General features: G+C 60.9%; 43 protein-coding genes and 2 pseudogenes. 13 read left to right on the forward strand and 32 right to left on the reverse strand.

Annotated features, from left to right (window positions below; genetic code table 11):
• Positions 1-712, forward strand: a 712-nt coding sequence (locus tag MAXJ12_RS27610) for an ATP-binding cassette domain-containing protein (RefSeq protein WP_008839408.1), incomplete at its 5' end; no start/stop codon positions are given.
• Between the two features lie 45 nt (positions 713-757).
• Here MAXJ12_RS27610 and MAXJ12_RS27615 read toward each other — a convergent pair.
• A complete protein-coding gene (locus tag MAXJ12_RS27615) occupies positions 758-949 on the reverse strand; it encodes a hypothetical protein (protein ID WP_008839409.1) in 192 nt (63 codons plus the stop codon).
• Positions 950-1380: 431 nt separating this feature from the next.
• Between MAXJ12_RS27615 and MAXJ12_RS27620 the strand changes: the two genes are divergently transcribed.
• Positions 1381-1746: a hypothetical protein gene (locus MAXJ12_RS27620; protein ID WP_008839410.1), complete on the forward strand. Its 366-nt coding sequence runs from the start codon at positions 1381-1383 to the stop codon at positions 1744-1746.
• Positions 1747-2142: 396 nt separating this feature from the next.
• The gene (locus MAXJ12_RS27625) at positions 2143-3075 is read left to right on the forward strand and encodes a MurR/RpiR family transcriptional regulator (protein ID WP_157999672.1); all 933 of its coding nucleotides are present in this window, start codon (positions 2143-2145) and stop codon (positions 3073-3075) included.
• A gap of 34 nt (positions 3076-3109) precedes the next feature.
• Here the strand turns inward: MAXJ12_RS27625 and MAXJ12_RS27630 are convergent, their stop codons facing one another.
• The 21 genes from MAXJ12_RS27630 to MAXJ12_RS27735 form a co-directional block, all read right to left on the reverse strand.
• The gene (locus tag MAXJ12_RS27630) at positions 3110-3874 is read right to left on the reverse strand and encodes a MurR/RpiR family transcriptional regulator (protein WP_008839412.1); all 765 of its coding nucleotides are present in this window, start codon (positions 3872-3874) and stop codon (positions 3110-3112) included.
• A 275-nt stretch (positions 3875-4149) separates the two neighbouring features.
• Entirely contained in the window at positions 4150-14331 is a 10182-nt protein-coding gene (locus MAXJ12_RS27635) for an enterotoxin A family protein (RefSeq protein ID WP_139044063.1), read from the reverse strand.
• Between the two features lie 619 nt (positions 14332-14950).
• Entirely contained in the window at positions 14951-15994 is a 1044-nt protein-coding gene (locus MAXJ12_RS27650) for an EscU/YscU/HrcU family type III secretion system export apparatus switch protein (protein ID WP_008839414.1), read from the reverse strand.
• A gap of 48 nt (positions 15995-16042) precedes the next feature.
• Positions 16043-16480: a hypothetical protein gene (locus tag MAXJ12_RS27655; protein ID WP_008839415.1), complete on the reverse strand. Its 438-nt coding sequence runs from the start codon at positions 16478-16480 to the stop codon at positions 16043-16045.
• Between the two features lie 6 nt (positions 16481-16486).
• A complete protein-coding gene (locus MAXJ12_RS27660) occupies positions 16487-17833 on the reverse strand; it encodes a type II and III secretion system protein family protein (RefSeq protein ID WP_008839416.1) in 1347 nt (448 codons plus the stop codon).
• A 59-nt stretch (positions 17834-17892) separates the two neighbouring features.
• Positions 17893-20055: a type III secretion system export apparatus subunit SctV gene (gene sctV, locus MAXJ12_RS27665; protein ID WP_008839417.1), complete on the reverse strand. Its 2163-nt coding sequence runs from the start codon at positions 20053-20055 to the stop codon at positions 17893-17895.
• Positions 20048-20383, reverse strand: coding sequence for a tetratricopeptide repeat protein (locus MAXJ12_RS27670; RefSeq protein ID WP_008839418.1), 336 nt, complete (start codon positions 20381-20383; stop codon positions 20048-20050). Before MAXJ12_RS27670 ends, sctV begins: the two co-directional genes overlap by 8 nt.
• A gap of 5 nt (positions 20384-20388) precedes the next feature.
• Positions 20389-20811 (reverse strand): hypothetical protein, encoded by a 423-nt coding sequence (locus MAXJ12_RS27675; protein ID WP_008839419.1) that lies wholly within the window; start codon positions 20809-20811, stop codon positions 20389-20391.
• Entirely contained in the window at positions 20808-21761 is a 954-nt protein-coding gene (locus MAXJ12_RS27680; protein WP_008839420.1) for a SctD/MshK family protein, read from the reverse strand. Before MAXJ12_RS27680 ends, MAXJ12_RS27675 begins: the two co-directional genes overlap by 4 nt.
• A 115-nt stretch (positions 21762-21876) precedes the next feature.
• Positions 21877-22050, reverse strand: a complete 174-nt coding sequence (locus MAXJ12_RS37855; RefSeq protein ID WP_008839421.1) for a hypothetical protein — start codon at positions 22048-22050, stop codon at positions 21877-21879.
• A 144-nt stretch (positions 22051-22194) separates the two neighbouring features.
• The gene (gene sctT, locus MAXJ12_RS27685) at positions 22195-23019 is read right to left on the reverse strand and encodes a type III secretion system export apparatus subunit SctT (RefSeq protein WP_008839422.1); all 825 of its coding nucleotides are present in this window, start codon (positions 23017-23019) and stop codon (positions 22195-22197) included.
• A 4-nt stretch (positions 23020-23023) separates the two neighbouring features.
• Positions 23024-23293 (reverse strand): EscS/YscS/HrcS family type III secretion system export apparatus protein, encoded by a 270-nt coding sequence (locus MAXJ12_RS27690; protein WP_008839423.1) that lies wholly within the window; start codon positions 23291-23293, stop codon positions 23024-23026.
• A 27-nt stretch (positions 23294-23320) separates the two neighbouring features.
• Positions 23321-23971, reverse strand: a complete 651-nt coding sequence (sctR, locus tag MAXJ12_RS27695; protein WP_008839424.1) for a type III secretion system export apparatus subunit SctR — start codon at positions 23969-23971, stop codon at positions 23321-23323.
• Positions 23968-25095, reverse strand: coding sequence for a type III secretion system cytoplasmic ring protein SctQ (sctQ, locus tag MAXJ12_RS27700; RefSeq protein WP_008839425.1), 1128 nt, complete (start codon positions 25093-25095; stop codon positions 23968-23970). Before sctQ ends, sctR begins: the two co-directional genes overlap by 4 nt.
• A complete protein-coding gene (locus MAXJ12_RS27705; protein ID WP_008839426.1) occupies positions 25089-25580 on the reverse strand; it encodes a hypothetical protein in 492 nt (163 codons plus the stop codon). The genes sctQ and MAXJ12_RS27705 overlap by 7 nt, the downstream gene beginning before the upstream one ends.
• Complete coding sequence (locus MAXJ12_RS27710; RefSeq protein ID WP_008839427.1) at positions 25577-26917, reverse strand: FliI/YscN family ATPase; 1341 nt, start codon at positions 26915-26917, stop codon at positions 25577-25579. Before MAXJ12_RS27710 ends, MAXJ12_RS27705 begins: the two co-directional genes overlap by 4 nt.
• Positions 26914-27522: a type III secretion system stator protein SctL gene (sctL, locus tag MAXJ12_RS27715; protein ID WP_008839428.1), complete on the reverse strand. Its 609-nt coding sequence runs from the start codon at positions 27520-27522 to the stop codon at positions 26914-26916. Before sctL ends, MAXJ12_RS27710 begins: the two co-directional genes overlap by 4 nt.
• On the reverse strand, positions 27519-28130 hold the full coding sequence (locus MAXJ12_RS27720) for a SctK family type III secretion system sorting platform protein (protein WP_008839429.1): 612 nt from the start codon (positions 28128-28130) through the stop codon (positions 27519-27521). Before MAXJ12_RS27720 ends, sctL begins: the two co-directional genes overlap by 4 nt.
• The gene (gene sctJ, locus MAXJ12_RS27725) at positions 28127-28933 is read right to left on the reverse strand and encodes a type III secretion system inner membrane ring lipoprotein SctJ (protein WP_040588397.1); all 807 of its coding nucleotides are present in this window, start codon (positions 28931-28933) and stop codon (positions 28127-28129) included. The genes MAXJ12_RS27720 and sctJ overlap by 4 nt, the downstream gene beginning before the upstream one ends.
• 20 nt (positions 28934-28953) lie before the next feature.
• Entirely contained in the window at positions 28954-29562 is a 609-nt protein-coding gene (locus tag MAXJ12_RS27730; RefSeq protein WP_008839431.1) for a hypothetical protein, read from the reverse strand.
• Between the two features lie 12 nt (positions 29563-29574).
• Positions 29575-30171 (reverse strand): hypothetical protein, encoded by a 597-nt coding sequence (locus MAXJ12_RS27735; protein WP_008839432.1) that lies wholly within the window; start codon positions 30169-30171, stop codon positions 29575-29577.
• Between the two features lie 213 nt (positions 30172-30384).
• On the opposite strand from MAXJ12_RS27735, the gene MAXJ12_RS27740 reads away from it, so the two are divergent.
• Together MAXJ12_RS27740 and MAXJ12_RS27745 are read left to right on the forward strand one after the other, a co-directional pair.
• Positions 30385-31059, forward strand: coding sequence for a L,D-transpeptidase (locus MAXJ12_RS27740; RefSeq protein WP_008839433.1), 675 nt, complete (start codon positions 30385-30387; stop codon positions 31057-31059).
• A 193-nt stretch (positions 31060-31252) separates the two neighbouring features.
• The gene (locus MAXJ12_RS27745; protein ID WP_244421620.1) at positions 31253-31933 is read left to right on the forward strand and encodes a tetratricopeptide repeat protein; all 681 of its coding nucleotides are present in this window, start codon (positions 31253-31255) and stop codon (positions 31931-31933) included.
• A gap of 28 nt (positions 31934-31961) precedes the next feature.
• On the opposite strand, the gene MAXJ12_RS27750 is transcribed toward MAXJ12_RS27745, so the two are convergent.
• Positions 31962-33245, reverse strand: coding sequence for a tyrosine-type recombinase/integrase (locus MAXJ12_RS27750; RefSeq protein WP_008839435.1), 1284 nt, complete (start codon positions 33243-33245; stop codon positions 31962-31964).
• A 470-nt stretch (positions 33246-33715) separates the two neighbouring features.
• Here MAXJ12_RS27750 and MAXJ12_RS27755 point away from each other — a divergent pair, with 470 nt between their 5' ends.
• From MAXJ12_RS27755 to MAXJ12_RS27765, 3 genes are read left to right on the forward strand one after another with little or no spacing between them, the layout of a single operon-like run.
• On the forward strand, positions 33716-34081 hold the full coding sequence (locus MAXJ12_RS27755) for a helix-turn-helix transcriptional regulator (protein WP_202946710.1): 366 nt from the start codon (positions 33716-33718) through the stop codon (positions 34079-34081).
• Complete coding sequence (locus tag MAXJ12_RS27760; protein WP_008839437.1) at positions 34078-34287, forward strand: hypothetical protein; 210 nt, start codon at positions 34078-34080, stop codon at positions 34285-34287. Before MAXJ12_RS27755 ends, MAXJ12_RS27760 begins: the two co-directional genes overlap by 4 nt.
• Entirely contained in the window at positions 34277-35113 is an 837-nt protein-coding gene (locus MAXJ12_RS27765) for an NYN domain-containing protein (RefSeq protein ID WP_008839438.1), read from the forward strand. Before MAXJ12_RS27760 ends, MAXJ12_RS27765 begins: the two co-directional genes overlap by 11 nt.
• Before the next feature lie 569 nt (positions 35114-35682).
• Here MAXJ12_RS27765 and MAXJ12_RS27770 read toward each other — a convergent pair.
• Both MAXJ12_RS27770 and MAXJ12_RS27775 read right to left on the reverse strand, forming a co-directional pair.
• Positions 35683-36837 carry a DUF1501 domain-containing protein gene (locus tag MAXJ12_RS27770; RefSeq protein WP_008839439.1) on the reverse strand — a complete coding sequence of 385 codons (1155 nt, stop codon included), beginning with the start codon at positions 36835-36837 and terminating at the stop codon, positions 35683-35685.
• The gene (locus MAXJ12_RS27775) at positions 36828-38171 is read right to left on the reverse strand and encodes a S8 family peptidase (protein WP_008839440.1); all 1344 of its coding nucleotides are present in this window, start codon (positions 38169-38171) and stop codon (positions 36828-36830) included. Before MAXJ12_RS27775 ends, MAXJ12_RS27770 begins: the two co-directional genes overlap by 10 nt.
• Before the next feature lie 166 nt (positions 38172-38337).
• On the opposite strand from MAXJ12_RS27775, the gene MAXJ12_RS37140 reads away from it, so the two are divergent.
• Positions 38338-38916 (forward strand): hypothetical protein, encoded by a 579-nt coding sequence (locus tag MAXJ12_RS37140; protein WP_139044065.1) that lies wholly within the window; start codon positions 38338-38340, stop codon positions 38914-38916.
• Positions 38917-38934: 18 nt separating this feature from the next.
• Here MAXJ12_RS37140 and MAXJ12_RS27790 read toward each other — a convergent pair whose 3' ends face one another.
• Complete coding sequence (locus tag MAXJ12_RS27790) at positions 38935-40662, reverse strand: adenylate/guanylate cyclase domain-containing protein (RefSeq protein WP_040588399.1); 1728 nt, start codon at positions 40660-40662, stop codon at positions 38935-38937.
• Positions 40663-40829: 167 nt separating this feature from the next.
• Here MAXJ12_RS27790 and MAXJ12_RS27795 point away from each other — a divergent pair, with 167 nt between their 5' ends.
• On the forward strand, positions 40830-42068 hold the full coding sequence (locus MAXJ12_RS27795) for a YcaO-like family protein (protein WP_008839445.1): 1239 nt from the start codon (positions 40830-40832) through the stop codon (positions 42066-42068).
• Between the two features lie 316 nt (positions 42069-42384).
• Here MAXJ12_RS27795 and MAXJ12_RS37145 read toward each other — a convergent pair whose 3' ends face one another.
• A complete protein-coding gene (locus tag MAXJ12_RS37145) occupies positions 42385-42810 on the reverse strand; it encodes a hypothetical protein (RefSeq protein ID WP_139044066.1) in 426 nt (141 codons plus the stop codon).
• A 1389-nt stretch (positions 42811-44199) separates the two neighbouring features.
• Between MAXJ12_RS37145 and MAXJ12_RS37150 the strand changes: the two genes are divergently transcribed.
• The 3 genes from MAXJ12_RS37150 to MAXJ12_RS27820 all read left to right on the forward strand — a co-directional run bounded on the left by MAXJ12_RS37150 (position 44200) and on the right by MAXJ12_RS27820 (position 46102).
• Positions 44200-44709 carry a hypothetical protein gene (locus MAXJ12_RS37150; RefSeq protein WP_139044067.1) on the forward strand — a complete coding sequence of 170 codons (510 nt, stop codon included), beginning with the start codon at positions 44200-44202 and terminating at the stop codon, positions 44707-44709.
• 302 nt (positions 44710-45011) lie between these two features.
• Positions 45012-45764: a hypothetical protein gene (locus MAXJ12_RS27815; protein ID WP_008839449.1), complete on the forward strand. Its 753-nt coding sequence runs from the start codon at positions 45012-45014 to the stop codon at positions 45762-45764.
• On the forward strand, positions 45764-46102 hold the full coding sequence (locus MAXJ12_RS27820; protein ID WP_008839450.1) for a hypothetical protein: 339 nt from the start codon (positions 45764-45766) through the stop codon (positions 46100-46102). Before MAXJ12_RS27815 ends, MAXJ12_RS27820 begins: the two co-directional genes overlap by 1 nt.
• A gap of 267 nt (positions 46103-46369) precedes the next feature.
• Here MAXJ12_RS27820 and MAXJ12_RS39255 read toward each other — a convergent pair.
• From MAXJ12_RS39255 to MAXJ12_RS37860, 5 genes and pseudogenes are all read right to left on the reverse strand, one after another.
• Positions 46370-46832, reverse strand: a pseudogene (locus MAXJ12_RS39255) (SOS response-associated peptidase family protein).
• A 172-nt stretch (positions 46833-47004) separates the two neighbouring features.
• On the reverse strand, positions 47005-51729 hold the full coding sequence (locus tag MAXJ12_RS27825) for a DEAD/DEAH box helicase (protein ID WP_008839451.1): 4725 nt from the start codon (positions 51727-51729) through the stop codon (positions 47005-47007).
• Positions 51730-51772: 43 nt separating this feature from the next.
• Positions 51773-55408, reverse strand: coding sequence for an ATP-dependent DNA helicase (locus MAXJ12_RS27830; RefSeq protein ID WP_008839452.1), 3636 nt, complete (start codon positions 55406-55408; stop codon positions 51773-51775).
• Positions 55409-55501: 93 nt separating this feature from the next.
• On the reverse strand, positions 55502-55807 hold the full coding sequence (locus MAXJ12_RS27835) for a hypothetical protein (protein ID WP_008839453.1): 306 nt from the start codon (positions 55805-55807) through the stop codon (positions 55502-55504).
• Between the two features lie 10 nt (positions 55808-55817).
• A pseudogene (locus MAXJ12_RS37860) lies at positions 55818-56020 on the reverse strand (hypothetical protein); the annotation flags it as partial.

Raw genomic sequence — 56020 nt, forward strand, 5'->3', positions numbered from 1 at the left:
CTCCATCGCGCTGAAGAAAGGGCAGACCATCGGCATCGTCGGTGAGTCCGGTTCCGGTAAATCGACGCTGGGCCGCGCCCTGCTTCGGCTGCTCCCCAGCGACGGGGCCATTCGGTTTGGCGGGCGCGACATCTCCACCGCCGGCCGGGACCAGATGAGGCCGCTGCGACGCGAGATGCAGCTGGTGTTCCAGGATCCGTTCGGCTCACTGTCGCCGCGGATGACCATTGGCCAGGTCATCACCGAGGGCCTGCTGGTGCATGAGCCGTCGCTCTCAAGCAAGGATCGCGACCGTCGCGCGGTCGAGGCGCTGCGCGAGGTCGGGCTCGATCCCGCCATGCGCAACCGCTATGCGCACGAATTTTCAGGCGGGCAAAGGCAGCGCATCGCCATTGCCCGCGCCATCATCCTCAAGCCCAAGGTCGTGGTGCTTGACGAGCCGACTTCGGCGCTCGACCGCTCGGTCCAGAAGCAGATTGTCGATCTCCTGCGCGACCTCCAGCAGGCGCATGATCTTTCCTACCTCTTCATCAGCCACGATCTCGCCGTGGTGCGGGCGATGTCGGACTACATCATCGTGATGAAGCAGGGCCAAATCGTCGAGGAGGGGCCGACGGCCGAGATTTTCGACGATCCGCGCGAGGAATACACACAGACGCTGATGGCCGCCGCGATCGATGTGACGAAGTTCCGGGCGGCAGCTTCAGGCTAGGCCTATCGAACGCTCGCGTTCGGTCGTCTGGCCTGCGCATTCCGCTCAGCTTTCGGCCTTGAACGTCTTGGCCAGTTCCATCAGCTTCTTGCGGTCGTTGCCATGGCGGCGAATGAGTTCACGGGCCTGGTTCGGCGACAGATCGGTCGCTTCGGCCAAATGGAGCGCCTCGGCCTCCAGATCGTCTGCCGTGCTCGCCTGATGCCGACCGCCGGACTTCGTTTTGTCGTCTGCCATGCCAGCTCTCCTTGCCGGTAGATGACTTATGCCAGAACCCGTGGCCGCGATCGATTGTTCCACGCATTGTGGCCCGGCAGGCCTCGATGAGGACACGGGCACTTTGACGCCGACGTATTTTTTTGTGTTTGCTTAGGGCGAGCGCGAATAGCCAAGCCATTGAATTTTCTGGTCGGAGTGGCAGGGTTTGAACCTGCGACCCCGTCGTCCCGAACGTGGGTCGCTGCGAGCAAAGCCGCAGAGTTCCGGGCTTTTCCATCACGCTGATTTGCCAACGTTCGCGTTAGTTTCCGGTTTATCTGTGGGGTTTCTGTGGGGTGGAGTAAGCTCGTTCGTGTTCTGTTTTTCGTTGATCCTAACAACGTTCTTCGGCGCCTTAGCGATTGCCGGCTGGACGTGATCTTCTCAGCCGCGTCGGACTGGAAGTCGGGATGATGATGGCCGTAGGTTTCGATCAGCGTCTCGGTCGTCATGCCGAGGAAGCCCGCGGCTTCCCACACGCCGTGCGCATCGCGCTCGCCGATCACCCGCAGGAGAAGACCATCTCGCTTCTGGCAATTGCAATGTCGCATCTCAGAAAACAGGTGGAGATGCAACTCGACCTTCCTATCGGTTTCATCGACGAGCATCGTCGACCGGGCACAAGGAGAGTAATAGCGCGTTGGACGGCGGACAAGGCCGTCGACAACATCCGCGAACGGTTCGGTTGGCAGGCGGTCGGCTATGGGTCGGCGGCGCTCGAGATTTCCCGCTCTGTTCCCGATGAATTCCGCGAACTTGCCGAGAAGGAACTGTAGCGGTTTCTGAACCTGTCGACACTCCTTTCGCGCTGCCGCTTCGGCTTCTGCGGCCGCGTATCGCCCTCGTCTGTTTGCTGCCATCGCTCTCGCCCTCTTGCGTCGCAGGTGGCGCGTTGATGCGCGCGATGAAGTCCGAAAGTAGCCACGCAGCGCCGTGAGATTGACGCGCTCACTATACAAATTGGGCTTATTGAATCGCTCATGTGCACCAATAGGATCTTCTAAAAATTCGCGAAGCAGTGAACTTTTTGCGGCAGTTGGGTTATGGATGGGGTTCGTGGCCGGTTTCTGGAGGGAAGTGAAGGTGCCTAAGAAAAACTCGCCCGGGTCCATGAATATGCAAACAAGGCGCCACCGCGTAAGGTTGTGCCCGGCGTGTCTGCGAGTTACGCCGTGATAAGCGGAAATGTAGCCAAACGGATTGATTCCGACAGGTTGGAAAGCAGCGAACATCGTCACGATCCAGGCCACGTTGGCCAGATCTTGAAGAAACTCGCGGCGGAACTTGAACTCTTGCCCGGCCAGCTTCGAGCGGCCGCCCGGTTTGTCCTTGCAAATCCTAAGGATGTGGCACTTAAGACGATGCGTGAGCAGGCCGGGCTGGCGGGTGTGTCGCATTCAACCATGGTACGCTTTGCGGAATGGTTGGGATTTGGCGGTTACACAGAACTAAAGGCGGTATTCGCCGACTGGCTGCGCCAGAATGCCGACAATGGATCAGAGCAGGTCAGCTTCTCATCCGAACTAACATCCGCCGATGTCGAAAACGCAGCTGATTGGCTTCGCTGGGAGGTCGCTCGTCTGGGTGCTCAACCCAATATCGAGCGCAATCTCCTAGCCGCAGAACTGCTGGCCGGGGCACGGCGAGTTATCTCTGTCGGAATTGGACCACAACTGGCTGTCGCCAATCACTTTACAGAAGTCCTTCGTTCCTTGGGGCACACTGCTTTTGTGTTTGACGCAGCACAGCAGTCAGTTACCCACGGATTGAAAGACATCGGTCCCAGGGATGCCATTTTGGCAATCAGCATGGAGCCGTTCACCAAACAAACGCTCGCAGTCGCACGTTATGCGCGGCGCCGAGGCGCCCAAATCGTCGCCATTGTGGACTGCCTGCAATCGCCGATCGAGCAATATGCGCAAGCGATCATCGTCACGGCGCAATCGGAGAGCCGGTTCCAGAGCATGGCGCCGATTATCGCGTCAGTGGAAATTCTTGCCGCCCTGGTCGAGCAATCGACTATCTCATCGCAACCAAAGGAATATGACGTGGCTCGCTCACTGCCAAGCGAGCCACGAAGGAGTCGTTCCGTTCCGTCCACTTAGTTCCGCCAGATCGATCCAACAGGCGGATACTACTTCAGACCCGAGCGGCAATCATTTCCACGGCAGCGATGGCTGGCACCATGCTCGGAAAAGTCAACGGAACAGGAGTTTCAACCAGCACAGTCTCGTCCGCGATCCGCGCCAGGGCGGATTTCTCGCAATCGGTCACGGCAATCACTTTGGCGCCTCGGCTGGATGCGAGGGTCGCCAACCGTACTGTCCGGCAATCCCCGGAATTCAGTCCTACAGCAAGCAACGCCAATCCCGGTCCGGTTTCACGCAACTGAGTCACAACCCACTCTTCACCTACATCGATCGACTGGGCGTTCATCTCCCTTGCCACCAGAGTCTGGGCCAAGTGGTCGGATACGACTTTCTCCAGGCACGAGCCAACGCACCAGATTTCGCTTGCGCGCTGCAACAGGGCGGCCGCCGCTGATTGCTGCAGCGCGCTTCTCTGATCGCCCAACTTCGAAAGGCTCGCCGCTACGTGGTTAGCCCTCAATCTCGCATGGTGCCCCGGTAGCTGGAATGGCGAATCGGGCGCCCGAGTCTCCGGGAGATCGCGCAGAGTTTTGGCATGGATCGCTCGCAATGCTTCGTAACCCTCGAGACCGAGCCATTCAGCCAGTCGCATCATCGTGGAGTGAGAAACACCCGCCCTGCGCGCCTGGTTTCGCATGGACAGCAACGCCACGTCGCGAGGGTGCTCCAGCACATAAGATGCTGCGATTTTTAGTTGGGGAGGTAACTTATTGAATTGTATCAGCAGCAGATCAGAAATAGCGGTCACGTCCATGACCTAACACCTCTCTGCCCCCGCGCGACCGTATGGATTGGCGCGCAGGATATCAACGACAGATTGTAAGGGAAGATGTGTCCCTGCGGATTGAGATGACCACTTTCGAGAGCCGCACATCAACCGACTAACAAAATAGTCCGCTGGAACTCGGTAGTTTTCAGCACCGCGGTTCGATCCGGATTTTATTACCCGACTTATTTTGTGGCGAGATCACGTTTTGTAACATCCGGCGAACATATCCGGCATGTACTCAAATCCAGGGAGCTACCGTTTTACCGTGGCAGGTAGATCCGGTCCCCCGCAAACAGCAGGCTCGGATTGGCTATATGCTCCAAATTGAGCGCCACCGTTGCCGAGATGCTCTTTTGGTGATGGATCGCTAGGCGGATGATGCTGTCATTGTTCTGGACGATGATAGCGCGATAGCCCTGCTCCTCGAGTTCGGGGTTTAAGCGACCCGATTGGTCCTGAGCACCTTCGGGGTGAGCCGCGAGATATTCGGCGCGCACCCATCCCTGCATCTCCTTGCCCTCAATGTCGATCGCCCACACCGGAGCCCACATGGTGCCGTCTGTATCTGTCTTGCGAGAGCCGGTTTCGCGCACCAGCGCATCCTGTCGCAATACACCGAGGCGCTCGGCGTCCGCGTTCGGCGCCTCACGCAAGCTGAGGCCGATTTTCGAAGTGATCGCAAATTGCGGCTCGACCCTATCCGCCGGTTTCGCACCCGTGGGGTCCGGTGGAGGCGGCGTGTCATCGGGCTGTACGACGCCGTCATCCGGGCCTAGATTCACGCTAGTTGCGGGAGGGGCGTCCGGCTCACCCGGGTTCTGGCCATCGGTTCCGGCCACTTTCCATGGCTCGCCATCCAACGTGTCCCACGCGAAGAGGAACATGCCTGCCCCGAAGGTGACGCCCAGGGCGAGGCGGTCCGCAGCCGCCCAGCGCTTGTCGGACTTTGCTGCCGCCTTAATGTCGGCTTCAGTGCGTGGCAAGGGCTGCCGGTTCAACTTGTCTGCGCGGATTGCCGAGGCCCAAAATTCGGCACTGCCCAGCGCGAACAGTGCGCCAGAACTCCATCCAAGCGGCGAATGCAGATTCTGTGCGGTATAGGCGATCGAGCCGCCGAGATAGGCGGCGTTGCCGACATGGTCGCCGAGCAGGCGCATCACCGTGCGGCCCGTGAAGGCCTGCATTGTCGACTTGGTGCCATAGATCATATTGCCCAGCGTGAAGGTGCCGTTCACGACCGGGTTTGATCCGCTCTGGATCAGCGGCGCTGCAGCTCCGGGCGAGGAGACGATGAACGAAAGTCCGCTCGAGAGGTTCAGCGCGCGGCCAAGCTTGGTATGCGGCGCCGTGGCATTGGGAAAGATCGACTGCACGCTGAAGACGGCGCCGCGCCACGCGAACGCCACGCCGCTGGCTGTCGCCGTCCAATGCGGGGGCAGCGAACTCCACAGCATGTAGGACGAAGTCGCCATGGTGCCGAAGGTTTCAAGCGCCGCCTGGTGTTCCTTGAACCGCGAATAGACCAACGCGCCATCCACGAGAGTCCGCTGCTCCGGCGTCATCGTTTTCCGGTAAGCGGTTTTGAAGGTCGACAGTTGCTGCACCGACAGCGCGTTTGTCTGATCCGTGCTCATCCACCCGAACTGTTCGAGCGTGAACTTGCGGAACTGACCGGGGCTCAACTGTTCAAGCTGCTTCGGCGTCACGGCCGCGATCTGCGGCCGGGTTAGCGCTTCGATATGGTTGACTGTGAAGGCGCCCCACTGGTCGCGCGTCAACGCTGCGATCTGCCCGCGGGTCAACCACGACACCTGCTCCGGCGTCAGTTTCGCGGTATCGATCGCGGTAATGCCGGTCTCGGGAATTGCGCGCAACTGCTCTTTGGAAAGCCGATCCCACGCTGTATTCTCGCGCGCGATGCCGAGCTGCGTGTCGTTAAGCTTGGCGAACTGCCGCCCCCGCATTTGGGAAAGATCCAATCCGAGGGCTTTCAGCTGTTGGGGATCGAGCACGGCCAGCTGATCTGGAGTAATCTTCAGGCGCTGAGCGGAGGTGAATTGCTTCAGCTGAAGCGGCGAGAACGCGGCGATCTGGTCGGCGTTCATGCCGGCGATGCGCCCGGGCGGAATCGCGGCGACACAACTGGGCCTGATCCCGTTGAGCTGATCGGCGCTCAATGCCCGCAATTGCGTCGGCCGCATTGCCGCGATCTGGTCGAAGCTCAGGAAAGCCATCTGGCTCGACGTCAGGCCGCTAAGCTGCTCCGGATTGAACTGCCCTATGTGGAGCGGTTCGATGGAGATAAGCTCGGCGCGGGACAGCTTGCCGACATCATCGGCCGACCAGGAGCGCACCTGCTTTGCGGTAGGCGCCTTGACCTCCGGCGGAAGGAGCGAGCCAAGCGGGATGGGTTGGTGATCGCCCAGCGGGAGGAGGTCGAAATTGCCCTTGCGTTCCGCATAGGCGGCGAGGAATGCCTGCACATCCGCCGCATCATCCTGCCGCAAGAACTTGCCTTCGACGATCTTCGTGGCAGGGTCGTTGCGGAAGTTCTCGATCATCTCCCGCTGATCGGGGCGCGCATGCTCGGCCAGGTCGTCTAGGAACCGTTTCAGCGACGCCTTGGCGCCTTTCGGAATCATAAATGCCGAACCATTCTCGGAAGCCGCTGCGCGGCCAAGCCATTTCGGCGCATAGAGGCCGTAGGTCTCGCCATCCTGGCCGGGAAGCTTCAGGGTCGTGTAGCGGTCCTTGGCAATCGAGCGTGGCTCGCTGCGCGCATTGCTCTTGTATTGCGCCCGCACCTCTGCGCTGTACGCGAGCGCTCCGCCCGGCACTGGCGGGGTCGAGAGCGAGACCGTGTAACGTGTCGCCGGCGTTCCATACTGGCCGTAGAGGTATTCGTATATGTTGCCGTCCGTCGGCATCGAACGGGACTGCGGCGAGCCTTTGGAATGGAAGTCCTCGGGCAAATGGGAAGTCCGCCACTCGTTCACCTTGCTCTTGATCTTGTATGTCGCAGATGTCGTGAACTTGTCCGGATTGAAGGCGAGGACGCCGGGCAGCCGGTTGCTGTCGTTGAATATGACATCGACAAGCATGGCCTCGGGATTGAGCACGCGCCTGCTTTCGCCGGTCAGGAGCTGAATCTCCTTGACGGGCGATTTGCCAGGCACGGCCGAGAGGCGCATGCCGCTTGCAACCGGATTCTCGGCGTATGAAACCGTCTTTGACGGGTCGATCTGCCCCGCCTCGACGAGCCTGTGAATGGTGTCGACACCATCTCCCCGGTTGAGCGCCTCGACGAGTTGCTGTGCCGCAGCCGGATCCTTGATTGCAAACTGGATTTGCAACGTCGTTGTGCCCAGCGCCGCCTGTATCTGGTCGTAGGCCTCGCGCGAGACTACATCGCCCGCCTTCAGCGTATCCTTGACCGGAGATTCCGGCCGCTTCTCGAAGCCCACGCGCGGAAGCGCATCGACGGCGTCGACGTGATTCGCCAATACCGGCAGACGAAGACCCGCCTTGAACTCGGTCATGACCCTGTCGAAAGGCAGCGTGTCCTGGAGCCTGACATGGCCGCCCGCGTTGTCCGCTGCAACGCCGAAGAAATCGCGCTCGCCGGGATTGAGCGTGACGTCCTCCCCCTTGAGCGATGGCGTGTATGCCATTTCGATAACGGTCGCGGAACCGGATTCCTCAGGCGTCTTGCCGACGACGCCGGCAAAGCTGGGCTTGATTTCGTATCCCGAACGGTCCGTGAATACTGCGTTCTTCACGACTTCGGAGAGGTCGCTGGCCCGCACCGGGAACGCCGTCTGATTGGAAACCGGCCAAACGCCTGCCTGCAGGCCGGTGATGTTGAGATATTCCCGCGCGCGCACGGAAACGACTCCCTCCGTGCTCAGCGCGTCCTTCAGCGGCGTCAGCTTCCTTTCACGGAAACTCTCGCCGATCGACCGCATGATCTTGCCATAATCCGTCTTCGTACCGATTCCGAAACCGACCGAAGCGATTGTCGGCGAGCCGATATCGAATGGTTGTCCGGTATTCAGGCGAGCGCGGAAAGTAACACCGATCCGGAAGTCGGGCAGGATTTCACGCAAGGGCCGCGGCGGAATCGTCTGCCCAATATAGTGGTCGGGCAGCATATTTGCCCATTTGTCGAACGGAAAGGCCTCACGCTCACCCTTGGCGTGGGCATCGAGTTGACTTTTGGTGAACGGCTCTACCTTCGGCTGCACGCTTGCCCTCTGCTCGGGGGGCAGGTTGTAGTTGATCAGGATTTCCTGGCCTTCCGGCGCAGCCGCTCCGAGCGTATAGCGCATCAACGGGTTCGAGCCGCTTTCATTGGCGACCAGCTGGCTTGGCGCATCGTCGGGCGGAGGTATTACTGGAGATTGTCCGGCTTCGCCGTCCGGCTTGTCGACCGGCGGCGCCGTCCCCTCGGCATCCTGCGCTGGTGCGGACCTATCGGCATCGGCCATGCCTTCGATCGGGTCGGGCTGGCGCAGGATAACCTGTCGCTGTCTGGGCGTCGACGCGGCCTGGTAGTCGAAACCTTCATTGCGCGTGAACCCGCCGACGAAGTTGCCGTCGGGGTCCATCTTCCGCCAGCCATAGACCTCGCTCCACGGAACGCTGCCGTCTATAGCGACCTCATCTTCCCCGACCTTGCTTGGACTCAGCTGCCAGCCGCCAGCGTCGAACTCGGTGGGAACATGGTGGCGCGGACTTCTTGGGTTCACCACGTAGAGATAGGTGTAACCCTGCTCCCTTCCCGAACGGGAATTCTGCGAAACGAAGGCCTTCGCCCCCTCGATCGAACCACTCGTGCCAACAAAGCGGCCACGGGTGTTGCCCGTGACATAGTTGTAGAGCGAGATCCCTCCCGCATTGTCGGTCCACAGCCCGGTCGCGGGCGGCGGCGAAAACCCGCCATCGGCCATGATCTGCGCGGGGGAGCGCGTGTCGGCACGGAAGACAAATGGACGGGCGTGATCGCGGACCGTTTGCGTGACACCCGCCGTCGTTTCGTTCCGCTCGGCCGATGACGCGGCCACCTCCGGGCCCGCTTCTTCTCCGGACGTCCGGGAAGCGACCGGTGTGATCTCGCCATTGCCGTCCACGGCAAATATTGCCCGGCTGACATTTCCGTCGCCATCGGCGATGAAAAGCCGAGGCGCGGATTGGCCGTCGACAGTCGCCTGCGTCACGCGGGGCTCGCGCGGGACATAGGAGGCAGCGTCTGTTGCCTGGGCGCTCGCCTCAGGCGGCGACCAGTGGCGATATATGTTGCCGATAATACGCGCATCGTTGAGCGCTTGCACCAGCTCCGCGGAAGGCGGCGCGTCGAGGAAGACCCAGCGCGGCTCGTAGCCCGGAATCCTGTTCCGCAAGGCAACATCCTTGTTGATCTGCTCCTGGATGCTGGAGGTCAGCGGCACCTCTCTCATATGCGGCGCGCCGCTGATGGTCGTCCACAAATTGTACGTCTTGACCTCGATGGCCTCCATTCCACGGACGGTATGGACCGGCGCATCGACATGACGTCCGCCTGGACGCGTGACGGGGAATGGCCCGTTCGGGTCGAGCGGTACGGGGAAATGCTGCTGGCCCGCGGAGCCGTTGAGTTCCTGTATGTAGATTTCGCCGGCCTGCCATTTGTCCGGCTGCCTCATGCCCCGGACCTGCTCAAGCGTGTGGGTCGTTGGCGGGGCAGGGCCGATTTCCTTGGGCTGATGCCCGGCCGGAAGCACTCGCTGAGTGTCCACAAGGCCTAGCGGAATAGAACCATCCCGACGCAAAGGCAGAATGAGCGGTGCGCCCGTTGCGGGATCGCGCAGCAGCACGTGCGTCTTGCCGGCCACATCCTGGGTTCGCGGCAGTTCCCCGTGCCGGGGCACGAAGATGGTGTCCGCGCTCGTTGGCTGATCGCCGAGGACCACGGCATCCACCATCTGCCCGTCTTCAGCGCGAACCCTGATGATGTCGGCACCGCCGCGTCCGGCGATCGGCGTGAGGTCCGCTGTTGTCCTTGTCGGGCCCGATACGACGATCTGCTCGGGGCCGCCATCTCGGCCAGGAATGATGATAGAATCCGGCTCGATCACCGGCGTTTGCTGGCCAAGGGTGTCAGCCAGGTTGCCGGTTCCGCGGCCGGGCCGGTAGGTTGCGATCGTCCTCACCCCCGCGCCAGTGCCCATCACGCCGGTTCCCAGACCGAGCACGCTGTTCGCCAGTTCAAGCCCGGACATGTCGCCGCCATGTATCGCAAGGTCAACGCCTGACTGGACAACAAGGGGCGCACCGACCGTCAGGGCGGTGGCGTCCAGCCCATGGGCGGCCATGTTCAGCCCACCCGCCGTACGGGTATAGTTGGCGACTTGCGTCGCATAGGGCGAGGCAGTGTAGGCGAATTCCCTCCCGGCGAGGTTTATGGTGCCGGATTTCATGGGCAGCGCGCCGATGCTGCCCGGCAGCGCCCGGCTGGCCGGGATGCCGGCGCGCACCATGCCGAAGCTGCGCAGGGCGCTGCCGCCGACGGGCAGCGCCGTCGCCGCGATCATGCCCATATTCATCAGCGATTCTTTGTCGCCCCATTCGCCGCCATGGTTCAGATAGTCGGCCTGCTTAAAGGCCGTCCGGCCGGCCAGATACACTCCACTGCCAATAGCGATTGGCGCTGCGACCGGCGCCAGGGGCGTGAACGACAATACGGTCGCGACGCCGCCGACAATGCCGACGACGGGATCGACCACCTTGTCCCAGGTCGAGACGTTGCGCGCCTGCACGACATCAAGCGAGATTCTGCCGTCGGCGCCTGCAGTCATCTCAAGGTTCTTCGGCACGATCAACTTGCCATCTTCGGAGAACTGGCGGTTGTTGTCCTGGAAGTCCTTGAGGCTGTCGAACTTCTGGCCCGCGGCATCGACATATCTGACGCCTTCGTCGGTGTTTACGGCATAAAGCGCCGTCTGGTGCGGAGCGCTGCCCTCCTCGGAATAGAATATCGGCACCACACGGACGTCGGCGTCTTCGCCGCCGGCCTCGTGGATTTCGTCGATGATTTTCTGCCGTGCCTCGCGCCCGTCTTCCGTGCTCGGATCGATGCCGGCAGTCCGGTCGATGGTCCGGGACAGCTCGGTGGCGTCCAAATCCTGGAACTCATTGTTGAATCCCGAATTCAGCAGACTCTGGAACCTACCCTGGTAGATACCATCGAGCGCCCCCTGCTCGTCGCGTTCGAGATATTCCGCTTCCGTCGTGCCCGTCGTATCCGTCAACAGTTCCGGATTTCTCAGGCGCATTTCGTTGTAGGCGATGCTGTTGTCCAGCATGCTCTTGGATTGCGTGAGCTGGCTCCGTTGCGTCTCGGCGTCCGCCAGCTTTATGCCGGCTAGAGCCAGTTGGGGGTTCACCCAGCCGCGCAGCTGGGTCGTGCTTCCATCGTCGGACGGGATTTCGATGTCGACATAGACCGGCTTGTCGCTCTGGGTCAGCGCTTCGGGTCCCTGCGCCTTAATCTGTTCCGCCACATCCGGTGCAACCTCGATGGTCTGTCCGCCGACCTGTAATGGAACGGCCGTTTCGCCCGGCGCCAGCGTGCCTTCGGGCGGCGTCGCGGCGCCGGTTCCGTGGGTCTGCACCAGCTCGTTGTAATTGGTGCGGAGGCCGGGCAGTTGCTTGTCGAGCGCGGCGAGGTTTTCGGTAACGCCGCTGTGGAGCAGCTGGTTCAGTTCAAGCGCCGCGCTTTCGACACCGCCCTTCGCCGCGGATAGCGGCGAGGCGACGCACACATTGCCTTCGCTGGACGGTCCGGCGAACTCCATCCATTCCTGGTTGAGCGGCCGGGCGCGCATCTCGTCCGTGTAGTTGGTGTCGTTCGGGTTTACCGCCAGAGCCACTTCGAGCACATGGCCGTCCTCACCGCTGAAGACATCGTTCTCGTAGCGATTTCGCAGAATCAGCTTGCCGTCCTTGACGACGACTTCACTGTCGACCAGCTTGCCGGTGTGCTCTCCGTTGCCGTTCTGGTAGCCCTCCGGATCGAAATGATGCGGCACTCTCTCCCGGTAATCGGCGAGGGCTCGAGATTCGAAGTCCTGAAGTTCTACGCCCAGAGCGGCATCGGTCTGAAGGGCGCCGAAGTAGTTGTTGTAGGCCTCGCTCAACCCCAGCTGTTGCCCCGCGCCGATGGATTGAAGAGCGGTCTCCGAGGCGACCCAGCGCCATTCCGGGCCCGTCGTTCCATCCGCCCGCGTCACCTCGACCTGGACGCGTATCGGCTTGTCGCCTTCGGACAGTGACGTGATGTCGCCCGAATTGTTGTACGCCTCGGCGACTTCGGGAGCGACCTGCAGCTTCTGCCCGCCGATCTCGATCTCGACCGGCTGGGCGCCCTTGGCCAGCGTTCCGGGCGGCGCTTCGATGGCTCCGGTCATGCTGACATTGAAGTCGATTATCGCTTTGTCGCCGGCCTTGGTCTGGAGGTCGACATCGGAGAAGAGCTTGTTGATGTCGGCTCTCGCTTGCTTTCCCTTGGCGACTTCGGCGTCGTAATCGTAGTTGGAGTTGGCCGCCGTGATCACCGGCGTCGTGCCGTCTGGATAGAACGGCATCGCCGCCTGCTGGTCGATCGCCTGGTCGAGCGTGGTCACGGCCTGGTCGTAATGCCCGCGTGCCTCGCTGGCTTGGCCATAGGCGTCATGCGCCAAGGTCTGCGCCTGCTGCGCATCGGCCAGCGTGCCTGGCGCCGTCGACGGATTCCATTGCAGGCCATGGGGCGCCAGCGCATTGTTTACTTGTGCGCGCAGGTCCCGCATCGTGCCGTTGAATTCGGGCGTCTTGGCGTAGACTTGCAGGTCGGCCTCGCTGGCCGTGATCAAGGATTGCGTCTCGATCACCCGGGAACTCGCGGCCGCCTCTGCGGCAGCGGCGCGGGCAACCTCCGGATGCACCCACCGCCAGGAGCCGTTGACATTGATCGGCACCCACTTGTCGGCGGTGCCGCCATTCGTCGCGATCGGCGTCTGCGTCGCGTCCGGCTGCGCGATCCCGGCAGGCGGCGGGGTGCCGATCAGCTCTCCCGGCGATCCCGGCGGCGGCTCGCCGATCGGATCGATGACCTGGCCTTCCGGATTGAGTGTCGGTTCTGCCGGCCTTCCGCTGCCGTATTTGCCCTCCGCGTCGACGCGCGCCTGGGTTGCGTCCGCCGCCACCTGCTGCTGCTCGGGCAGGCGCGCCTGGGCCAGCTGACTTTCCGCGAATGCCTTCTGAGCCTGGCCCTGCCGGGCGATCTCGGGATCGGCGCTGTCGGGTGTCGCCTCCATCAGCATCGTCGCGAAGGAGTCCTGCACGGATCCCGGCTTGATCGTCTGCTGGTCGCCGTTGCTGGAGTTGGTCAGCGTCTTGTTGCCATCCGGCGCGGTCGTCAGCTGATAACCGTTAAAGGTGACGGTCGTTGTTTTCTCTTCCTTGCCATTCGCGCCCTTAACGGTGACGACCTCGGTCCTGCGGCCGTCCCTGTCGAAATTGATGTCGGTTGTCGTCCCTGTCCTGGGATCCACCTTGTGCGTCGTTTGCTCGCCCGTCTCTGCGTTTCTTTCGGTATGTGTCGTCACGCCGTTACCGTCGACGGTATCGCTGACCGTGTTGCCGTTGGGCTTGGTGACGGTGACGTTGGTCGAGCCATGGTCGTAATCGTGCGTATAGGTCGTCTTGCCGCCCTGCGCTTCGGTCACCTCGACGACATTTCCGACGCTTGTCCGCGTTTCAGTGACCGTGACGCCTGAGGCCTGCATTCCGGCAATGACCTGATCGCGGCTGATGCCGCGCGTCTCGGCAATCTCGTCGATAGTGCGACCTTGGGCTAGCTCCTTCTGGATGGATGGAATGCTCTGGTCGCCTCCGACTGGGAGCAGGTCCTTGGTGGCGACCGGGCCGATGAAATCCTGCAGGTGAGGGGGGCGCACATAGTGCGAAGCGGGAGCCGGCATACCGGGCGCGGATTGCCAGGGCGCCAGTTCGACCCTTTTGCCGTCAGGGCCGATAACGACGGCCTTCGCCGTGCCGTCTTGCGCTATGGTTGTCTCGATCCTGGTTCCGTTGGCATGGCTCGTCTCGACGACCCTGCTTCCGGTGCTGTCCATGTCCAGGTCGTCAACGCGCGTCTTGGTGATCGTTCCTGTTTTGGAATCGTAGTCCTGGTCCACTTTCCAGCCCGATTCGTCACGAACGGGATTAGAAACCGGCTTCGCATCGGGGCTGTTCTGGACCTGTGTGTAATAAGTTCCGTGCTGGTAGTCGTAATATTCGGTGACAGTGCGGCCCTGCCGGTCCGTGATGACGGTTGTGCGCACGTCGCCATTGTCGCTGGTCGGCGGAGTCACGACCGGCTGGTTGCCTCCGGCCAATGTCGCGATCACCGCCTCGCGGGTCATGCCGCGCTCCTGGGCGACCTGGTCGGTACTCTTTCCGGTGGCCAGGTCGTTATATATCCCTTCCGAGAGGCCCGGCGACTGCGGCAATGGTGTAGAGGCTGGCCGCGCCAGTGGCTGTGGACCGTTTTGAGGAGGCGCGATCTTCGGCGGCTCCGGGGGCGGCGGAGGAGGAGGCGGAGGAGGCGCTTTCGTTATCCCGAGATTCGCGAGATCCTGCGGCGAACCGTAATACCGTCCAGCCCGATACGTCACGCGGCCGGCAGCGTCGACGATCTGCGCCATCCCTAGCCTCCGAATTCCGTTACGCGGGCAGTAGAAACGCGAAGCCGACAGGCCGTGTGCCCGCTTGGGGAAAAGTCCGGGATCACGAACTGGTGTCTGGAAGCCGTGCTTGCGGCAGCATTGGCTACAGCCGTCGCGGCGCGGACCGCATCGGCAATCGGCTGGAGGAACCGGAACGACATAATCGCCATGACCCTCTCCCGCTGGATTGGGTCGAGGCTCTGCGAGCCGACAAGACCCGTTCCGCGAACGGATATTTCCTTGCTGACACCCTACGGGCGCGCTTTGCGCTCGCAAAATCCAGTTGGTTCATGAATGCCGAAAGCAGCCGGGTTTCTCACACCAAATTGAGCTGGCGCAGATGCCGCACGACAACCGGATAGGTGTCGGGCTTGACATATTCTCCCGCCCTCGAGCCCTTGAAGAGCGCGTCAAGCAGCTCGCGATCTTCCACGATCGGTATGCCGTGGCGCCTTGCCTCGGCCGCGATCGTCATTCCGAACTTCCCCGATCCCTTGGCCGTAACGACAGGAATCCGCGTTTCTCCTCCAACATAGCGCAATCCCACGGCTCGGTCGGCCACAACCGCGACGAAGGACGAGTCCTTCACCTTGAGCTTCTTCGGCGCGGACAGCGTTTCGCGGCGCAAGCGCTGAAATTCCCGCTGTATCAGCGGGTCGCCTTCGACATCCTTGTGCTCGCGTCTGTATTCCGTCGTGGACATGCGCATGTCACGCATGAACAGCTGGCGCTGGATTGGAAGATCGGCAAGGCCGATGACGATGAAGGCTATGGCGGCGGCAAATCCAAGCGGCGTAACGATGCCGAGAATGACAGGAATCAGGCAGGTGTCACCACAGCCCGGAGCTTCGACGATTGGCCTCAGCCAGGCCAGCAGGATGATGACGAAGAGAACAGACAGCAACAGCAGTTTCACCAGCCCCTTGGCGAACTCGACGACGTTTCGCATCGAGACGATCCGCTGCAAGCCCTTCACCGGGTTTATGTTCTCGAATTTCGGCGTGATCGGCTCGCTGGAGAACACCGGTCCGCCCATGACGACCGCAGCCGAAAGTACGGTCGCGACGACGACGACAATCGCCATAGGCAGGAGCGTCAGCAGTACCGCCCTACCGAATTCCTCGCTCACACGTCCTATCACAGTTTCGAACGGCTGGGTCGTCGCCTCGATGACAACATCGAGCAGTCTGTCTACACGCGCCGCTATATCGGGCCATGCCATATTGAGATAGGCAAGCGCGAAAAGCAGTGCGACCGCCGAAACGAGATCATGACTGTGCCAGGTTTGACCTTTCTGGCGGGCATCCCTGAGCTTCTTATCGGACGCTGGAAGGCGTTTTTCCTCGGTTTCTTCGGACAATGTCGCTTCCTGCCGAACTCAACCTTGGCTGGTTTCCGAAGGCCTGAGTTAGTTGCCGGTATCGGTCTGGCCCTGATTGTTGGCGCCGCCCAGAGGATCATCCTCCTCACCGTAAAGATAGCGCTTGGCGGCGCGCACTCCAGGCGCAGCACGTGCTGGTCCCATCCGGCGACCCTCGACAAGGTCGCGTTGGCTTTCGGCCATGCGCTGGAGATTGTAGGCGTTCGCGCAGCCCGGCGGCAGATGCGGTCCGAGCGGCGGCGTAATCGTCTGAGACGTACTTGCCAGGGAAGGGTCGGTATCGGCCGGTTCACCAAGGCACGCATCGGGAACGAGAATAGCGCCACCGGCACTTTTTGCGGAACCGCCACCGGTCGAGACGTAGCTGTAGCCTGGCGAATAATCGGGCTCCGGCTCGGTCTGGCAGCCGGAAATGCCAAGGCCAAGCAGGAAGATCAGCGGCAAGGAATGGTTGGTCACGATCATCTCCGCTCACTTCACGATCATACCGGTGTTGCGCGACTTTCGAGCGGCCTTGCGCTTCCTGGCCGGCCTGTCGATCGGCGTTGCCAGATCGTGGCTCCTCACCGGCTCCACCAGATAGGGTGTGATCAGAACCACCAACTCCGTCTCTTCCTTGCGAAAGCGCTCGGACCGGAAAAGTGCGCCGAGCACCGGAACGTCCCCGGCTATCGGCACCTTGTCGAGGTCGCGGGAAAAGGTTTGCTGAAAAAGACCAGCGATCGCGAAGGTTTGCCCGCTGGCAACCTCGACGGTTGTATCGACCCTGCGCACAGTAAAGCTCGGCAAGTTGAAACCATCTACGGAAAACGAGGTCCCTGTAACCGAGGGAGTGCTGACCTCTGGCTTGACATGCAGGCCGATACGATTGTTGCCGATGATCGTGGGGGTGAAAGTCAGTGACACACCAAAGGGCTTATACTCGGCGGTGACCGTGTCCTCGCTTTGCGGGATCGGAATGGGTATTTCGCCACCGGCGAGAAAGCTCGCTGTCTGCCCGCTCGCCGCGGTGAGGTTGGGTTCGGCGAGAATTTTGAGGACCCCGTTCTTTTTCAACGCATCGATTACGACCTCGAAATTGAAGCCGGTGACTTGGGAAAGGCCAGCCTCGAAATTGCCCCCTGCGCTGTCCGGGAACGCGTTGTTCTGGAGCATGCCGAATTCGAAGCCGCTCGACCGGTAACCAATATTCCAGTCGATGCCATAGGATTGCAGCTCGCTGCGTGAAACCTCGGCGAAGCGAACCCGGATGTTGACCTGCTGCGAACCTTGAATTGTGGTGTCGTTCAGCGGCTCTTGATCCGGCGGCGAGAAGGTGCGGGCGACGTTGTCAACGTCGACAGCCTCATCCATGTCGACCGCCTCTCCCATGGCGACGATGCGGGTGCCGAAAATTGCCAGATCGGTTGTCGCGGTGGCGTTAAGCGCTCGGTTCGCTTCGTTGGCTGGAGCCGCATCCATCGTCACGCGGAGCAGCGCGGTCGCCTCGACCTGCTTGTCGCCGGTGACCGCGATGAGATTGGTGACGCCCGGCCTCAGGCCATACACATAGATGATGTCGCCGGCAACGACCTGCAGGTCGGCGATTGTGGTGTCGGCAATCAGCACCGACTCGACCGGCGCGTTGAAACGCAGTAGGTGGCCCTGACCGACTGCTACATTGACCACGGACTTGGCCGGGAGAGCTTCTGTGCTCTCCTGGGCTGATACACGGGCCGCGACAAAGCATGCCATCAGGAAGACCAAAGTCATGGAAAGCCAGCGCATGCGGCGATCAATTGCCGGACATGCGGCTGTGGTATTTCGAATGTCGATCATCAGTCCCCCTCGGCAGGTAGTATTTTCGGCCATGCGCGATTTCACGGATCACGGCATGTTCATGTCCCCTGGCCGGCATCCGCCATTGCCGGTAACGGCCGCGGTCCCCGAAAATTCCCGGTAGCCTCCTGCGTCCCTCCAATCATCGCGAGCGGCTGCACGTTGAATTCCGGGGCAAGCTCCTGATAGGCCAAAACGGGAAAGAGAATGCCGTTGTGCGCCAACAGACTGCGGACATGGCGGCGAACGTCACCGGATGCGAGTACGACGGGCAGGGCGCCGGCTTCAGTCCTGGCCTGCGCTTTCTGGAGATGAGCCACCAGTGCCTGGATCTGACTGCCCGTCGGATTGAAATGCGTGCCGGAAGGCGACGACTGAATAGAATTTCGGATGGCGTCCTCGGCCGGCCTCTGCAGCACATAGGCCGGGATGACATTGTCCTGGTTTGCTGCCCGGAAGCTGATCTGGCGCCTGAGTGCTGTTCGCACCTGCTCCGTCAGCAGCACGACATCCTGCTCACGCTGGCCTGAATCGGCAATTGCCTCGAGAATGAGACGAATGTTGCGCACCGGGACATTCTCGGACACCAGCCGGCGCAGTACGTCGGCGATCTTGTGCAGCGGCAACGTTTCCTGCGCCTGGCGGACCAGATCGCTATATTCAGCCTCTGCCTCGGTCAGCAGCTTGCGGGTTTCCTGGATGCCCACGAAATGGCTGGCATATTGGCGCAGTGCGTAGGCGAGCCAGCGACCGATGATGTCGAGCGGCGGCAGGACTTCGATATCGGCACGCGTGAGGTGTGCTGCGTCCGCTGCATCGACCCACAACGACTTCCTCGCTCCAGCAACACCCGGTCCCTCATCGACACTCACATCCGCGAGATCGACATGTTCGGGAGCTTCATCGACAAACAGCTTTCCCGCAGGGATTTCCGCTTCAAGGATCGGCGCCCCTTCAAGGTCGATGCGAAGGCGGCGCGCGGGCATGGCATCGTCGACGATTCGTTCGGCTGCCGGTATCTCGATGCCCAGATCGGTGAATATCTCGCGTCTGACATTGCCGACGCGGCGCTCGAGATCGGTATCGGGCGCATCGTTCGCAAGGCTTGGGCCCAGTCGTATCGCCAGGGGCGACGAAGAAACCAAGGCGATCGCAGCTTCCTGCGGATTCGCCTCCGCTCGCTGCAGCGCCACAGGCTTGCTGCCCGTTTCCCCAATCCGCTGCTCGGGCGACGCTTCGAACAGGCTGCTGCGGCCGCGGGCAAGGTAGGCCGCGGCGGCGCAGGACAGGGCAAGTCCTGCAAAGATGATGGTGGGGAAACCGGGCACGAAGCCGAGCGCGAGCATGATAACCGCGGCGAGACCGAGGGCCCGCGCATTACCTGTCAGTTGCGACACAACCTGGCTGCCGAGCCCCCCTTCGCCCTCGTCACCGGATACCCGTGTCACCATCACGCCCGCCGAGACTGCGACAAGCAGAGCGGGAATCTGCGCGACCAGCCCATCGCCAATCGAGAGCAACGTATAGATGCCGGCAGCCTCACTCGCGCTCATTCCGTGCTGCATCATGCCGACGGCGAAGCCGCCGACGAGATTGACGAGAATGATGATGATGCCGGCCATCACGTCGCCCTTGACGAACTTCATGGCGCCGTCCATCGCGCCGTAGAGTTGGCTCTCGCGCTCGAGTTGCTGCCGAAGGTGGTGCGCCTGGGCGCGGTCTATGTCGCCGTTGCGCAATTCGGCATCGATGCTCATCTGCTTGCCCGGCAGCGCGTCCAGCGTGAAGCGCGCGGCCACCTCGGCGACGCGCTCGGAACCTTTGGCAATGACAATGAACTGCGCGATGGTGATGATCAGGAACACGATCAGGCCGACGACTATCGAACCACCGACAACGAATTCGCCGAACGTCGTGACGATCTCGCCCGCATCGGCCTGCAGCAGGATGAGCCGGGTGGTGGTGATGGTGATGGCCAATCTGAAAATCGTCGCGACCAGGATCACCGAAGGCATCGCCGAGAATTGCAACGGACGCTCTGCGTAGAGCGCCACGATCAGGATCAGCATGCTGAAGGCGATGTTGGTGGTGATCAGGATGTCGACCAGAAAGGTTGGCAGCGGAATGAGCATCATCGCGACGGCGACGAGCATCAGCACAGCGACTACGAGATCGCCGCGTCCGGATACCTTGACGAGAAAAGGCAGCAAACGCTCAAGCATGGCTGTCCAGCATCTGGTGGTTGTCGAGGAACCGACGGAAGGACTGCCGCGCCTCGCCAGGGCAGCCGGCCGCCAGCAACGCGCGACTTTTCAGCAGCGTAAGCCCTGGGTGATCTGCACCATCGATCGTCTCGAGCTTTCCGATCGCGGCGAGCGCCTTTTCCGGCTCGCCGTCGAGAATGAGCAGATGCGCGAGCGTGCGCAGCACACCAGCGTCGTCCGGCGCCAATTGCGCGGCAATAAGCAGATACGCAGCGCCACGCTTGGCCTGACCGTGACAGCCGTAGAGATATCCCAGCATATGCATCAATTGGACGGTGTCGCGCACGCCGTTCAGATGTCGGTCCCTCCGTGCAGCTTCTTAAGTATTTCGAGATGCCGGTCGATCTCGTCGCGCATGAGCGCATCCGCCATCGAACGCAGTTGTTCGCCGCCTTCGAGGCGCGGAAGCAATTCGCTGATACAATTCTCCAGAATAGAGGCGGCGCGCCGCAGGATGGCCGGATCGGGGACGCGCGGGCGCACATACTGCACCAACACATCATTGATCGGAGTGCCGGACGGACCGGCTTCGAACAAGAGAGCGCCGCTCTCGATGCCTGGGGCTTCTCCCGATCCGTTGGCATTGTTCGTCTTTTGCTCGACTGGGTTGAGCCGCCGGCGCTCGACCTGTTGGCCACGATTGGCTCGTGCATGCGGTGAAACCGCATCCACATTGGAGACGTCGAATCGTGAACCTTCGATGCGACGGCTCATGGGTACTTCAGGGAAATGGTCGCCCCGTCCTTGCCAAGGATCAGCGCGTCCTCGCCGATCCGCTTGACCGACCAGCCGTTTTCGATGAACGCGCCTTCATGATAGCGAGCACCGTCGGCCGTGATGACGTAAGGCCGGTTGCCGTACCAAATAGCCTGAAGCGCCAGTCGCGGCGCGGCTTCGGCGCCGGCGACAGCCACAGTCGACGCCAGCATGAATTTCGCACCATATGTCTGATCGAACCAGGCCTGCAGGTTTGCCCATGCCTGGCTCCGATCTTTTGGCACCGTTCCGGACACACTGATACGGCCGTCATCGACGTCGATATCCAGCGGCCCGATGCCGGCCTCCTCGATCTTACGCGTCAGGTCTCGCGTCGCCAGGGCGACGGACGAATCGGACCCGTGGGCAGCCGATGCTTCAGCGCCGGTTGCCGGAAGGGCGGCTGCCAATACCTTCGGAACATGTTTGGTATCGGCCATGGATAGCTGGTTGGCCACCACGGATAGGATGAAGACGCCGACGAGGCCAATGAGACTGAGGGCCAATGAGCGCGAAAGAAACGAACGCTCCGCGCCTTGCCGCTGAGGTCCTATCCGCACCATCGCGCCGCCAATGCGCGCATTGAGCGGCAGCCGGCATTTTTGGCCGTGGCCCTGCGGCACCACGCTCGTTTCAAGCAGCACATCGCCGCCAAAGGCTTCAATCTCGACCGAGGAGCCACTGAGGCGCAGCCGCGCATGATTTTGCGCTACGCCTTCGTCCCTCAGCACAATGTCGGATTCGACACTCGATCCGATCGAATGGAACTCGCCGTCAAGTGCAAGCTGCGCGCCGGCGTGAAGTCCGTCGGTGACCTCGAGCAAGATGATGGGGGTCGCGACAGGCGCAAATGCTGCCAGCGCCGTGCTCACCGCATTGCGCGTTCCGAGGCCCGGTTCGCCGCCCATCTTCGCCTCCTAAGCAAATGCACAAGCCATTTCGAGAGAGTGCGCGACAGCTATCGCGCACCCGGATCGTCTGCGTCGCCCGAAATTTCGGCGACGCGACTTGTCACGATGACCGTTAGGACTTCTGGGCGGCGCTACCCATGTCCTTGGACGTGCCCATCTGGAAGTCATGCTCCATCTTGTGGGTGTCCTTCTTCACCTCGAGCGCGAACATACGTTCCTGCTGCGCAATCATTTTGTCGAGCATCGCTTCGGGGTTGCTGCCGCCTATGGAAGGGACCGTCGTCATGATTGGACTCCTCGCTGGGATTAAGTCGTATCAATGCAGATCGCCGACGCTCCGTTCGACGCCTACGCGCAAACCTTACGGAAGAGTTACGGCGGGACGAAATCCATTTGGTTTGTGGCGTCACGCCGAGACGGCCGAAGCCCTTCAGCGGACCTCGCCGGGCCGGCAGTTCGGGCACGAAAGGCTCTCAAGCAGCCCGCTCGCGTCGCGCAGGAACGACATTTCCTGGCCCATGTAGCTGATGAGGAAAGCCGCATAGATGACGAGCAGCAGGCTGAAGACCAGTGTCTTGACCACCAACGACATGGCGAAGACATTCATGTGGGGGGCGGCTTTCGCCACGAAGCCGAGCAGCACGTCCGACAGCAAAAGACCGACGACGATCGGGAAACTCAGGACGAGCGCCATGGTGAGGACGCGCGTCAGCAAATCGAGAAAGACATCCGCCGATTCGGCGCTGAAGACCGGCAACAGGCTTTCGATGGGCCACAGCCTGTAGCTGTCGAACACCGTCGTCAGCATAAATTCAAGACCGCCTGCGGCGAGGAACAGCGCGATCAGGGTGATGGCAAAGAGAGTACCGGTGGGGCTTGTCTCATGCGTCATCATCGGGTCGATCAGCGACCCCATGGTCGAGCCGCGCTGGAGGTCGACAATGTCGCCGGCCGCCTCGGCCGCCCAGAACGGCACGCCGAGTACAAGGCCCAGTGCGGCGCCGACGAGCATCTCCTTCAGGCCGAGGATGACGAAAGTGGCCACAGTGAAATCGACGCCGCGCAGCGCCTCCGTCAACGCCGGATAGAGTGGAATCGCGAAAGCAATGGCGACGCCGTTTCGCAACAGGCCGGTCAGCCGCAGGCGGGAAAACAGCGGCAGGACGATGATGAAGCCCAGCATGCGCGCAACGACGAAGCCCGCCGCCAGAATGTAGAACTCGGCCTCCTGGAGCCAGCCCAGAAACGATTCCATGTCACTAGCGCGTCGCAGTTGGAAATTCGTCGAAAATCGCGGTCGCCTGTTCCGCGATCTGATGGGCCATAAAGGGCCCGGTGATCAGGATGACCACCAGCACGACGACGAGCTTGATCGTCTGCGGCAGCGACTGATCCTGTATCTGGGTCAAGGCCTGGATCAGGCCGATCAACAGGCCGGTGACCAGCGAGACGATGATCGCCGGCGCCGACATGAGCAGCATGATCATGAACGCTTCCTGGACCCTCGCAAGTATGATGTCGCTGTTCATTGTCTTGATGTCCCGGGCGGCAAGAGGTCAGGCATAGCTGAGGATCAGCCCGTGCATCAGCCGCGACCATCCGTCGATGGCGACGAACAGAAGCAGCTTCAACGGAATGGAGATCAGCACCGGCGACACCATGATCATGCCAAGCGTCATCAGCACATTGGCGACGACAATGTCGATGATCAGGAAGGGCAGGTACAAAAGGAAGCCGATCTCGAAGGCGCGGGTCAGTTCCGATGCAACGAAGGCCGGGATGAGGATGGAAAGATCGTCGTCGCGCACATTTTTGCGCGCTTCCTCGGGCCAAAGCCTGCCTGTGCCTTCAAGAAAGAATTTGCGCTCATTCGGCTCGGTGAAGCGTATGAGATGAACCTTCAGCGGTTCCTTGATCAACTCGGCGGCAGCTCTAACGTCATCGACAGTCTCGAATTTCGTCTGGCCCTGCAGCCGATTCGACATTTCGCTCAGAAGCGGCGTGGTGATGTAGCTCGTCAGCACCAGCGCGATGCCATAGAGCACCAAATTCGGCGGCATCTGCTGGACGCCCAGCGCGTTCCTTATCAGGAAGAGCACGACCGAGATTTTCAGGAATCCCGTCATCGTCACCACGGCGAGCGGCACCAACCCAACGGTGCCGATGGCAATCAACAGGACCAGAAGGCTGGGCGCCCCTTCAATCATTTTGCGAAAATGCGCCTGACGCGAATGCCGAGGCCTTCGCCAATCCTGACGATTTCACCTTGTCCGATGCGCTTGCCGCCGGAAATGATGTCGATATTGTCCGCCGCAGCGTCGGGGAGCGGAAGAACAGCGCCGGGGGCGAGTTTCCTGACCTGTTCGACGGACAGTGTCGCGCGGCCTGCTTCGAAGACCAGTGTCACCGACAGGTCGCTTACGTCAAGGTCTTCAGGTTGCTCGCCGATAGATCGCATCCGGCCTGAACTCATCATCCACTCCCATCTTGAACCCGTGACCCTCCGCAGGCGGTCGAGTAACCGCACGCCGGACCCTGCAAATTCGACCGGCGCTGCGAGCACGCCGCCCAACTCGACCATTGCCGATACCGACTCGCCAGGAGTGTCGTCGATCACCACGACATCGCCGGCGGCGAGGTCTTCGAGTTCCGCCAGTGTGATCCGGACCGCGCCGCGGCAAATGCTGAGAGTCACGAGCGGATCGACTGCTTCCGCTGTCAGTCCCGGCGCGGTGGCATCCAGCAGACGGGAAAGATCGATCGCTAAATCCTCGTCTTCGAAGTGAAGGAGGCCCATCGAGGCGCCATCACCATGATGCAGCGCCAGCCGAAAACGCGCTGCGTCTGCCGCCGAGTTCTGCTCGAATGCGACAGTTCTCAGTTCAACGGGACGGCCGAAACGGTGCTCGAAATCAGTCAGTTCCTGGGCGATCAGTGCTTCCACCAACAGCGCGGCATGCGCCGGATTGAGCTGGTCCAGATCGGCCACTAGGTTCTGGCGGGCAAGCATACCCATCAGGAGACTCCGATCCACATGCAGCGAGGCTTCGGCGTCGCCAAATGCGACCGTGATCGCCGTATCCCAAGCCTGCGCTTCGTCTAGGCGCCATTTGGCGGTGGCCGTTGCCGCCATTCCGCCAAATTCAAACCGGACCGCTGGCCGGGCCCGATAGAATGCGTTCAGAGCTTCCAGATCGTCCGGCGAAATCTTTTCGAGTTCCAGCGGCTCCCATTTGGATGCGGTCCGCGAAGACCTTGTCGGCTGGCGATGCGTCGACTTCCGGCTGCGTGGCTGCGCGTCGGTCGGGGGAGAGGATGCGGATTTCAGCATGATCTTGCCAGGCGTTCCGCGGGCTTGTAGTCCTCTTCCGCCGTCAGTTCGACCAGCACGGCTTCGCGGATTGCGCCGCGCTCCGCGACCTTGGCGGCAAGAGCGTCAATCTTTTCGAGCGCCAGCCGGGCACGACGCAGCTTGTCTTTCGCTTCCGCAAGCTCGAGCCAACGGACATGAACACGTTGCTCCGCAGCATCCTTGGCTTCGGCCAGTCGGGCCTCCTCGAATTGCGCGGCAAGGTATGTGTTCTCGAGATCCTGCATGCTGGCGGCGCTCAGCTTTTGCCCAACCATAGCGTCCATCGCCATTCGCTCGGCGGCTGTTGCGCGCTCCAAATGGCTGTCGATCGCCTTTGCAGCATCCGCGACGTGGCGTTCTGCCTCCTTGTGCGCCGCGTAGCTGCGGCTGGCCGCCTCTTCGGCGCGATGTAACCGCGCTTCCCGTATCGAGCGGGTGCCTGCGATGAACCTGGCGTCTTTCATTGCAGGGCAATCTCGCGCATGAGCCGCAGCGTCTCGGCAAGCATCTCGCGCGAATTCGAATCCTGCCGCAGAAATGCGTTGATCCGATCGATCTTGGCGATTGCCTCGTCCGTCGCGGCGTCGCTGCCGCGCTCGTATTCGCCGACGCGCACCAGAAGTTCGACCTCGGCATGGCGTGACATCATTTCCCGAATCCGTCCCGCGTGTTCCCGGTGCTCCTGCGACACCACCGTGTCCATCAGGCGGCTTCTGCTGCGCAGGACGTCTATCGCCGGAAAGTGGTTACGCTGTGCCAGTTCGGTGGACAGAAAGACGTGGCCGTCCAGCAGCGCCTGAATCTCCTCTGCGACCGGATCCATCGTTCCGTCGCCTTCCATCAGGACGCTGTAGAGGCCCGTGATAGAGCCGATGCGTCCTGGCCCGGCCCGCTCCAGCAGGCGTGGCAGCGCGGCGAAGAGCGAGGATGGATATCCGCGCCGAGTCGGCGGCTCGCCGGAAGCAAGGCCAATCTCGCGCTGGGCGCGGGCAAAACGGGTGATGTTGTCCATGGCGAGTAGCACGTGCTTGCCCTGGTCGCGGAAATATTCCGCGATCGCGGTTGCTGCATGGGCCGCCTTGACGCGCTCGATGGCCGGCCGGTCCGACGTGGCGGCGACGATCACCGACCGCGCAAGCCCTTCCGTGCCCGCCTGGCGTTCGACGAATTCGCGCACTTCCCGTCCGCGTTCGCCGACCAGCGCGATCACGACAACGTCCGCATCGGTTCCATAGACAATATCGGCAAGCAACATCGACTTGCCGACGCCGGGCGCTCCAAACAGGCCAACGCGCTGGCCGCGCGCGCAGGTCAAAAGCCCGTCGAGCGCACGAATGCCAAGCGTCATCGGCTCCGAGATCAGGCTGCGTTGCATCGAGGGCGGGGGATCGGCAATGACCGGATAGTTGCCGGCGATGCCGGTCTCGTCGAGCGGTGCGCCGTCAAGAGGATCGCCGAGCGCGCTGATGACGCGACCGAGCAGGGCCGGGCCTATACGGATCTGCTGGCTCTTGAACGTCGGAATAACCTCGGTGAGGCTCGACAGGCCGGCAATGTCGCCGAGCGGCAGCAGAATCGCCATCTCGTCGAGCAGTCCGATCACTTCGGCTTTCATCCGCCTCTTGGTCTTCGGATCGACCAGATCGCAGATCTCGCCTATCCGGGCCTCTTCAAGGGCGGCATGGATTATGGCGCCGGTTACCTGGCGCACTCTGCCAGTGCGCCGCCGCGCCGCGTCCTGACGCAGACCGCTGCGAAGATTGGGAACGATGTCGGCGAGACGGCTGTCGATCCCGCTCATGCCGGCGTCTCCCCACGGTCGCGGACCGCCTCGGCGATTGCCGCGATCTGCGCCCCGATGGTCGCATCGACCACTGCAACTTCGGTCGCCACGACGCAGCCGTCGCGTGGCAAATCGGCATCGGCGATGACTTCGATCATTCCCTGGAAGCTCGATTCGGCGCGGACTGCGGCAAGTTCATCTCGCACGGCGTCGACGGCTTGCGGATGCACCGTCACCTTGATGAAACGGCTGCGCCGCATCTGGGAGATCGTCTGCCTCGCCGCCTTCGCCACCAATTCGCTGGCATCGAACTCGCCAAGCACGCGAGCGATGACGTCGGTCGCCAAGCCGATGACGTCCTTCTCGATCGAACCGAAATAGCGGTCCACCTTGGCTGTGACCTCAGCCAGGAGGCGAGTGGCTTCCGCGGAGCCCTCCGCCTTGCCGTCCTTGTAGCCTTCGGCAAAGCTGTCGCCATAGGCGCCGCGGGCCGTATCGTGCAGCTCGGCAGCTCTACGTTTCGCAGCGTCAAGGAAGGCAAATCCGTCTTGCCAGGCCTGCGCTTCGGCCGCTTTCAGAATTCGCTTGCCGGGCCGCGTCGGAAGTCCGATGCCTGCGCTCATCGGGCGGCCTCGCTGGCACGGCGGACAATCCCGGCACCGCCTGTCATCGGTTCGGCATCAAGGTCTACGTTGTCCGGAACCTTGAGCTTCATCCATGCGGATACCGGCTCCGATACGGTTTCGCACCAGGCGGCTATGCAGCGCCAGCCGTCATCGTGCATACGCGCCGCGATCGTCTCCACCGGCTCCAGAGGGCGGGGCGGCGGGGCAAGATCCCTGTTCGCCAAAGCAAAGGCGAACAACTCCTCACCGATCTGATGGTAAATGGCGCTCACCTTTTCCTTGCCTATGGCGCCGGCCAGCGACCCGGACCAGCAGATCGCGCCCGCGCGCATCGCCAGGGCCTCGATCTCCCGCTTGGGCGCCAGAGCGATCCGGCGGTCTTCGTCCGCCACGTCGTCACCGAGCGGCGCGAGCCCAAAATGCGAAGAAAGCAGCGCCGAAAGGCGCCGGGCCAGCCGCGGCGTCTCAAGCATGAACTGGCAACCCTGCACCGCGATCGCGCCGCCGAAGCATGCGGCAAGCTGGCTGGCATCGGCATGGACCGCGGGATTCTCGACGAAAGCATCCCAGTCAGGATTAAAGGCGGTTGGCGCCATCGCCTTCACACCGCTGACTGTTTGGCCGGAAGCGTCGTCTGGTTCAGCGAGTAGGTCCTGCGCCTGCTCCGATTCAGCAACTGGTTGACAAGCAGGACACCGAGAACAAGAACGCCGGCGCCGAGGCCGTAAACGATCCACATCGCCGCCGTCAGGCTGTCGGGATGCATTTGCAATCCGAAAAAGGACGCGAGGGCCGGTTCGCTCGACGGCCGTTCCGGAGGGGCTGCGACGGGGATCAGGACCACCGAGACATTGTCGTAAGCGAGACCGGCTACGCCGTTGGCGACCAGCATCTTCACTTGCGGTATGAGGCTCTCCATCGGCGCCGTCGCCTGATGACGGATGAAGACCGAAGCGGAGGAAGGCACAAGCTTCTGGCGCAGTGGATCGTTTTCCGGCAGGACCAGATGGACCCTTGCCGTCAAAACACCGTCTATATCCGAAATCGTCCGCGACAGTTCCTGGCTCAGGCCGAAGATCATAGCCGCCCGTTCCTCGACCGGCGAGGACACCAGGCCGTCGCGCTTGAATACGTCGCCGAGTGTGGCGAATTCCTGTTTTGGCAGGCCGTGGTCGTTGAGGATCGCCATAGCGTCGGCAAAGTTGCCTTCGCGCACGGTCACCGTCATCTTGCCATCCTTCTCTGGAGTGCGCTCAGCAGAAATCCCGTTGCGCACCAGAGTGGCGACCATCTCGTTCGCCTGCTGCTGGCTGAGCCCCCTGTAGAGTTCGACCGAACACGCCTGCAGAAACAGCAGGGTGCTCAGCACAGCGACAGCAATCGCAAGTCGACGTGGACGGTTCGACAAGTGCTTCCCCCGATGCCCGCTTATTGTTGCTTGATCAGCGTGTTGACAGATGACGACGCCGCCGAGACGCTGTTCGTTGCTAGCGAGGCGCCGAAAAGGGCCCACGAGGCGGAAACATATTGGTCAAGCAGGTGCTGCATGTCCGCCTCGGCCATCTTCCCGGACGGCTGGCCGGAGCCGCCCGCGCCAGACCCGGCCGCTGCGGGCTCCGACGATCCCATGGCGCCCTGTGCGGATTCCACCATGCTCCCGAGCGACTTCATCGTCGAATCGAACAGGGCGGAGGGATCGGCGCCACCGGTTCCGCGCTTGCCTGACTCATCCATATATTCGTAGAGGTGAAATTCCTTTACGGCTTCGGCGGGAGCCGGCGGATTGCCGGCGTCGCCATTGTTGCCCGTGCGCATGTTCTGGATGTTCTGGGCAAATTGGGCAGGTTCCGATCCGGCTGTGGTCGGTGTCGTCTTGTGTCCGGCCATCTTGTTCATCGTGACCGTCGGAGACTCCTTGACCGCCGGCTTGAGATATCCTGTACCCGCTGCCGCGGCGATGTTGATGTCCAGCCCTGCAGCAGTCGCGTCAGGAAGCAATTCCGCTACGGCCAAGGGCATCGTCGAGGCGATTTCCATTTCTCCTGCTCCCTACTGCGTGGCGACCGGCGGCTTTGCCGATGTCACGGCCCGAACGTCCACGGTGCGACCGCGGAAAACCCGCACATTGGCTTCCTTGCCGGCAGTCCCGGAATCGCCCAGGCCGACGCTCTGCTTGACGAGCGCAATGTAGGACGGTGGTCCGGAAATCGTGACGGCTCTGTCTTTTTCGGAGATCCTCAAGGGAAAGCGGCTGTCGGATACACCAAGCCTGTCCAGCCTCTCTGCAAGATCGGGTGCTGTTTCCAGGCCAACTTGAACTATTTCGGTGCGCAAATCCGACTCTGTCACCACATTGAGTGTGGATCGGTCATAGTGCCAGACCAGCCCGTAGCGATCGCATACCCAATCCAGAAACGCTCGCGCCGATCCGTGCGGCTCGCCCGAGTTTAGCCGCCCCTTGATGCCCTTGCCGAGCTTGATCGAAATGCCAAGGTTTCGGCCGAACTCCACCAAGGCAGCCTCCACGGGCTGATCGACGGCGATATATTTGTACGGACCATCCGGCCAATCGGGTTCGATCGCGCTCGCCGGCGCGATGGCGGCACAGATAAACGCCATCGCCCCGGCGGCGATCCGAATGCGCACAGAAATAGCCTTTCTGACTACCATTTCGGTAACGGGCCCATTCAGTCACATTGAAGGTATCGCCGACGCTGGCGCGCCGAAGACATAGCTCAGACAAAGCTAGTCCTCTCGAGCGAGATCGGAAAATCCAATTGGAACGCGCCGGGGACTCGTTTCGGGCAGAGCGGTCGACTATCGTCCGCGTCGGGGGTTGCCAGTACGGAATTCGAAAAGATGGCGGATCGGGCTTCGTTCAATGCTTCAAGCCGGGTGTGCGGCTGGCTGGCCGGCATGGCTCTGTTTTGTGCGACTATGTTTCTCGCCCAGGCGAATGCCGCCGCCGAAAACAGCGGCTACGATCCACGGACCTGGTCCTATGACGAAGCGCGCAACATAGTGTTGTCGCCCTCGGATCTGGAGGACGATGCGGTTCCGGAGGAGTCCGAGGACTGGAATCCCATCCCGCGCACGATCGTACCTTATGATGGTCCGGAAGGGTCGGGAACGATCCTGATCAGCACGTCGGAACGACGCCTTCGCCTGATCCTCGAGGGGGGCAAGGCACTTCAATATGCGGTCGGGGTAGGGCGCGAGGGATTCAGCTGGAGCGGCCGTGACCGCATCTCTGAGAAGAGGGAATGGCCAGACTGGCGCCCCCCTGCGGAGATGATAAAGCGTGAGGCAAGCAAGGGCAGGATCCTCCCTGCGAAGGTCGTGGGAGGGCCAGACAATCCGCTCGGCGCGCGCGCACTCTATATCGGATCCACGCTCTACCGCATTCACGGCACCAACCAGCCCTGGACGATCGGCGAGGCGAATTCGTCAGGCTGCATCAGGCTTACAAACGACGATGTTATCGATCTTTATCAACGGGTTCCCGTCGGGGCTCAAGTCGTCGTGCAGCGTTGAGCCGCAGCTTGTCGAGTTCCAAACCAACCCGCTATTGTGATGTCGAAGTCCGGCAAGCGATCAGATGGAGCGACCAATGCGGCTAGCCCTTTTTACGATCGTATGCGCGCTTGCGCTCGCCGGCTGTCAGACCACGGGATCGACGAGCAACGATGCAGCCGTGGATGCTGAAACTTCGCATTCCGACCGGCTGGTGAAGCTCGCCGGCGACATCGAATCGCGAGGCGAGCACGACACTGCCATCGCACTTTACGCACGCGCTGCGGCAATGCCAGAAGCGAGCGTTGCGGCCCTCGTCAAAGCCGGCGATGCCTATCTTCGTTCCGGCTATGTGGACGAGGCGATGGCCCAGTACAAAGCGGCGCTCGTCAAGTCGCCTAACGACGGTCAGGCGATGCTTGGCCTCGGCTCTGCGCTGATTGAATCGGGGGATCTGAATGCCGGTATGCGCGCGCTCAGCGAAGCGGCCCCCATTGTCAATACCAGCCGCGCCTACAATCGGCTAGGCGTAGCGCAGACCATGGCGGGGCTGACCCAGGACGCGCAGAGCACGTTCACTACCGCGCTCAAGCTGGAGCCTGACGATCTGGACCTTCAGACCAATATGGCGCTTGCGGCAGCGCTCGAGGGCAATGCTTCTGTAGCCTTGCCGATCGCGCACCGCGTGGCTGCGTCGGGCAAGGCGCAGCTGAGGCACAAAAACAACATCGTCATCGTGTATGGCCTGCTCGGCAACGACGATTATGTGAAGTCCTCCCCACCGACCGGCCTGTCGTCAAAGGAAATAGCTTCCCTCCTGGCAAGATGCAGAGAGATCCGAGCAAAGGGCAGTATCAAGGCAAAAGCGGCTGCGCTGGGATCAATGGCGGCCTGACCCGCAGCAGATTTCCGGGGGTTTTCCATTACGCTGATTTGCCAGCGTTCGCGTTTGTTTCCGGCTTATCTGTGGGGTTTCTGTGGTGTGACGTAGGCCGGTTCGCGTTCCGTTCGTCGATCCTAACAACGTTCTTCGGCGCCTTGGCGATGGCCCGCTTGGACGTGATCTTCTCAGCCGCGTCGGACTGGAAGTCGGGATGATGATGGCCGTAGGTTTCGATCAGCGTCTCGGTCGTCATGCCGAGGAAGCCCGCGGCTTCCCACACGTCCGCACCCGCCTGCATCAACCAGGTCGCGGCGGTGTGACGGAAGATATGCGGCGTCACCTCGTCGCCCAAGCCAGCCGCTTTGCGGGCATTGCGGAAGGCCTTCTTGATCGACTGGACCGGTTCCCCGTTCCACTCGACGACAAAGTCCTGCGATATCTTGCGGCCGATGTTTTTACTCTTCCCGCGTGCCTGCGTCTTGATCTCCAGATCGGTGTCGCGCCAGCGGCGCATGTGCGCGAGAAGCCGTGACGGAAGCCGCACCGGAGGCTGACGCTTCTTGGTTCTCCTTGCGCCGTCGGCGCGCCGGAAAAATACGCCGCGTTCGAGATCGACATAGCCGCAGCCTTCGGTCGGGCGGATGGCAGCTCCGCATATGGCTGCCGATCTCGTGCCGGTGTAGAGCGCGACAAGCATCCAGCGCGCGACGTGACGGCCGGTCTTGCGACCGCTGGGATTGCCTTTCCATGTCTGCTTCATGCGCCATGCGGCCCAGAGCAGCCGGGCGGCCTCCGATCGCGTCAGCCAACGCTCGCGTGATTCAGACTTCTCCGGCAGCACGATCACGGGCGAGGCTACCGTGTAGCCTTCCTTCCGATAATGATTGATCGCTGATCGGAGATCCTCGAGTTGGCGGCGAGCATACGCCGGCGTCGACTGCTTCGCGACAAATTTGCGGCACAGATCGCCGTTGATGTCGGAGAGATATTTGCCCGCGAAGAAATCGAGCACGAAGCCGAGCCGCGTGGCGGTGTCGGCCGGGCTAGCGTGTTTCGGAGCGATGTCTTGTAAATAGACGTTGATTACGTCTGCGATCAGGATCTCATCGAGACTGCGTCCCCGTTCGCGCTGAGGCTTGTACTTGTCAGTGATATAGGAAGCGAGCGCCTTTTCAGCGCGTTTACGGTCTGTCTCGCTGCCGCCAACGCTAATGAACTTCTGTCCGTCGCGGATGAACCATCCGGCCCGGTTGCGCAGCGAACCATCGGCTTTTCTGCTTTCCGGTCGCCAGACGAGGCGAGCTCCCTTGGAGATACGCGACATAGTTCCCTCATTGCTGCGATGGCCGACAAGGTTGTGTATTCCTTGCCTGCGATCAACTCCGTCACCAGACGCCCTTTATCGCGCTCCTTACGCAAGCCTGCTGCGCCCATTGACCCATCCGGAAACGCAATTTTGGCAGCCACGCAGAGGCGAAGCGGTGCATCCGGACTGATTGTGAAGGGCAGGGTGTGGGCATCGTTCTTCATGTTTGAGCTTATAGCGAGATTTCGGCCAGGCACTCGAAAATCCCAAAAAAAATCTAGTCACCCGCCAAACGAGCTGATCGCTGCGGTTCGGCAGCTCGGCTTAGGTCGGCTAAACGCAACAAGATGTTTCGCCGTGACCCCTCGCAAGACCCCCATCAATCGATCGCTACAACTCGAGATCACACAGCGCATCGACGCTGCAGGATTGAAGGATGGAGCAAAATGAAAAGGACTGCGGGCAAGCCTCACGCCGACACGAGGCTCGTGAAATTTCTGGAAAAACGTATTCTCGAGCTCAGGCCGAGAATGACTCAGGTGGAGATCGCCGCTGAGGCAGGTTTTCCCTCCACCAATATGTTGGCAATGGTGAAGGCTGGCACATGCAAGCTGCCACTCGACCGTGTGCCCGCATTGGCCAAGGCACTCGAATGCGATCCGGCGCGGCTGTTCATGCTCGCCGTGGAGCAGCAGGATAGTGCGCTTGCCCTGGTCGTCAGGGAGATATTCGGCACTGCTGTCACGAAGAACGAGGTCGACTGGCTGGAGGAGATCAGATCTGCGTCGGATCACATCGACCCCAGCCTGACGACGAAGGCGAAGAAGGCGATCCGGGGGTTGTTCGGCAAATGACCACGGAGACAGAACACCTTGCCAGCGATCGTCCGTGGGACCGCCCCATTTCGGCCAATGAGAGACTCTGGATCGAGGTAATCAGGCTGGCGACTTGGGACAGCGATCCGCCGCCGACGCTCAAGCGCGTCCAGCAGTTGCGACGAGTATTTGAAGATTTGCGCCGCTCTGGTCCGTTTGCAAAGTTCGATAAACATGACGACTAAGCGGGAAACCAGGCGCATCGCCGTCCTCATAGACGCCGAGAACGTCCCGGCGAGCACGATTGGCCGCGTCATCTGCGAGGTCGCGGAAAGGTTCGGAAGCCCCGTCCTGAGGCGGGCATACGGCGACTTCAATGGTCCGCAGGCCGCCGTCTGGGAAGAAGTCTTTGCCCGACAGGCCATCGTGCCGCACCATCAGTTCGCCTACGGCCGGGGCAAGAACTCGGCCGATATCGCGCTGGTCATCGACGCGATGGATCTCGTTCACAGCGGCGACTATGACGGTTTCTGCATCGTGTCGTCGGACAGCGATTTCATGCGCCTGGCGATCCGCATCCGCGAGCAGAACCTGGACTGCTATGTTTTCGGCAGTCACAAGACGCCAGAGCGGTTCAAGCGCGCTTGCACCCGCTTCGTTCATCTCGAGAACCTGAAGTTCGACGCACACAACGCCGCCTCGCACGCGAAGATGAAGCCATTGCGTCCGATCAGCGACGCCAAGCAGATCATCAGAACCAGCATGACCAGCCTCGCCGTCGAGCCGGGGAGTTGGGTGCTGCTCGACCATCTCGAGCGCGAGCTCGAACGCCAGAGAAATGACTTCGATCCGAGGACATATGGACATCTCCGCTTGCGGGACTTGCTCATTGCCCTCGGACGTCCGGTAATCGTCGATGCACCGCGCGACGGAGAGGCCCAGGTCCGGTTGATCACCAAGAAGAGAAAGGCAAAACCGATGGCGACGAGGGATAAAGTGCAGGTAGTGCTTCACGATGCCGGGCTCGATGACACGGACGTCGAATTAGGAACCGGGGAACTCGTGTCTTGATGGACCCAGCCGTCTGCCGCGCGGCTGGCTTGTCAGACCTGTGCGCCATCCTGGTGACGACGGGCCGTGTCTTTACCGTTGTGTAGCCGGGTGGAACCGGCGGTTAGGAACCAAGGGACTTTTGTCCCGAGAAACTGGCAGCGAACCATGGGAGGTTCGAGCGGGGCGAGATCGAAGTCCTAGAAACCCCGCTGACGACCATCCGGATGCGTTTTGGCGCCCCACACATCGGCCGAAGATCCGCCCATGCCGAACTCAGTCCTTGTTACGCAAAGGCCGCGGCCACCGGGCCGGACGGGTCGACGAAGCGGTCCATCGAAGATCGGCCGGAACCTAACGCACCGAAGCAATGTCGACGTTTGCAACGCGGTGCATCACGAGCTGATGTTCGGTGGAGTCGAGGAAGGTCTGCTCGCTCGCCAAATCCAGACGTTCTCGAGGCTCATTCGTGCAACGGTTGGAGTTCCCGCGTATTTGCCCTCCCGAACGCAGGGACTGCCCATCGTCCAGAATCTCGCTGCGCCTGTTCGAACATGCTTGCAGATCATCCAGCCGGAGTGAGGGCAAGATTAGACCGATTCCGTGTGTGTTGGATTGGCCCTAAACAGTCCAGGCATTGCCGGTATCCCGGCGGCGCTTGGGAAAATCTTGGCCAATGCTCGGTCAGGAAGACGCAGGTGTTCCGTCAGAATGGCTCGTATGATCGATCGCGCGTCGGTCGTAGCAGCCAGGTCTGTCCCGCCTTGAAGCCGGTCGGGAGCAAGTCCGGGCCAGCGATTCCCGATCCGACCACCCGCGACGGCGCCGCCCATCAGAAATGTAACGCTGGCGGTCCCGTGTTCGGTGCCGCCGTCGGCGTTAAGCGCTACCGAGCGGCCAAACTCGGTGACCACCAGGACCGCCGTCCTCTTCCAGGCAGGCCCGGACGCCTTGGCAAATGTGACGAGGCCGCGCGCCAGCGCATCCAACGCCCGCGCCAGCCGTCCGGCTTGCGCTCCCTGCGCGACATGAGTATCGAAGCCGGCCAATTCAAGCATCGCGATACGCGGGCCGCCCGCCGCCGATAGGACCAGAGCGCCGTTCCCGGCCGCTTCGGCAATGCGGGCGGCGTCGGCTACGCCGCGTTGTCCAAGAAGGTCATCGCGATCGTCCCCGCCGGCCAGGCATGCGCCCTCGGCACAGAGGCGGGCGATGTCGAGTCGCGGATTGGCCAGCACAAGATCAGCCAGCATGTCCATTGACCGGTCGGCCGGTGCCGCCCTCCACACCGCGTGCTGCCTGCTCGACAGCACGGATGAAGCCCGGTCGAGCCATCCGGCGCTGCCACTGTCGATATCGCCATCGAACAGCGCGACCTGGGCAGCCGCATGGGACCGGTCCGCATCTGGAACGGCCGTCGCGGGCACGATCAGCAACTCGCCGGACTGGTAGTATGGAAGCAATGCTCCCAACGCCGGGTGCAGGGCGAAGAGCCCGTCGAGCTTGAGGGCAGCAGCAACATCGGCACTGTCAAAAGGCGCGAGGGGGCCGCGTGCCGAGGCAAAATTAGGATCCCCATGCGGTGGCAGGGCGGCAAGGGCATCGAGCCCGCCGCGTAGATGGACGACGAGCAGGCGCGGTTCGTTGCCGGGCGCGATGGATTCCGCGGCCCTGGCTAAAGGCACGCTGCCGAAGACAGGCGCCAGAATAAGCCCTTGCAGGGCGGCTCTTCGGGTCAGTTGCATATTGGATGAGCCGCATCGGTGAGGTCTGGGTTGCCCGGCGCGTTGTATACGACGCGGTCAACATTCTGGTTGTTGGGGAGGCGTCCCGCCTTGATCGCTACCGTACTCACTGTCGCCTTGCGCGCAAGCAGCCCCGCCAGCGCCGGCGCTGCGAAAGATGTTCCCGAACAGACGTTGCTCCTGAGCTTTGCTGCGCCTTGGCTCTTCCATAGCGTCATTACGCCGACTCCCGGCGCTGCATACAATGCGCCGAACGCCCCTCCACGCCATAGCGTATCACACCAGGCATTGTTGACCCCCGCGCAAGGCCCTGAACCTGTCGTCGCAACAAATGTGCTCTCGGAAGCCGACACGCTGTATATGCCACCTGTGGCCAGCGAACCGTAAGGCGCTGCGTTTGCAGGGAAGTAAGACTGCACCCAAGCGCCAACATCGTTTTCTAGAGCGTTCCCCGCGGCAATGACGATGTGCATTCCGCGATCAGCCATTTCATAAAGGTACGAGTCAAACGTCCTGAGGTCCTCGATATCTTCGTCGCTTCTTGCGCTCTCCAAGAACTCCGCGCCCCAGCTCAAGTTTACAATGTCGCCGGAGTTTGCAATGGCGCGCACATACATGATTGCGAGGAGAGGACCACCAAAGAGCCTGGTCTTGTTTCTTTTGAAGGCCCTGACGATCTTGAGCCGGGCGCCAGGGGCGACGCCAAGCAGGCCTACATCGCGGCCACGTTTTCCGCCGATGATGCCCGCAACCGCGGTGCCGTGACCCGACTCATCCCGCGGGTTCGCTGCTGGCTGGCAGGGGCTAGAGACGCAATCAATGATCTCTTCAACATCCAGCAGACCTTCGGACACCACAAGCGGATCGACGCCGCTGTCGATTATCCAAACAGTCGGAAGAGTTCCTGTAATCGGCGTCTGCGGCCGGATCACCCTGCAGACGCTGGGCGGAACAATATCGGTAGGCCACGCTTCCAAGCGCTCCCGCTGCTCGCACATCCCGTCAGCGAACAGATTTACCTCCAAAGAATCGCGCTCCTCGTACCCCTTAGAGCGAAGCTCTTCGATCTCTCTTTCGGTAAATGTTCCCGTGACCATGCTGACGCCGAGATCAGGCAAGTCAACCGCCCCTAGCTTGCCCTTACCGACAATTTCCTTGTTCAGTGCGTCGATGTCCTCTTGAAACACTGCCGCCTGGGCAATATCCACGACGAAAGTCTTCTCGACCTCAAGATTCGAGTCAGAAGTCTCTTCGCTAAAGGCCTTCTGACCGACAATAACGACTGAGGTTAACAGACTTCCGATCATAAGGATACGAAGCCGGTCAAGTATCATGGCGCCCCCCTTCAGAAGTGCGGCTGACCCTTCAATTCAGGATGCTCTCATTGTTTCGATCTGTCCATGAAAACTTTCTGGATACCGCATAAGGTTTCGCTCTGCTTGCGGCAAACATCAAAGCCGTTTAGTCTACCTCCCGATCTCGGATTGAGGAACGTTGGCCGTGCCCAAAGCAAAGTTGAATTCAGGCAGACAGGCCCAGGAGATCGGAGCTGCAATTATAGGGGCTTGGCTCAAGGCTTTGCCGCCTTCGATTGCCGCCAACATCACGGCAATGAACGCGATCAACCCACTAACGATCACTGTCAACACCAATATGTTCGCCTCGAGCAACGTGATTTCGCTTCGCAATAGCCAGAACGAGGTCACGAGGGACGTTTTGGTTGGCACCGTCACCGCGACGTCTCCCACCAGCCAGAGATTCACAATTCTCCAGGCCAATGGAAACCCACTTCGCTACCCGCGTCGGGCGCCAACTATGCAAGGAGGCGCGGTAGCAACCGCTACTCCCCTTATTGGACTACATGACGATCTGACGGTGGTGCTTCAAGAAGTCATCAAGGAGCGCGTAAATCTGGTTTTTGATCAGCCCGGAGAAATAAACATTGTAGTTCCGACGCTACCAAATGACGTGCTCACCCGAGACGACCTGATAAAGTATCTCCGCGATTATCACCGATACGGCCAGGGCCGGCATTATCACGACGAGCTTGCCACGGCCGTCCTCTTCGGGTGCAGGTGACAGCGACAGCCCATTTCTCTATTCCGGCAATCCCGCGCCCCGCATGCCGTTAAGCAGCGTGTTGCGGTCTCCGTCCAGCTTGTAAGGTTCCTTGGTAGCGAATCGCAGCGCGGAGAATTCCGGTGCGCCTCGCATAACCAGGGACGCATAGGTCTCCGCCTCCGCACTTCGCCCAAGCAGGGCGTTTGAGGCGGCCAGATAGACCGTGACCCACGTTGGCATTGTGGACGAGCGGCCCAGATCGACAAGCGCCTGATCGGGACGGTGGGCAATAAAATGGGCAAGGCCGCGGAACGGCCAATACCACGAAGGTTCGTAGAGGGGATCGAGCACTCGCGCCCGTTCGAACCAGCCCAAGGCACTTTGGGGCTCGCCGGCAAATGTTTGATATGTTCCCTGATAGGAGACTTGCTCCGGATCGTGCGGATTGAGGTCGAGCGCGCGCGTGTATAGCTGGGATGCCACCTCGAAGTCACGACGGTGGAGGAGCACCCAGCCCAGTATGTTCAGGCAGACTGGATCGTTGGGTGAAAGCGCCACCGCCTTCTTGGCGATGTCATATGCCTCGGCAAGCACCGCATCCGACGGCCCCATGTCGCGGAACCATTCGAGCTGTTTATAGTGGGCGAGCTTGGCGTACGCGCGCCCGTAGGATGGATCGAGCTCGATCGCCCGCTCGTACCATTGTCGGGCCTCCGTTTCGGCCGCGATGTCGCCCAGGGGCAGGGCATTGCCCCGAAGCACGCACTCGTAGGCCGCGAGATTGGCAGGTGGTTTACGCCGCGCCTTCTCAGCGCCTGCGGCCGTAAGACGGCCGATGACGGTTCCGACGATCTTTCCGATCAGTTCGTCCTGGACCTCGAAAACGTCCTGCTCGTCCCCGTCGTAATGCTCGGCCCACAAGCACTCACCCGAGGTTGCGTCGACCAGCTCGCAAGAAATGCGCATTCGCCGGCCCATGCGGCGGATGCCGCCTTCGATGACAAAATCCACGCCGTTATCCGCGACCAGTGCGAGCTCGACATCCTTGAGCCGCGTCGACGTGTAATGGGACGCAACCGTGAGCTGAGTAAAGCGCGTCAGTTCCGTGACGACGTCTTCGGTGAAGCCGTCGCTGAAGTACGGTTGGACATCGCCCGCGCTCTTGAACGGGCGAACGAGGATGGAGGGCTTGCTCGGTTGTGCAGTCGATGCAGGTGGCAGCCCTTTGGGCTTGTGGAACAACGAGTATACGGGAACCGGGCGTGGAATGTTCTTGAGATGCTGTTCACCGCAATACTCAAACGGAAGATGAATTTTGTCGCGAACTTCGTCGTGCACCTTTCCGGAAAGGCAGATGCCGCCTGGGCTGGCGAACTGTTCCAGGCGCGCGGCTATGTTGACGCCATCTCCGAAAACATCGCCATCAGTATCGACAATGATGTCACCGAAGTTGATCCCAATCCGGAGAAAAATTTCCTGGCTGGCCTTCCCCGCAGAGTGGACGCCGAGCAGTTCCTGGACTTCCACTGCCGACCGCACGGCTCCGACAGCGCTTGGGAACTCGGCGAGCATCCCGTCTCCGGTCGTTCTCACCACCCGCCCCCGGTGGTGGGTGATCCTGGGCTCTATTTGGTCCCGCATGAGATGCTTCACGAGGGCGAAGGTGCGTTCCTCGTCCCGGGCCATTAGCGACGAGTAACCGACCACGTCAGCAGCCAGGATAGCCGTCAGACGTCGCTGAAGATTGCTGTCTCCCGCGTTCATTCTACCCCTCGGCGGGTTATATGCTCGACGTTGGCTGCTTGACGACATCAAAGCGCCTCGCAGAGTTTGCATCATACTTCAGTGCGTGTCAGCGTGCGAATGAGCAATTTGTGCCGATAGTGCATAGGATCGAACATTGAGGGCGTTGCTTGGGTGAAGGGTCCATCATGCCGGAGCGGCAGGCGTTCGAGGCTGGGGCCGGCGGATCAAGCCTAGTTTACGGCCCCATCGTGATCACCGATCCCACGCTCGGTTGCCCGATCACGGTCGCGGCCGGTCCCGTACGAGGGGCCAAACCTCCTCGTTTCGCGTCAGGGTGGGGCAACACCATTCAGGAGGCGGCAACCGCCTGCGGATACGAGGCCGATGAAACCTATTTCGCCCAGATGATCCCTCATGAGCGGCTCTCACATGCCCGCGCCGGCGAATTGCGCGGGCACGTGATCGAGCCGCCTGCACTCACACTTTTCAGCGATGCGCAGTATGGCGAGCGGATGCACTGGAACGAAAACGTCGATGATAGCCGCGCGGTCCCGATTCGCTGGCGCAGGTCGCAGCCGCTGGACTGGATCCGGAGCGATCCACGCTTTAGCACGAGCGAGGCCTGGCTGCCTGCGGGATTGTGCTTTCTCGGGTTTCCTAACGACGAGTCATCAGGCCTGCCCCCGGCGGACTCCAATGGTCTTGCGAGGGGGTCGAGTATAGAGGACGCGGTCGTGCGCGGCTTCTTGGAAGTCGTGGAACGCGATGCAACAGCCATATGGTGGTACCATCAGCTGGTTCTGCCTCTGATAGACCTGACTTCGCTGGCGGATGGGCTGGCGTCCCAATACGCCGATTGGCTGCAGACGCAGAGCCGGGAATTGCGCCTGCTGAACCTGAAGCTCGACCTGCCCATCCCCGTTGTCGCCGCGATCTCCCATGATGTCGGCGGGCGGGCGATGGCGTTTGGCCTCGCGGCCGGCCGATCCACCTCGGAGGCGGCACGACGGGCTGTGGGTGAACTTGCAGAATGTGAGGCGAACCTTGCGCTCCTGAAACGGACGGCCGTTCTGTCCGGCACCGCGGGTTTTACCATGGGGGCACTGCAACTCTACCGGTGGCATCTGGAAGTGGACATTCACCAGTATCCACACCTGTTGGGCGGCGCGACCGTTCCGGCCTCGCCTGACGAGTTGCGACTCGACTGGTGCTCTTGTCTCGACACCTGCCGGAAGCGGGACCTTGAGCTCCTCGTGGTCGACCTGACGCGCGACCGCAAATCACCTGTCGCACGCGTGTTTGTGCCTGGCCTTCGTCATACGAAACCCAGGTTCGCCGCCGGGAGGCTCTACGATGTTCCGGTTCGCATGGGGTTGAAGCCGTCATTGTCCCAGCCCAGCTTCGAAACACTCTTTCCATTATGATGCCTAAGCTGCGTCATGCTGAGAGCCAGGAAAGAGGCTTTCATGCCCGGAGCCGCGACCTTTAAGAGGGGACCGGCGGGTTGAGACAGTTTGGCAGCTTGCTCCGGTGAACTTGGTCCTTGAAGCCCGCCGATTCACGTAATTTCCCGCATAGCGTGTCCTTATCGTGGATCATCCTTGGATCTGTCGATTCACAATGCCCGTGTCGCGAATCCGGGGCCACTTCTGAAGGCGCGCTCGGCGGTGGACCCAAATGGACAGGTCGCGGCAACGTTAACATCGACGTTAACATTGATCGGTCTTGGGCATCGCTGCGTTAACGCGATTGTTTCGTCATCTTAGCAAATAGCCGATTTTCGTAACCCATATTTAACACAGAGTTGACGTTGGAGACGTGAATTCGTGTTTTTGCCTTCAGGTTAACTTCTGCTGAACCTTCGCATTTCAGGGACTTACGTGCAATTGAAAGGACCGACTGGTCGGCAGTAGCACTGGTCGCAAAAATCCGTTTCGTTCCATCGAAAAGCAATTCGAGCTCTGCTGCATCAGCCCTCATGCCTAGCCCTGGAAAGCGAGCGGAATCCTTGGACAGCCTGGGAGAATATATATTATCCGAGACCTCTGAGGGCGCTTCGCTGTGCTCGACCGAGTGTGTTCTCTTCGGACGGGTGCTGCTGGCACGGCGACCCGGATGCACTCCATTGCTGAGGCCCACGCGGTCGATCGACGTGCACTTGCCCATGGTGCGGAATATCCGTTAGGAGATCGGCCGATCCGCCAATGCGACAGATTTGACAGGTGGCAGCGCGAACAGGCGAATCTTCCGCCTCTCCGCCAGATTCGTAGAGACTCTACAAACACGCATTGGCTTATGGCGCGGCTGACTTCAGAGTCGTAGAGACTCTACGCGATCAAACGTTTCGATTCTTATCCAGCCATTTCTCGAGCGCCCTGGCGAGTTCTGGCGCGATCCGTGTGGGTCCCCGCTTACTGCCAATGGCCCGCCACAGCGACGTATTAGAGGGCTCCGGGCCGAGTTCCCGCATAACATCAGTTTCCGAAAGTCCTTGCTTGGCCATGATTTCAAGAATGCGCTTTTTGGCCCAGTCGAGTACATACCGATCGGGCGTGACCGCTGGTCTTGGGCGAGCCGCGACCGGGGAGGGCTTTCCGGCAGCACTTCGCAATCCGGCAATGAATTGCTTTCGCTCCGTCGGGCTTGCCCGCTTCCAGGCACGCTGGAGAGCTTCCAGGCCGCTGGGTGACTTGATCAGGCCGGCTGCTTTCGCTGCTGCATTGATGGTTCCGAATTTGCCGGCCAGGAAATCGGCATAGATGGCCGGAAACTCGTTGCGGAGGCGGCGCTCGAAATAAGCTCGATCACGTTTTTGAGGCTTTGGCATAGCAGGCTGGCAGGCAGTGGGTGAGTCGCGATATTGGAGCCGCCCGGGCCGCTCCGCAACAGAATGCCTCCTCTCGCAGTCGCTTTGCGGCCGGGTGGCGCGGGCCAGGCGAGGGACAGCTCGAGATTTGCCAAGGAGGTGATGACACTCCTTGCCTGCCGCGCCGCTGGCCTGGGAACGCCTCTCTGTTTAGCCAACTTGTGGGGCATGTTGAGCTAAGCCCGGTAGAGAGGCATTTGTTCTCGCCGCTGTTCTGATATCTCCGGACCCTTTCGCGCTCGCTGGCGACCCGTTTACGGCCGTTTCTGTGCAGAGGGTTATCCTATCGCCGGCAACGTTCGTTCAAGGCGCCCGGTAGGCGGCAGGGTCTCTTCACACCCATGGCTGGAGCGGCCTGCACAGACTTCACCGGAGCAGGGTTTGGGACCCCTCAACACCTTCTCCGGGAGAAATGTACAGAAATGCTCGAGCGAGCGTAGGCATACGAGCGCGCGAAGCGCGCGAGTAAGCCGGAGCGGAGCTCGGCCGAGCCGAAGGCGAGGCTTGTGCGGCGTCACGCTTTTCCGGATTTGTTTTTTATTTTGTTCTTTATAGTAATAAATAAGAGGGAAAAGCGTGACGTCTGTTTCCGCGGCGATGGGGGTGCGAACTGGGTGCAAAAGCGTGACCAGCGCCCCTTGCATCCGGAAAAGCGTGATTATAACCTCGGAATACAACGAGCATCCTCCATGTCGAACCTGAATATCCGAACCCAGCCCCTTACCGACGACGAAATGGAAGCGCACGCGCGCCGAAACCTCGAGCGACTCGAACAGGGGCACGATCCTGTACGAGCGGAGATCAGCAGAGGCGGCGATGGCAGAGCTGGCTTGGATCAGGCCTTGCGCGAGCTTGACCTGTTGGATGTCACCACCGAGCCCGCGCCGGTCGAGGAGACGTCGCTGAGCGACTCCGAATACCACCTGCTAGAGCAGCTCGAACGGGAAGAAGAAAGCGCCACCGCCCGGAATGCAATGCGCGAGCTCATTCGCGAAGCCCTTCCGAGATACCGGATTCACGACCCGAATTACTACGCGAAGAAGCGGAAGGCCGATCGTGATGAATATGCGGCCAAAGTCGGCCGTCCGGTCCGCCCGTATCGCCATCTCTCCGACATGACCCCGGAACAAAAGGCAGCTCACAAGCGCGAGCAGAACCGAATTCGACAGGCAAACAGGCGCGCGAGAGAACAGACCTGAGGGTTTGAGACTTACCACGGTTGTAGCCAAGCGCACGGTGGGGATTAGCGGACCAAGCACGGCCGAGAGGTCAACGATCTCGACCGCGCCGGAAAGAAGCTGGCTGGCGAATTCGCCGACGCTTCTGCGCATCGATGATTCCTGCTCCCCTTGCCGATGGCGTCTCGCGGCAGATGCCGCGGGGCTGCGTCGTCGAGCTACCGCTGAAATTTTTTCCTTCTTGCAAAGAGGCGGCATCGTTCTCGCTATAAAGGGGCCTGTTGGAAGACATCCTTCCAATCCCCGAATGATGGAGAACAAATGTGAGCGTCGTAAAATCTAAGCAAATTGAAACGAAAACAAATGAACGTGAAGGCGACCCATTGGAAGCAAGCGGCTTGGACGATGTCTTGGTTGATGTCGCTAATATTTTAGCCGTTGATGCCAAAGGCGTCGATGATGACGAAGACCTCTACTACGAGCGCGCTGTGACCATCGAAGTTCCTGACGACGCTGCGGATATTCACGACATCTCGTACATTTCTGTGCCAATCCGCGATGTCCTGACGTGGTTCGCCGAAAACAATCCGGAGGTGGCCGAAAGGGTTCTCCAACTCCGGGATGATTTCTTCGCCGGCGATCGCGAGCAAGACTACGGCCACTACGTTAGCCCGTCGACCAGGCGGTTCATGACGCCGGAAGAGCGGGCGGTGGCAAGAGTGGCACGGTCGAAAGGGCGCGAGGCGAGGGCGGCACAGCGGGCTGCACTCGAAGCCGATTCAGAGGCCTATGACGAAGCCGAGCGCATGATGTGGCGTCCGTTCAAGAAAGAGAGGGAGGCACTTGAGAGGGAAAGGGAAGCCCACTGGGAAAGGGCGGCCGCTCTTGACGCTGAATGGGAAGACTTCGCCCTCGAGCGTGAAACTTGGGATAATGACAGGCAGACCCGCGAAGAAGCAAGACGTGCCGAGCTTCAGGCGAAAACGGATGCTCTGTGTGCGGATCAGGAAGCGTGGTGCGAGCGCTGGGCTGAACTGGGGCAGAAAGCGTATGTCAGCCAGCAGCGGGAGGACTGATGATGGAGACCTCTCCTGCTTCAAAATCCAAAAGACGAGTAAAGCCCCGCCGGGAATCATGGACGACGCTTCGCAGGTTCCGCTGTCCTGAAAAAAACGAGCGGTTTCTGATCACGTGGAGGCTGGACCAGGCTGTGAACAACCATCGCGGCGACGGACGGTTCGCGTTTGGTTGTGACGAGCGCATTTATTTACCCGAGGAGGTGTTTAACGCGCTCGTCATCAAGCTTGAGCAGGTAGACCTGCCGTTCGATCGCTATTTGCTTTGGTGCGAGCATGGCACGCAGAGCTGCGACACCGAAATTTCGTCCACGCTTTCGCCAGTGCGGCTTGCGTGATGATCGTGCAGATCGCGTCGAGGAGGCACTGCTGGCGATCGAGCCGTTCCCTTCCAAAAAGCCAATTGACCGCTTTCAGATTGAAAAGGTCCTGGCGGACGTAGGCTACATTTGGGCGGCCTACAGAAGGGCCGACCACGGAGGATGCGAGTAGAAAGCTTCGGCATTCTTCTCGCACAACAGTGCAGGCGGATGGCGAGAGAGCTCTTGCTGGCCAGACCATCCGTCCATCGTTGTGCCGCGTAACAGACTGCGGCGCCGCACTTCTCAATCACTTCCCTCCCGCACAGTTTGAACGGCATGCGAGTCCTCCGGGAATGGCTGCAACAGTTCTCTCTCGGTCTTGGTCAGATGTATCCAGGCCGACCAGTCCTCCGGGCCGCAGAACGACGACCTGCCGGTTGTGGATTGGGGCGACGTCGGGTCCAGGCTCGGTGGTTAGCTAGCATGGTGAAGGCGGGAGGCTGATTGCCTGCCCCTTCGCGCCAGAGACCGGCGATAGCCATAAAGGAAGCGCCGTTCAGAGTGAACTGGTGTTTCGCCTTTGGGTATTTCTTGCCGGTGAACTCGAAGAAGGCTGACGCAGGAATCAGACAGCGATTGCTGCTGCGAAGCTGCCGCCCTCCGACCGGAAGTTGAATGCCAGCCCGGCATGTGGCGACGGGCGGAAGCCAAATTTCAGATTCGCTCGACGCAACGGATTCACCTGCACACTAAGAGCAGCCACCATCCCCGCCTTGTCAAAGGTGCGGAATATTGCCCGTCGCAATCGTCCGCGACGGCGATGCAGCTTACTGCCCGAGCGGCGAAGACAGTACGGATTGGTTCAAAACCATAGCTTCGCAATTAGAGTATCCACTAAGAAAGCCACGGAAATACAGTGCAACGAAAAGCCTGCCCTATTATCGATAAGTCCTGTCGAAAAATCGCCGACAGTAATGGTAGGCAAGTCGATCTTGGTAGCTTATAATGTTGTCTTGAACTGTTACAATTTGACACGTTTCTGTCCCGCCGTTAGCGGGTCCTCGTAGTCCACGTCCGACCATTTGCATGTACCTTACTGGGCTGAAAACAGGGCGTGAGATCAAAATCAGATCCGCTTTCGGTGCGTCGAAACCCGTCGTGAGCACACTATGGTTGCACATTACGCGCAACTCTTCTGAACGAAACCGCCGGACAAAGTGCTGACGCGCCAGTCGATCCGTCTCTCCACTTACCGCCGCTGCGGGGCAGCCAGCGAGATGGAGGCGCGCGGCAAGATACTGCGCGTGCGCCACCGAGTTTGCGAAAAGCAGGATCGATCTGGCAGGACTTTTGAGTATAGCGTCTACTATGAGCTGATTTCGCGCGGGATCGGCCCCGATCCGCGTGATAAGATCTTCCGGTAATTCGCCATATTGATCGAAGTGGCGGACATCGCTGTCCGACAGTGCAATTGGCTTGTTATACTCGATCGGGGAATATTTCAGGTCGGCAAGAACCCCTTGACCGCGCAACTTACGATGCAAGGTTCCTTGATCCGACGGAAACCAGCGCCGGTCGAAGCGGGCCGCGAGACGCGCCGACTCGTCATCATCATGTCCGCGCCAAGGCGTGGCGCTGAGACCGATGACAGGGGGCTCTGTTTCTCGGGATGTTTCACTTCCGGTTTGTACGTCCAACCATCGAAGCAGCTTGCTGTAACTGGGAGCAATCGCGTGGTGGCACTCGTCGATGAGGACCACGCCTGGTTCCGCCAGCCAGTCCAGTCGGGAAAAGTCAAATCGAGCATTCAGCGTCTGAATGCTTGCGACAACAACGACGGGCTCATCCGCTTCGGGAGGCGAGGGATTTTTTTGTCCTCCCCAAAGCCGAACGATGCGCAAGTCCTGGCCAGGCGTGCCCACGTTTACCCACAACTGCCGAAAGCATTGAACTGCCTGTTCGCAAAGTTCATCCGTCTGTGCGATCCATAATGCCGTGCGGCGAGCGTCGGCGTTCAACACAAGGCGCACCACGGCCTCGGCGGCGACCCTAGTCTTGCCGCCGCCTGTCGGCAGACTGACGACCGCCCGCCGGCGTCCCTTGCTTGAGTTGAAGAGTTCGCGAATGCCTTCGAAAATCTCGTTCTGGAAATCGTGCAGGGGAGGCAGATCCAGCGGGCCGCTTACCGTCAGCTCCGCTTCGCGCTTGGCTCTGCTGCTGGCCGCGAACTCGGTCGGAAAGCCCGTTTCAAGAACGAACAGGCGGGCAGGTTCGCCACCCCAGCGCGACGGTGGATCGAGTCCTTCCGCAGCAAGAGCATCTTGAAGCCGCGCAAGTACTGTCGGACCGTAAACCGCCAAAGCCAGCTCAGCATATTCGAGGGCCGCCAATTTACGCGCGCCCATTGCCGGGAGTACTGCGAGCGGCAGAATCCCCCGGAGAGGCTGCGAGGATCCGCCCACCGCTTCGAGCAGACGTTCGGCAACTGTAGCGGCTTCGCGGACTCGCTTGCGCGCCTCCAAGGTCCGTCCGTCCACCATTTTCGTCAAAAGCTCGTCAGCCTCGCCTTCGATCAAACCGGCCCTCTGCAGTAAGCGGAGGATCGTTTCGAAGCGATCCCGCCAACTTAATGACATGAAGCGATCGCGGTCGATGAGCGCCAGCCCGGAGAGATCGCGGGCCGCGACAGGTTCGATCTTGCGATGACCGGCAGTCTCGACCAAGCCCTTAACCCACGCAGCATCGGTGCGGCCGAGCTTGGTTTTGCCTGCAATTGCGGATCGTAGTTCTGGAAACATATCCATGATCGGAACTGGCGGACTCAATTGCACCGAAAACGCGACCGCGATGCTGTCCTTCAACATCGTGGCTCCCGCGCCTCTCCATAGCAGCGCAGCTTTTGAGCACAGGAGAACGATCCTGCCATCCTCGTCCTGGCCGCTGAGATGTGCCGGGTCGTCTGTCACAAAGATTTCGCTGACAACGCGCGCTCCGGCGCTAGTGGGAACCCTTTGTGGCGTAAAGCCGTCGTCGGCGGCCTTTTCCCACAGCGCCCGTAGTCGCGCGAACCCGGCCGTTAGTCCCTCGACGCGTTCGGATGCGCGCTTCCACAATTCCCGGCGCTCGTCTTGCGACAGAACGCCGGCGTCCCATTTCATCAATGACGCAAGGTCGGTCGGGTTGGCCATCGTCTCGTGGAAACCGATCACGTCGGAGAACTCAGGCAATCCCGCCTTGGCCAGCACAACCGCAAGTTCCCGGTCGATCGACTTGAGAGGCAGAATACATTCGTTAACAGCGATACGGCCGTATCGGTTCAGCAAGAAAAGCGCCGGGTGTGGCGCAGTGAACTTCTGGTATTTACCTTGCGTCTTATGTCCATAAGTGATCGGCGCATACGCGCCCAATCGCTTTCTCATCTTCTCGATCAAATCAGCGGTCAGCCGGGCGGCCAAGGGCGGCGGCAACGACGGAAGTAGCCGCCAGCCGCTCGGCATTTCCACCCACTCTGGCGCCAGTATGCCAAGTTTCGCTTGCCGAGGGCCACTCGGCATTTTTTTCCACCCCACCCGCTCGACCAGATCTAGATACTGTTCGACATGTTGCTGGTTCAGTCCTCCGGGATCGCCTAATCTGGCTTCGTCGTCGATCGGGAAGATGTCCAGCCAACCGTTTGGCAGACGTGTTTTGTGTCGCTCATGAAAATCCAGATCAAGTAACAGACGCGGATCAAGGTTATGGGCAGTCGACGCTAGTAGGGCGATCAACTCGTTGCGCGAGGACCAGCCGCCAGCGCGGTTTCGGAACGAGATTTCCGCAATAGATCTGTCCTCGAAAAACGCGCGGGCGTGCCGCTCTGGTGCGGTTGCGACGTTGGACCAGAAGTTCGCCCAGCCGCCGTTTGAGCCGGCCGCCGACAGCGAAGAATGCAACAACTTTTCCCAGGAATCCTCTTTCACCTCCAGTATGTCGAGAATCGACGTCAGAACCGTCCGGACGTTCTTGTATTGCAAGAGACCTGGCAGAACGGTCTGATAGCCTGCGGGCGCGCTGTCTTCTGGCCCGATGACAGCCGTGTTCGCGGTTGCGAGACTTCCGCCGGTCACCGGAATAATGGCTGCGGACTTGAGTTGAAAAGCGTGGAGGGTCCGCTGGGCGACAAGCTCTCCGACGAAGGACAGCAAGCGTCGGCCGCCCTCGGCGTCGGCCCTCGCGATGGCTTCGAGCCATTCTCGAATCGTGACCGTCGCGAGCGGAGTCAATTCGCCAGTCGCCTTTTTCGCGACTTCGGCCGCGAACGTGTTGAGCAAGGAGGCCCGATGGCTGTTGGCCTGACAGCTTTGATGGACGAACAGGCCGCGAGCATTCTGGTCGGCAAGTTCAGTCCACGCGGCGAGTGCCTTCCCATCATCGAATGGATGACGCCGCAAGTCCCTGGCACTTCGCAGTCGACCGTCGGCATCCGGGATAATATCTCTTTCGACCACCAGTCGCCACAGCGCGTTGACTAAAGGGGCGGCGATTTCGTCCTGTCGGTCGAGTTTGCGCGGCAAGGCGCTAACGGGCGCGCCGGGATCATCGGCTGTTGAAAGCGCTGGCATGCTGTCAGCAATCAGCCGCGCGGCTTCTGACATGAGCGTTGTGTTCCACTCACCACGCACAAGGTTGGTGCGATCGCTGTTCAGCTTCCAGGGCGCATTCAAAATGCCGGAAGTGAGCGTTGCCGTCTCGGTTGGAAAGAATGCCCAGAATCGGCCTGCCCGCGGAATCGGTGAAAGTGGAACCGCCCACGCTAAAGGCACTTCGTCGCGCGCTTGAATGTGGGTGGCGTCCTCGCGGGCTCCCGGATCACGGATCGCGGCGGTGGTTTCGAATAATTTCCAGCGGGTCTCGTTGCTGCCGTCTCTTACGACAACGTTCTCGCCATCGACGGTTCGGGTTATCTCGCGCCTGGCCCCACCTTCGACATCGAGCGTGAGATGAATGTTCGCAGGGAGAAACAGCACGAACTCCGACGGGAATTTTGTGAATTCCTCCGCCAGCCGCTGAAAGGTCGCGGCCTCCGAAATCGTGGCCGACACGACCGTTGTCGCCCATTCAAGACCCTTCGGATTCGGCCCGTCGATGACTTCGGCGAGCCTCATGCCCGGAGCGCGGGCCGAGGAATCAAGACCCAAGTGGGTCCTGATCCGTACGCGGCAAGCTTCCGGGTCGAAGCGCAGGCCGATTGACCGGCTGACCAGATCAACGCGGCCGCCGAGCTTCAGAAGCGACTTGAAGCCGATGCCGAATCGCCCGATCTGTCCGCCACGTTTCGGGGAACTCCTCGCGTTGAGAAGGGCGACTATCCCATCTTGATCCAGAGGTGCCCCGGTGTTGGCGGCGACAAGCGCGTCTCGTCCTACTTTGACATGTATGCGGCCGGCGCCTTCGCCGCCCTCCAGTATCGCGTCGGCGGCGTTCTGGACGAGTTCGAACAATTGCCGATACGCATAACCGCCGGACAATACGTCGTTCTCAGTCTCATAGTGTTCGGCGGCATCTCGCGGCTGGGCGGAATACGCGCTTAGGCGTGCTTCGCACTCGTTGGCGACAAACTGCGCGAGCGGATTGACAGCACTTGTGCTCACATCCGCCGAAATCGTTGTGTTCAAGACGTTCATTCTTCCCCCCAATGCGAATTGAGTCTATCACTCAGCATACGACTCATACCGTCAACCCAGAGATGATTTGGGCGGCGTCGTTGCTCAGGGTCGGACCTTCCTCGGTGATCAGAAGCTGACCTGGAAACCAGCGCTCGTACCAAGCGCGCTTGCGTTTCCATTCATCGGCGTAGTCGGTGAGGTCCAGACGACCGAGATGTTCCCAAAAGGACGTTCTGCCACGCCAGACTACGGTAAAATCGGGCAGTCTTAGCGTTCCGTCTCCTGCAAAGAGCGGCTGCTCATACAGGAAGGGAATTTCCCGCTCATGGAGCAGGTTGGCGATGATCACCTCGGATTTCGAGCGAAGCATGTCGCCGCTCAGGGCTTCATGGATCTTGCCGGCTTCATACCACCCTCGTCGATCGCTCAGCGCGGCCTTGGCCACGTGGGGCGCGAAAAGCGAGGAATTGATCTGCGGCGTCTGAGCGTTCTCTCGCCGCCGCGCATCGAGCAGGCTGTTGACGTCGCGCTCGATCAGCAGCGTGCAATGGCGGCTGGCGCGCGTGAGAGCCGTGTAGACCAGTTCGGCCGACAGCGGCCGTTTTCCGCTGGCGGGTACGATGACGAAGGTGTGCGCGAACTCGCTGCCCTGCGCTTTGTGAATCGACACGGCGTAGGCGAGTTCCAGGTTTTCTTCCACGCTCTCGCTGCGCTTGTATTTGCCGCCATGCGGCACGTCTTTGCCGTATCCAACGGTAATTCCGGGCTTTCGCGTGAACTGCACGGCAAAGCGCTTGAGACGGGGCCCGTAGCCCGATCTTACGGTTTTCCAGAGATCGCGGCTCTCGAAACCGAAAGCCTGAACCATCCCGATTTCGCCGTTGAAGACTTCCACCTGACGCTTCTCTCGTGTGGAGGCGTCGTACGCCCAAATCGGATTTGATTTTGGCCGGTTTCGATACTGGATCACCTTGTCGGTCAGGGTGATGCCATCGAGCGCGCCGATCTTGGAAACGATGCCTTTCGAGATGCGTGTCTGGCAGGCCTCGTTCAGCGCCTCTACGCCGTGTAGTTCACCCCGGTGCGGGGTCAGTATCTGAAATGCGGTCGGGTCATCTTCGAGCGCCGCCCGCCAGACCTGGTGAGGCGGCCTGCCTTCCTCAGACGACGGTTCCTTCATCTTCGCCTCTACCGCATCGATGAGAAGCGAGGCGAGCTTCGCCGGATCATCCCAGAACAGGACGTCCAGATCGCGGTCGACCGCACCGCCGGCGTGGATTCGTTCGACCAGCAGCTCCTGGTCAGGTCGCGTCGATAAATCGGCGTCGCCATCGGTCTTGTCCTCGTCGTCGACGACGAAAAGCTCCGACAGCGCGATGATCGCGCTTCCCTTGCCCTCGACCTTGTTCAGAAGCTGGCGCAGATTGAGCTTCAGCCGCCCAAGATTGTCAGGGTAGCGCGAAGCGAGCCACTGGATCACATCCGCGAAAACCCTGCCGCGGCCAATGGGCGGAAGTTGTCCCGCGTCACCGACGAGGATCAAGCGGCGGACCTGCTGCCAATCGACCGCACGGAACAACGCAGCGGCGAGCGCCAGATCGAGCATCGACGCCTCGTCGAGCACGAGAGTTCCGACCGAAGCGCGCTTCCCACCATTCCGTTTGAATGTAAGGTTGCCATTCAGCCATCCGTTGGAGGCCAGGAACGAGTGCACCGTTACCGTGTTCACCCCGCTCAGGGATGCCTTCTCGAAAACCTCCCTGGCTCGGTCGGCGGCTTTGCCGGTGGGCGCCAGCACCAAGATATTCGCGCCTTCGCCCTCCGAGCGCCGTACGGCTCGGACAAGGGCTTCGATGACGGTCGTCTTTCCCGTGCCGGCGGGGCCGGTGACGACGGCGAGCGGACAGCGGAAAAGACGTCCGCAGAGTTCCGCCTGTTCGCTCACCGCTTTTCGATAGTCTTCTCCTCCTTTCGTCGCGAGAATCGTTGCATCCTTCCAGATCCATGTCAGCCAATCGGCTTGCGTGACTGGACGGCGCAAGTCGATGTCAGGTCTGGAGGTCAAATCGCCGAGGGTGGCGGCGACCCGGCGTTCGTCCTCGTGGACGGACTTCAGGTAGACGGCCAAATCCGGTTCAATGGCATCGAGCGTCAGAGCACCGGACAGAAATTCCGCGTCGACCTCGAAATAGCGTTCGCTGAACTGAGCCTGCTTCCACGCGGGAAGACGGTCCATACGCTGGGCGATCTCGACGACGAGATCTTTGGCGAAACGAAATGTGTGTTTCGGCTCCGACCATAGGTGCTCCACGCAAAGCGCGCGAAAGCGGCGTTCGTCATTAAACTCCATGCCGGCCAGCGGCTTGCCTCCCACCTCGGGGGACGGCAACACCCCCCGGTCGATCGCGCTCCAGGCGATCCGGCCGCCATCATCCACATCGCAATACATCTCCGACAGCAGATAGGGGTTAGCGACGATCTCGTCGGCCGAGAACGGCAGGCCAGCGGCCGCACGGTCGTCGGACGCAATCGATTTCATGGTTGCAGCCACCAGATCGAAGCGCGGGAGAACGTCGCGAAGAAGCTTGCGAGCGCCGTCGGGGAGTAGTTTCCAGTTACGAGAAATTCGTTTGCGCTCGGTCGCATCCAGGCGGGCGCTCAGGCTGGTTTCGCGGTCGGTCTCGATCGCTTCGAATGCGGCTGCATGGGCAATGTCGTGCCCGTCGCGAAGGCAAAGCGTCTTTACACCGTCGATGAGAACCTCGGCGCCCGCGGCTTCCAACGCCCGCAGCAGTCCTGGATAGAGACCGCGATGCGTCCAGAGATCGGCGATGACCTTCAGCAGCCAAGCCTCGCGAACGCCCCAGTCCTCGCTGGCGTCGCCGATCTGCCGAAGGAAGCGCACTTTTGCCAGAAATTGCTCAAGCAGACCGATCGCTTCGTCGTCCGATACGTGCTTGGACCCGTATTTGCAGAGGAACGGGTTTTCGGGGAAGACCGCGATTTCGGCCAACCGTTCAGGATCGTCGAGATATTTGTGGTAGGGAAGCCGCACGCCTTCTTCCGGATAGGCCGAAGTGATGTCGCGAGCCCACAACATGCCACCGGCATATTTCTTCGCGGTTTCCGGCTTGACGTTGGTGTAGATCAGTTCCTCGCCGACCTTGCGAATGCGGGAAACGCCGATAAGCGCGTAGCGAGGCGCCTCGTCTTCCGAGAGCGGATTGGAATAGTTGGCGTAGTAGAAGATCAGATTGCTTCCGCAATCCTCTTCGATCGGCTGTAGGAATTTCAGCGTCAGCTCGCGGCGCTTGTCGTTGTCGAGGAACCCTTCCGCCTTCACCTCGTCACCATACATCGCCTCGTAGGGCCAGATGCTCACGGTCGACGGCGCAAGCGTCCATTCCCGGCGCTCCAACCCGCCGAAGAAAAAGTCCGGCGGGTTGGAGGCGGCCGGGGCGTCTTCAAGTCCGAACGCGTTGTAGCTGTAGCAGCAGGGCGGAACATAGCCTTCGATCGTGTTTGCCAGCTTGCCGGCATGCCGACGCTCGATGTCTAGTGCGCGCTCCCGGGCGATCACATCGCCGGGAAAGGATTTGCACCCGACACAGTAGGTATTGCGCTCCGGCGCCTTGCAGATGGAGCCGTTCCAGCCGTCATTGTGCCAGGCGAGCCTGGCGGTCACATGTGTCGGCATCGTTGTTCCCCCTTGGTCTCTTCCGACCGGTTGTCGAACCGGCGGCCCCTACCCATGCGCGGCGCCGCGTTGATCGCAGCGCCGCTTGTCACGTCACGCGGTCGCGCGAATGAACGCCTCCGCCCCATCCAGTGCGTTTCTCGCCTTGGACAGCGCCGCCAGCAGAACCGCCGTCTGGCGGCCCGAGAGATACGGCCCCGGCGGCGGCAGGAGCTGCGTCGGCGCAGCCTCCACATCGCCGAAGCGATAACCGGTGGCGATTTCACCGATACGACCGCCATTGACGCCGAACCAGGCGGCGATGTCATGCTGGCGGTCGCCGCGGGCAATCATGCCCTTGACGAGGGCGGCGTCGTCTTCGGTGAGATAGTGGCCGCTCGGTTGCGCACGCTGACCCATGGCATCCTCCTCACGCAGCGGCGCGCTTCAGGAGTTCGGTCTCGAACGCGTCGAGCACGAGCTCGTACGAGCCTTCGTTCTTGGCGATCTTGAGCGGATCGAAGCGGTAGGCGTCGAGGATCACGCGATATTTGCGCACGATCGCGTCCAGGTGCTCGTCGAGAAAGGCCGCCGGCGGCTCCTTCCAGCGGACATGTCCGTTTGCGTCGCGCG

This window comes from Mesorhizobium alhagi CCNWXJ12-2, from assembly GCF_000236565.1.
Lineage (GTDB): Bacteria > Pseudomonadota > Alphaproteobacteria > Rhizobiales > Rhizobiaceae > Allomesorhizobium > Allomesorhizobium alhagi.

Coding starts and splice junctions, on each gene's coding strand:
- MAXJ12_RS27705 (WP_008839426.1), bottom strand. CDS start 25,580: ATGAAAGACGCCAGGTTCATCGCAGGCACCCGCTCGATACGGGAAGCG.
- MAXJ12_RS37855 (WP_008839421.1), bottom strand. CDS start 22,050: ATGACGACGGTCCCTTCCATAGGCGGCAGCAACCCCGAAGCGATGCTC.
- MAXJ12_RS27660 (WP_008839416.1), bottom strand. CDS start 17,833: ATGATCGACATTCGAAATACCACAGCCGCATGTCCGGCAATTGATCGC.
- MAXJ12_RS27820 (WP_008839450.1), top strand. CDS start 45,764: ATGATGGAGACCTCTCCTGCTTCAAAATCCAAAAGACGAGTAAAGCCC.
- MAXJ12_RS27675 (WP_008839419.1), bottom strand. CDS start 20,811: ATGAGCCGTCGCATCGAAGGTTCACGATTCGACGTCTCCAATGTGGAT.
- MAXJ12_RS27680 (WP_008839420.1), bottom strand. CDS start 21,761: ATGGGCGGCGAACCGGGCCTCGGAACGCGCAATGCGGTGAGCACGGCG.
- MAXJ12_RS27635 (WP_139044063.1), bottom strand. CDS start 14,331: ATGACCCGCGAGGCGGTGATCGCGACATTGGCCGGAGGCAACCAGCCG.
- MAXJ12_RS37145 (WP_139044066.1), bottom strand. CDS start 42,810: ATGGGCAAGTGCACGTCGATCGACCGCGTGGGCCTCAGCAATGGAGTG.
- MAXJ12_RS27825 (WP_008839451.1), bottom strand. CDS start 51,729: ATGAACGTCTTGAACACAACGATTTCGGCGGATGTGAGCACAAGTGCT.
- MAXJ12_RS27630 (WP_008839412.1), bottom strand. CDS start 3,874: ATGGACGTGACCGCTATTTCTGATCTGCTGCTGATACAATTCAATAAG.
- MAXJ12_RS27750 (WP_008839435.1), bottom strand. CDS start 33,245: ATGTCGCGTATCTCCAAGGGAGCTCGCCTCGTCTGGCGACCGGAAAGC.
- MAXJ12_RS27710 (WP_008839427.1), bottom strand. CDS start 26,917: ATGAGCGGGATCGACAGCCGTCTCGCCGACATCGTTCCCAATCTTCGC.
- MAXJ12_RS27795 (WP_008839445.1), top strand. CDS start 40,830: ATGCCGGAGCGGCAGGCGTTCGAGGCTGGGGCCGGCGGATCAAGCCTA.
- MAXJ12_RS27740 (WP_008839433.1), top strand. CDS start 30,385: ATGGCGGATCGGGCTTCGTTCAATGCTTCAAGCCGGGTGTGCGGCTGG.
- MAXJ12_RS27775 (WP_008839440.1), bottom strand. CDS start 38,171: ATGATACTTGACCGGCTTCGTATCCTTATGATCGGAAGTCTGTTAACC.
- MAXJ12_RS27760 (WP_008839437.1), top strand. CDS start 34,078: ATGACCACGGAGACAGAACACCTTGCCAGCGATCGTCCGTGGGACCGC.
- sctL (WP_008839428.1), bottom strand. CDS start 27,522: ATGAGCGCAGGCATCGGACTTCCGACGCGGCCCGGCAAGCGAATTCTG.
- MAXJ12_RS27835 (WP_008839453.1), bottom strand. CDS start 55,807: ATGGGTCAGCGTGCGCAACCGAGCGGCCACTATCTCACCGAAGACGAC.
- sctV (WP_008839417.1), bottom strand. CDS start 20,055: ATGCTTGAGCGTTTGCTGCCTTTTCTCGTCAAGGTATCCGGACGCGGC.
- MAXJ12_RS27620 (WP_008839410.1), top strand. CDS start 1,381: ATGATGATGGCCGTAGGTTTCGATCAGCGTCTCGGTCGTCATGCCGAG.
- MAXJ12_RS27730 (WP_008839431.1), bottom strand. CDS start 29,562: ATGGAAATCGCCTCGACGATGCCCTTGGCCGTAGCGGAATTGCTTCCT.
- sctT (WP_008839422.1), bottom strand. CDS start 23,019: ATGGAATCGTTTCTGGGCTGGCTCCAGGAGGCCGAGTTCTACATTCTG.
- MAXJ12_RS27765 (WP_008839438.1), top strand. CDS start 34,277: ATGACGACTAAGCGGGAAACCAGGCGCATCGCCGTCCTCATAGACGCC.
- sctQ (WP_008839425.1), bottom strand. CDS start 25,095: ATGCTGAAATCCGCATCCTCTCCCCCGACCGACGCGCAGCCACGCAGC.
- MAXJ12_RS27830 (WP_008839452.1), bottom strand. CDS start 55,408: ATGCCGACACATGTGACCGCCAGGCTCGCCTGGCACAATGACGGCTGG.
- MAXJ12_RS37150 (WP_139044067.1), top strand. CDS start 44,200: ATGTCGAACCTGAATATCCGAACCCAGCCCCTTACCGACGACGAAATG.
- MAXJ12_RS27690 (WP_008839423.1), bottom strand. CDS start 23,293: ATGAACAGCGACATCATACTTGCGAGGGTCCAGGAAGCGTTCATGATC.
- MAXJ12_RS27615 (WP_008839409.1), bottom strand. CDS start 949: ATGGCAGACGACAAAACGAAGTCCGGCGGTCGGCATCAGGCGAGCACG.
- sctR (WP_008839424.1), bottom strand. CDS start 23,971: ATGATTGAAGGGGCGCCCAGCCTTCTGGTCCTGTTGATTGCCATCGGC.
- MAXJ12_RS27655 (WP_008839415.1), bottom strand. CDS start 16,480: ATGATCGTGACCAACCATTCCTTGCCGCTGATCTTCCTGCTTGGCCTT.
- MAXJ12_RS27790 (WP_040588399.1), bottom strand. CDS start 40,662: ATGAACGCGGGAGACAGCAATCTTCAGCGACGTCTGACGGCTATCCTG.
- MAXJ12_RS27770 (WP_008839439.1), bottom strand. CDS start 36,837: ATGCAACTGACCCGAAGAGCCGCCCTGCAAGGGCTTATTCTGGCGCCT.